The sequence below is a fragment of the Brevundimonas sp. TWP2-1 genome (assembly GCF_049897645.1).
Lineage (GTDB): Bacteria > Pseudomonadota > Alphaproteobacteria > Caulobacterales > Caulobacteraceae > Brevundimonas.
Genome location: NZ_JAFCWR010000001.1, coordinates 832,248 through 889,918 on the forward strand (window position 1 = coordinate 832,248; position 57,671 = coordinate 889,918).

The window sequence follows — 57,671 nt, forward strand, 5'->3', positions numbered from 1 at the left end:
AGGATCATGCCAATGATCACGCCGATGCCCAGCGCATACAGGGTCGCCTTCATCGGGCTGTCCTGAATATCTTCCTGGACGCGATGCACGCGACCCGAAATCTTCTCGCGCACCAGGCCTACGTCTTCGCGCACGGCCTGGCGAATGGATGCGGTTTCGCCGAAGGTGCGGCGTTCGCCCCCGGCAAGAATGGCGTCGGCTTCGCGGTCCAGACGCTGCGTCAGATCGTCATCGTCCAGAACGATGTCGTCTGGCGAAGGCGAAGTAATGGGTGTGTTGGTCATGTCGATCTCCGGGTTCGCACAACAAACCGACCGGGCGACCAGTGGTTCCTTTGAACGTCCATGGCGGGGTCGCGTTGGTCAAGGGCAAGGAGAAGATCATCATGACCTACATCGAACCCACCCCCACGACACCCCAGCCGGAAATCCAGCCCGAGACCACGCCTCAACCGGAAATCCAGCCGTCCGATACGCCCGATGAAGTTCCACCGATGGAGCCCGATGGCGGAGGCAAAGGTGATTCCAGGCCTTATGGAGCCGCCTGAAGTCAAACCACGAAGACGTTCAGGGGTGTGACAGTAAAACAGGGTTCCGAACGGAACCGTCACCGAGTCACAGGGTTCACTTCAGCAAGCGCAACGGCAGCACTGAAAGGACCCCGATGGACAGCCAGCCCACACGACCCTCCGGCGTTTCCAAGCGAGGTTTCGCCTCCATGGATCCCGAACGTCAGCGCGAAATCGCGCGTAAAGGGGGCGCCAGCGTCCCCAGCGAAAAACGAAGCTTCTCCCAGGATCGCAGCCTCGCCGCACAGGCCGGCCGCAAGGGTGGTGAAGCGTCGCACGGAACCAAGAAAGACGCGGACGCCGCAGACGGCGAATAACCCGCTGAGACCTATAAAATAGGGCGGCCCGTCGATCGACGCGCCGCCCTTTTTCTTTGTGCTTTGGGGCGTCGCGCTTTGCGACGCCCCAAAGCCGATTCAGGCCCGAAGCAGAGCCAGAGCGACGCTGGGTTCTGGCGACACGTCGATGCGCACCACAGCCCAGCCGGACGCCTTCGCCATGGCTTCGACGGTTTCGGGTGTGAACTTGCGTGAGCTTTCGGTGTGGATCGTCTCTCCGCTCATGAAGCGGAACGACTGATCGCCGATGCGGACCGTCGTCGGGGTGACGGTCTGCAGATGCATTTCCATCCGTGACGCCTCGGAGTTCCACACCGCCCGGTGCGTAAAGGCGGCCAGATCGAAATCGGCGTCCAGTTCGGCATTCGCCCGAACCAGCAGATTGCGGTTGAAGGCGGCGGTGACGCCTTGGCTGTCGTCATAGGCGGCGACCAGGATCGCAGGATCTTTCACCAAATCGACACCGAGGATGAACAGCGCCCCCTCCCCCAGCATCCGTCGCGCCGCCGCCAGGAAACGCTCGGCCTCGTCCGGTTGCAGATTGCCGATGGTCGAGCCGGGGAAGAAACCGATTCGGCGTCCCCGCGGCAAATCGTCCGGCAAGGGCGCCAGATGCTCGAAGTCACCCAGCACCGGCTGAACCGTCAGGCTCGGATAATCCGCGCGAATGCGGGTCGCGGCGTCCAATAGCGCCGTCTCACTGATGTCCAGCGGCACATAGGCGCCCAGATCAGGTACGGCGTCCAGCAGGATACGGGTCTTCTCGCTGGCCCCGGATCCGAACTCCACCAGCACGGCGTTCGGCCCAAAATCGGCGGTCAGGGCCACCGCGCTGTCGCGCAGCAAAGCCGTCTCCTGCCGGGTCGGATAGTATTCCGGCAGGGCCGTGATCTCTTCGAACAGCCGCGACCCTTCGGCGTCATAAAACCATTTGGGCGGCACGGCCTTCTGATCGCGCGACAGACCCTCGACCATGTCGCGCCGGAATCCTGCGGTCTGGGCGTCGTCCGTCGGCGCGGCGTGCCTGTGCGGGGCGTCTTCGGCTAGTCTCAGACCCATGAAGGCCCACCTTTGTTGCGGGTAGAAGAAGTTCCGATACGTCACTCGGGCATGATCGGACGGCGTGGCGAAGGCGCCGCCGCGCAGCACCATCTGATTGGCCATGAACTTGCCGTTGTATTCGGCGGCGGTACCGGACGTTGGCTTGAAGCCGGGGTAAGGCGCATAGGCGCTTGACGTCCACTGCCAGACCTCGCCTGACAGGTTCGAGAAACGCTCGGGCGCGGTCGTCGCCGCATGTTCCCACTCCGCCTCGGACGGCAGCCGTTTGCCGGCCCACCGCGCATAGGCGTCGGCCTCGTAGAAGCTGACATGGCGCACGGGCGCCGCGGGATCGACCGGGGTGCGGCCGGTCAGGCCCATGACCGTCCAGTCGCCGCCGTCGCAGCGCCAGTACAGCGGCGCGGTCCAGCACTGGGCCTTCACCGTCGCCCAGCCGTCCGAAAGCCAAAGGTCCGATCGGGTGTAGCCCCCATCCTCCATAAACCGGATCCAGTCGCCGTTGGTCACCAGATCGGCGGCTAAGGCGAACGGCTCCAGCCAGACCCGGTGCGCCGGGCCTTCATTGTCGAAGGCGAAGCCGGCTCCGCCATGACCGACCGACACCAGGCCCGCGTCGAACGCGACCGCGCCGCCGCGCATCGTCTCGACCGGCCGCTCGCGCGGTTCCACCTCATAGGCGGCCGGGTCCAGCGGCGAACGCGACATCAGGTTCAACAGGTCCATCAGAAAAAGTTCCTGATGCTGCTGGTCGTGATGCAGACCCAGTTCGAACAGATACCGCTCAAGCCCGCTCGACGGCCCCTGCGCCAGCCAAGCGGCCATGCGCCGGTCGATCTCGCGGCGATAGGCCAGCACCTCCTCCACCGAAGGGCGTGTCATCAGGCCACGCTGGTCACGCGGCACCCGCTCGCCCAGAGCTTCATAGTAGGAGTTGAATAGCTGCTGGAAGCGCGGATCGACCGGCTGATAATCAGGATCTGACGCCAGGATCAGAGCTTCGAAAAACCAGCTGGTGTGGGCCAGGTGCCATTTGCCGGGGCTGCAATCAGCCATGGACTGCGCCGACAGGTCTTCGATCGACAGTCCTTGGGCCAAGGCGGGCATCGCCGCCCGAACACTCCGGAATCGCGCCACGTCCGACGCCGCCCGTGTATCGGGCTCGAATCGAGCATTCATGTCAGCCGTTCCGTTCCGCGCCAGCCCCGCTGCCCGGACCGGGCGTCGCGTCGTTCAAGCAGATCGAACGTCACGCCACGGTCGGGGTTCCCCGGTGAGTCGTCAGGGATTTGGTAAGTCTGGCTGCGAATTCAACGCACCGGCCTGCCGCCATGCTTGGCGTATTCCAGCCGGGCGATGGTGCGGTTGTGAACCTCGTCCGGGCCGTCGGCGATGCGAAGGGTGCGCACCGTGGCGTAGAGTTCGGCCAGTGGCGTGTCGCCCGAGACGCCCGCCCCACCGAACGCCTGGATGGCGTCGTCGATGACCTGAAGCGCCATGCGGGGCGCGGCCACCTTGATCTGGGCGATCTCGGAACGGGCGTTCTTGGCCCCCGCCTGATCCATCATCCAGGCGGCCTTCAGCACCAGCAGGCGACACATCTCGATATTGGTGCGCGCGTCGGCGACCCGCTGTTCCCACACCGAATGTTCGGCCAGCTGCTTCTTGAACGCCGTCCGGTTCAGCAACCGCACGACCATCAGCTCCAGCGCTCGCTCGGCCGCCCCGATCACCCGCATACAGTGGTGAATACGGCCGGGACCGAGCCGCCCCTGCGCGATCTCGAACCCCCTGCCCTCGCCGGCGATCAGGTTCTCGACCGGGACGCGGACATTATCGAGCACCACTTCGGCGTGGCCGATGGGCCGTTCGTCATAGCCGAAGACCGTCAGCATCCGCTCGACCCGGAAACCGGGCGTGTCGACGGGCACGATGACCTGTGACTGCTGGGCGTGGGCTGCGGCGTCGAAATCTGTCTTGCCCATGACGATGGTCATGGCGACGTTGGGGTGGCCCATATTTGTCGACCACCATTTGCGGCCGTTGATGACATAGTGGTCGCCGTCGCGCTCGATCCGGGTCTGGATGTTGGTGGCGTCGGACGAGGCCACCTCGGGCTCGGTCATCAGGAAGGCCGAACGGATTTCACCGGCCATCAACGGCTTCAGCCAGCGGTCCTGCTGAGCGGCGTCGCCGTACATGTGCAGGACTTCCATATTGCCGGTGTCGGGGGCGTTGCAGTTGAACACCTCCGACGACCACAGATGGGCGCCCATCATCTCGGCCAATGGCGCATAATCGAGGTTGGTCAGGCCCGCGCCGTGGTCTCCGGGCAGGAACATGTTCCACAGGCCAGCCTCGCGCGCGGCGGCCTTCATCGCCTCCATCACGGGCGGCTGTCGGGTCGGGTCCTCGCGCACCTGGGCGAAGTATTCGGCCTCGCGCGGGATAACCTGTTCGTCGAGGAAGCGGCGGACGCGGGCGTGCCAGTCCAGCGCCCGGTCGGAATGTTTGAAGTCCATGTCGTTTCCTCTTCCCGTTCGCGCCTCTGCCGGGCGCTCGATACGAAAACGGCGCGGCCCCGATCAGGAGCCGCGCCGCCATAAATGGTCGTTTAGACCGGCATCAGCGCTTCAGCAGCGGAGCCAGCTTCTGGGCGATCATCATGTCGCCGGCGATCTTCAGCTTGCCCTGCATGAAGGCCATCATCGGGTCCAGCTTGCCTTCCGAAAGGGCCATGAAGTCATCCCACTTCATGGAGACCGTGGCGTCGGCGGGCTTGTCTTCGTTGGTGACGGTGTTCGGCACCGAGGCGCCGTCGATGTAGATTTTGCCCTCGTCGCCGAGGTCGAGCTTCACGGTCTTGCCCAGACCGGAGTTGTCGCCGACGGCGCCGCGGATGTGTTCGGTGACTTGTGCGAGATCGGGCATTGGGGGCGTCTCCCTAAAAGGACGTTGTGAACTACGGGTTAGCCCGCATCGGCGAAGGCGCCAAGATCACGTCGGGTAAAGCTCGCATCACTTCTCCGGATCACCGTCCCGAAACCGCCATTTCATCGCCAGCACGCCTGAGGCCATGACGAGGGCGCAGGCGTTCGCCACCGTCACCGGCCAGGCCTGCGTCATCACGCCATAGATCACCCACAGCATGAAACAGGTCACTGTCAGCGAATAGGTCTTCAGGCTGACCGAGGACGCGTCGCGCTCCTTCCAGATTTTGATCGCCTGGGGCGCGAAACTAGTGATCGAGCAGACAGCCGCGGCAGAGCCGACGATATTTGCGATCAGGTCGCTCACGCGATGATCCGCCGCTGAAAGTGAGAGTCGCCGTTTGTCATGCCGCAATCCCTCGCGGCCGCCCCGAACCGATGTCAGGGTCGAACGACAGGCGGCGACCGCCTCGCCTGCGTCGCCTGTTCGAAGGCGTAACCCAGCGAAAGGATGCGTGCGTCCTCCCACTTCCCGCCGAGGAAGCTTAAGCCCACCGGCATCCCTCGATCAAAGCCCATTGGCACGGTCAGGTGCGGATAGCCGGCGACGGCGGCCAACTGGCTGGCCGAGCCCTCCATGTCGTCCTCGTCCTTGGGATCGTTGGTCCAGGCCCGCGAGGTCGTCGGGGCGATCAGCGCGATCAGGGCATTGTCTCGCATCAGCCGGTCGATCCCCTCCGGTCCCGCCAGCCGCAGCGAAGTCGCGCGCGCCTCCATGTAATCAGCCGCCGTCAGATCGCCCATCGCCTGAGCGCGCTCGAAAATGTCCTGACCGAACAGCACCGTCTCGCGCGGCTCGGCGGCGTTGAAGGCGATCACTTCGGCCAGGCTGCGGGTGCGGACCTGTTCCGGGTCGGTCGAGGCCAGATAGGCGTTCAGGTCGTGCTTCAGTTCGTACAGCAGCACCTTGAACTCGGCCGCTCCGATGACCCGACCGTCCGGCCCCTCCGGCAGATCGACTAGCACGGCGCCCGCATCGCGCAGGGCCTGAAGGTTCTGTTCGAATACCGCTTGGGTCTCGGCCGAATACCCCTTCAGGAACCGCATCACCCCGATCCGCGCGCCGCGCAGAGCACCAGCGTCCAACCCGGCCGCATAGTCCACCTTGCGCGCGTCGGCCTCGACCGTGGCGGGATCGGCCGGATCGGACCCGGCGATGACCGTCAGTACCTTGGCGGCATCCCGGACCGTCGTCGCCATCGGCCCGGCCGTATCCTGGGAATGGCTGATCGGCACGATATGGGTCCGCGACACCAGGCCGACGGTGGGCTTGAACCCGACTACGCCGTTGACCGAAGCCGGACAGGTGATCGAGCCGTCCGTCTCCGTCCCGATGGCAACCGGCGTCAGGCCCAGCGCCACCGCCGCCCCGCTGCCTGACGACGACCCGCACGGCGTGCGGGCGGGGTCATAGGGGTTCAGGGTCTGGCCGCCCACCGCGCTCCAGCCGCTGATCGAGTCCGAAGACCGGATGTTGGCCCATTCCGACAGATTGGTCTTGCCGACGATCACCGCCCCGGCGGCCCTCAATCTGGCGACGAGAGGCGCATCCCGACCGGGTGCGTTGTCCGCCAAAGCCAGCGACCCAGCCGTGGTCGGCATGTCGGCCGTCTCGATATTGTCCTTCAGCAGGATCGGCATGCCAGAAATCGCCGACGCGCCCCGGCTGGGCGAGGTATCGGTCCAGCGCAACACCGCATGAGCGGTGTCGTTCGCCCGCCCCGCCGCGACCACGGCGGATGCTGACGGATAGCCGCCCTGCCCGGTCGCGCAGCCTGCAAGGGCCAGCGCGACCGCAGCGGCCAGGATCAGTCGGCGGCGGGTTCCGCCCGCTTGCCGATCGTGCGGTCCAGGAAGTTGAGATAGGTTCGCCATTGCTGCAGTTGCCTCGGTTCGCCGCGGACGCCGTGTCTCTGGCCGGGATAGAGCATCATCTCGAACGGCATGCTCTTGGCCTGAAGGGCGTCGATCACGCGGGTGGCGTTGCCGAAGATGACATTGTCGTCGGCCATGCCGTGCAGGATCAGAAGGCGGCCGGTCAGATCATCCAGTCGCGGCAGGACGTCGGTGGCGGCGTAGCCTTCGGGGTTGGCCTGCGGCGTGGACATGTAGCGTTCGGTATAATGGGTGTCGTACAGGCTCCACTCCGTCGGCGCCGCGCCGGCCAGGGCCGAGGCCAGACCGGCCTCGGGCTCGGTCACGGCCAGCAGGCTTAGGAAGCCACCGAAGCTCCAGCCCATCATGGCGATCCGGTCTGCATCGACATAGGGCAATGTCTTCAACCACTTGGCGGCCAAAGCTTGATCCTCGACCGCAGGAATGCCCAAACGGCGATAGATGCTGGTTTCGAAGGCCTGGGACCGGTCCCCCTCGCCGCGGTTGTCGACGCGGAAGACGATATAGCCCGCCTCGGTCAGCAACTGGTTGGTCAGGGGCTGCCAGCTTTTCTGCACGCCGGCACCGGTGCCGGGGCCGCCGTAGACCTGCATCACCACCGGATATTTCTTCGACGGATCGAAATCGGGCGGGGTGGTCATGCGCCAGACCAGGGTTTCGCCATGGCTCTGCATCGAGCCGAACTCGGGCGCGCGCAGACGCGAGACGTAAGGGGCGAAGGCGTGGGCGGCGTCGAGCTTGTTCTCTTCGATCCAACGCACGCGCGTGCCGTCGATCCGGTAAAGGGCCGACTGGGGCGGGGTCTTGGGATCGGAATAGTTGCCGACATAGGCCGTCGCCGGCCCGTTGACCGACACCGACCACCAGCCGCCGGCGGGCGTCACCGCCACCGGATCGACCGTGCGGTTCAGGCTGGCGCGGAACATCTGCTGTTCGATCGGCAGTTCCTTGCCGTCGCGCATCGAGGCGGTGAAATAGACCTCGCCGGTCTGGGCATTGACGCCGTCCAGATGTTTGACCGGATAGTCGCCCCGCGTGATGGCGCGTAGCTGACGGCCGTTACGATCGTACAGATACAGGTGCCGCCAGCCGCTGTCCTCGTTCGACCAGATGAAGCGGCCGTCCGGCAGGACATGGAAGTCGTTGTTCAGATCGACCCAGGCCTGGGCCTTCTGGCTGAGGATCACGCGCGAGGCGCCGGTGGCCGGATCGACGCTAAGCAGGTCCAGCGTCTTCTGATCGCGCGACTGGCGCTGGACGTACAGAGTCTTGCCGTCGTCGGCCCAATCGACCCGCGCCAGATAGATGTCGGTGTTGGAGCCCAGGTCCACCTTGACCCGGCCTCCGCCTTGCAGGTCGCGGACATAAAGCTCGACCACCGCATTGGGGCGGCCGGCGCGGGGATAGCGCTGCTCGACCATGGTCGCGCCGGCGCCGGTGATCTCGAAGCGGGGGACGATGTCCACCGGGCTTTCGTCCACGCGGGTCAGGGCGATGTAGCGTTCGTCGGGGCTCCACCAGTAGCCGGTGTCGCGATCCATCTCCTCCTGGGCGATGAACTCGGCGGTGGCCCAGGTGATCAGGCCGGAGCCGTCGTCGGTGATCGGCGTCTCCTGGCCGGTGGCCAGATCATAGACCACCAGGTTCTGGTCGCGGACCCAGGAGACATATCTGCCCTTGGGCGAGACCTTGGCGTCGATCTCGTCGGCGGCGGTCTCGGTCAGGCGGCGCACCTTGCCGTCGGCGCGGCTGGCCAGGAAGATGTCGCCTTCCAGCGGCGCCAGGATGTAGCGGCCCTGCTGGTCCCACGAATAATCGACCACGCCCCGCGCGCTGATGCGCATCCGTTCGCGCCGCGCCTTCTCGGCCTCGGACAGTTCGCCGGCGTCGGGAACCAGGGCGCGGGCGTCGATCAGCTTGTAGGGTTCACCCTCGCCGATTGGAGCGGCCCAAAGGTCCTGAACGTCCACGTCGTCCTCGCGCGAGCGCAGGAAGGCCACCAGTTGGCCGTCCGGCGACAGGCTGACGCCCTTGGCCACCGGCCCGTTCAGGCTGGGGCTGGAGAAGACTCGTTCCGGCGTCAAAATGTTGGAGGGTGTCTCTTGGGCCAGTGCGGAACCGGCCGACAGGAGGATGGTCGAAGCAAGAAGAACTGTGCGCATGGGCGGGGACGCTAGCGGCCCTTCTGCAAGCCGTCACGAGGAAAAGTCGCCGTCGGACGAAAGGCTTTTTCTTCCCTGCGAGCGGGTCTCAGATTACAGAGGCCGCACCATGACAGACGCCGCCCTCTCCCCCGCTCCCGTGAAAGCCAGCCCGTTCAACGAACTTGAGGTTCTGTGGGTCCGCCACTGGACCGACAGCCTGTTCAGCTTCGGCGTCAAACGGCCCGAGGATTTCCGCTTCCGCTCGGGCGAGTTCGTCATGATCGGCCTGCCGGGCGAAGCCAAAGACGGTGTACCGGGAAAGCCCGTGTTGCGCGCCTATTCCATCGCCAGCCCCTGCTGGGCCGAGGAACTGGAGTTCTTCTCCATCAAGGTCGCCGACGGCCCCCTGACCTCGCGCCTGCAAAAGATCGTCGCCGGCGACACCGTCCTGATGGGCAAGAAGCCGACCGGCACCCTTGTGCTGGACGCCCTGACCGGGGGCGAGCGGCTGTTCCTGATCGGCACGGGCACGGGCCTGGCGCCCTGGCTCAGCGTCGCGCGCGATCCCGACACCTATGCCCGCTTCGGCCATGTCTATGTGATCCACACGGTGCGCAGCGTCGCCGACCTGGCCTATCGCGACTTCTTCACCCGCGAGATCCATGACGATCCGCTGATCGGGGACGAGGCCAAGGCCCAGCTGACCTATTACCCGACGGTAACGCGCGAAGCCTTTGAAAATCCGGGCCGGATCACGGACCGGATCAAGTCGGGCGACTTCTTCCGCGACCTGGGCCTGCCCGAAGGCTTCGATCCCGCCCGCGACCGCGTCATGCTGTGCGGCTCGATGGCCATGATCAAGGAAGCCGGCGAGTTGCTGGAGACCTATGGTCTGAAGGAAGGCTCGAACGCCGAGCCCGCCGACTACGTCCTGGAACGCGCCTTCGTCGGCTGACGTCTTGGCTTGGACGGCCTGAGCGGCTAACCCCACGGCCATGCACCACCCTGCCCTTGTCGCAGTCGACGCCCGCGTCGATCCCGCCGAATGCCAGTCGATGGCCGACGTCCGCCAGGGCGTCGACGCCCTGGACCGCGCCTTGGTCGCCCTTTTGGCCGAACGTCAGCGCTATATGGACGCCGCCGCCCGCATCAAGCCCGACCGCGACGCCGTCTTCGACCAAGCCCGCATCGACGACGTGGTCGCCAAGGTTCTGACCGCCGCCGAGGCGCACAACCTGTCGCCCGACATCGCCGAGCCCGTCTGGCGCCTGCTCATCGACCGCTGCATCGCCCACGAGTTCGCGACCTACGACCGGACGCGCAGCTAAGCTCGGCGAACGCCAGCCATCGTATCGGCTTGAGAAGTTCGGCTTGATTTCAAGATCTTGAGTCGCAGCAGCGTCAATCGACCTAACGCCGCATCCAGGCGCCCTATAATGCGCATCGGTCTTTGACATCGCTGAGCGCCGCCTGCCGAAATTGCACTCTTTTGCACTTTGCACTCGTTTTCGGAGTGCAGTGCAATTTCGGACAGATCGGCGCCTAGCCCTTGAGGCCCCGCAGCATAAGTTCGTGACGATAGGCCGCGACATCCGCCAGCGCCGCCTCAAGCGCATCGCGGACGCGCTCCAGCGCCGGCCCGGCCAGCGTCTGGTCCGCCCCTTCCACCTCGGCGCAGATCGCCGCCAGGTCTCCCGCGCCGATGCCGGCCGCCGCACCACGGATCGTGTGAACCCCATCACGCCAGCCTTCGGCCTTGGGGTCCAGCATGACGGACCACAGGCCGGCCTGCTGGACGAACAACCCCAGCACCTCTTCGTTGATGGCGTCGTCTGCGCCCGTCATGCCGTTCAGCACGGCGAAATCGACCGCGCCCGTCACATCGCGCAACGCCATCAGGCCGCCGTCTCCTCGCCCTTGGCAAGGCGTGAGTTCCGGGACGACCAGGCGAAATAGATGACCAGGCCGCCGACATTCCAGATCAGGAACCAGACCTGGGTGTTCACGGGCAGGCTGAACAACAGATACAAGCAACCCGCGATGCCGAGCGGACCGATGATCCAGGCCAGCGGAGCCTTAAACACCCGCGTGCGCACCGCGTCGCGGACCCTCAGGACCAGCAGGCTGGCGCAGACGGCGGAGAAAGCCGCCAGCGTTCCCGCATTGGCCAGAGCCGCGATCTCATCGAGCGGCAACAGACCGGCCAGGATGCTGACGATCACGGCGGTGAACAGGGTGACCACCACCGGCACCCCGCGCTGCGAGACCCGGCCCAAGCGGCGCGGCAACAGGCCGTCGCGCGCCATGACGTAGAAGATGCGCGTCTGGCCATAGAAGAAGGCCAGGATCACCGTTGGCACGCCCACGATCACGGCAGCGGCCACGATCTGGGCCGCCAGGGGCTGTTCCAGGATGCGCAGGATCAGGGCCAGGGGCTCACCGCTGTCGGCGAACTGGCCGAACGGCATGGAGCCGACCGCCAGCGCCGCGACCAGCATGTACAGGATGGTGCAGATGATCATGGAGCCCAGGATGCCGATGGTCAGATCGCGGGCCGGGTTGCGCGTCTCCTCCGCCGCTGTCGCCACGGCGTCGAAACCGTAGAAGGCGAAGAAGACGATCGCCGCCCCCGCCATGACCCCGACCTCAGCGCCCGCCGGGCCGTTCTTGTTGAAACCATAGGGCATCAGCGGCTCGAAATTGGCTGGGTCGAACGCGGGTGCGACCACGGCGATGAAAACCACCAGGGCGCTGCATTTGATGACCACCAGCACGGCATTGACCGTCGCGCTCTCCTTGGTGCCCAGCAGCAGCAGCCCCGTCACCGCCAGTATTATGGCCACGGCCGGGATGTTGATGACCCCATCCGCATGCGGCCCCGCCGTCAGGGCCTGGGGCAGGATGATGTCGATCGTTCGCAGGAAGCCGACCGCATATTCGGACCAGCCCACGGCCACGGCGCTGACCACCAGAGAATATTCCAGTATCAGGCTCCAGCCGATGATCCAGGCGATCGCCTCGCCCAGCGCCGCATAACTGTAGGTATAGGCCCCGCCCGAAGCGGGCATCATCGTCGCCAGCTCCGCATAGGCCAGCGCCACGCAGGCGCAGATCACGCCCACGATGGCGAAGGCCACGATGATCCCCGGCCCCGCCTTTTCCACCCCTACGCCCGTCAGCGTATAGATGCCCGTGCCCACGATGGCCCCGATACCCAGCAGCATCAGATGCGGCCAGCCCAGGGTCTTCTTCAGCGCCGGTCCGTCGTGCGGAGCCAGCATGGTGTCGATCGATCGGCGCCGGTTCCAGAAGGCCATGAAGCTCGCTCCCCCGCCGCTTGCCGCGGCTGATTCCACGGGGACCATAGCCCGCCGAAGAAAGTTTGCGAAAGCGCTTGCCAACCCCCGAACCGCTGGGTAGTAGGAGCGCCCTTCGGCAAGGCCTCTCGCCCCCGAAGACGCAGACGATCGGTCGGGTGATTAGCTCAGTTGGTAGAGCAGCTGACTCTTAATCAGCGGGTCGTAGGTTCGAACCCTACATCACCCACCATCGTCTTTGACTTCAGATCGCTCGTTATGCTGTGCGTCCCCGGCGCAGCGTTTGGCAGTTTCAGCCCTCGTAAACTCAAAGCGACGCCATTGCTGGGTTGAGAATGCGGCGAAAACGCCGCTGGATGAGCGACGTGTCGCCGTCAGAGCTTTTGACATTCGGGCGGATCGAACGCGTTGCGCAGCACGCGTCCTTCGATCTCCACCACCAAGTCATCAACCCATGTCGGTAGATCGACGCGACAGCGTCCATCTACCGACCCGAATTGGTGCTCCCTGTTCAGTCTGAATGGGCTATCGCGTCGGGCAGACGGCGTCGCCCTCGTTGGAGGCGAGGCGGATGTCTTCGACGGTGACGGCGAAGTCGGCGGCGGTGCGCAGGCCCCAGGGCTGATCGACGGCGGCGAGGTCGGCGCCCGTGTCGCGCAGGCACGACAGGCGGACCTTCAGCGTGCGCCATTCGCCGACCGGGGCTGCGTTCATCAGGCCGGTGATGTCCACCGATCCGGCGCCCAGCGTCAGGAAGACGGGGCCTTGCGCACGCGCATCGACGCGGTAGCGGAAGGCGATGGCCATCTCGCCGTTCGACTGACGGACCAGATCCACCGGCTGCGCCGCGATCAGGGCCTGTCCGCCGCCCTGCGAGAAGGTCAGGGCGCGGGCCGATTCCTGGCCCGCGCCGTCGGTGGAGCGCACGGACACGCCGCTGCGCGGGCTGGCGCCGCTCTTCTCGGCGCCCAGGCGGAACTCGCCGCCGGCGTCGCGCAGCATCAGCGACCACGGGGCGATGAAGCGGCCGTCGACGAAGTAGCGGTCCAGGCTGCTGCCCGCGCTGACCACGCCGCTCTCTTCCGACAGGGCGCCGACGCGGGCGCCGCGCGCATAGGTCAGGCCGTAGCCATAGGCGAACTGCGGGTCATAGCCGGGCTGGCCCACGTTCAGCGGCTCGCCCGTGGCGGTCTTGGGCCAGCTGAACGACAGAGTGCCGTGGAAGTCGTGGCGCGGCTTGCCGGCCGCATCGCCGACCAGCACGTCGGCGATCCCGCCGCCTTCCGTGCCCGGCAGCCAGGCGGCGACGAAGGCGTCGGACGCGTTGATCTCGGGATTGGTCCACATCGGGCGGCCCGACAGGAAGACCGACACAGTCGGGATGCCCGCCGCCTTCAGCCGCTTCAGCGTCTCCAGCGGTTCGGTCGGCAGGAAGTCCAGCGTATCCACGTCGCCCTGGAACTCGGCATAGGGGGTCTCGCCGAAGACGACGATGGCCACGTCGGGCTTTTGGGTGAACGATCCGTCGGCGCTGAGGGTCGCCTGACCGCCGCCGGCCGCGACCGCCTCGCGGATGCCGCCCCAGATCGACTGGCCGTTGGGGAAGTCGGCGTTGGCGTTGCCCGTGCCCTGCCACGTCAGGGTCCAGCCGCCCGAGGCCTGGCCGATGTCGTCGGCGTGACCGGCGACCAGCACCCGCGCTCCGGCGCGGATCGGCAAGACCGAGCCCTCGTTCTTCAACAGCACCAGCGACTTGCGCACCGCCTCGCGGGCCAGGGCGCGGTGGGCGGGCGAGCCCAGTTCGTTCAGACGGCCCTCGACCGGGCGGCTGTCGTTGAACAGGCCGGTCTTGACCTTGACCCGCAGGATGCGACGCACGGCCTCGTCCAGACGCGCCATCGGAATCTCGCCCGACCGGGCCTGGGCCAGGGTGCTTTCGTACAGCGGCTTCCAGCTGTCGGGGGCCATGAACATGTCGATGCCGGCGTTGAAGGCCAGGGCGCAGCTCTCGTTGGAGCAGCCCGGCAGCTGGCCGTGGGCGTTCCAGTCCGACACCACGAAGCCGTCGAAGCCCAGCGGGCCGCGCAGCACGTCCGTTAGTATGGTCTCGTTGCCCGAATGTTTGACGCCGTTCCAGCTGGAGAAGCTGGCCATGATCGACAGCACCCCGGCGTCGATCGCCTGGGGATAGCCCGACAGATGGGTGCGGATCAGCTCCTGCTCGGACCCGGCGTAGTCGCCCTGGTCCTTGCCGCCCATGGTGCCGCCGTCGGCCAGGAAGTGTTTCGCCGAGCCGGCGATATGGCCGGCGGTCAGCGGATGATCGGCCGACAGCGTCCCCTGCAGACCCAGGGTCATCGGCCCGGCATAGCTCTGGGCAACCTCCGGGTTCTCGGCATAGCCCTCATAGGCGCGGCCCCAGCGGTCGTCACGGGGCACGGCCAGGGTCGGGCCGAAGGTCCAGTCGGCGCCGGTGACAGCGACTTCCAGCGCCGTCGCCTGACCGATGCGGCGGATCAGGTCGGGATCGCGCGCGGCGCCCAGGCCGATGTTGTGCGGGAAGATGGTGGCGCCGACGATGTTGTTGTGACCGTGGACGGCGTCGATGCCGTAGATCATCGGAATGGTGGCGCCCGGGCGCTGGGCGATGGCGCGGCGATAGGCCTGGGCCAGCTCGACCCACTTCTGCGCCGAGGCGCGCTCGTCGCCGCCGGGCGAGGAGTTGCCGCCCGCCAGGATCGACCCCAGCGGATAGGTCAGCAGGTCTTGCGGTGTGATCGAGGCGATGTCCGCCTGGATCGTCTGACCCACCTTCTCCTCCAGCGTCATCCGGCTCATCAGTTCGGTGACGAAGGCCTCAGTCGCCGCATCCGTCATCGCCGCCGGCGAGGCCGCACGAGGCCATAGCGCCGGATGCGCACGCGCCGCGTCAGTCACGATGGAGGCCTGGGCCGTCACCGCCTGAACAGCCGCTTGGCGGGTCGAACCCGTCGCGGCGCACGCGCCGGTCGCGAGCGCGACGCCCAAGGCGAGAGCGGAAACAGCGCTGCGGCGCGCGTTCGGGATACGCAGGGTCATGTCAGGTCCGTTAGGCTGTCGGCGAAAACGATGCGGCGAAAAACCCGGCGCGACCATGCAGGTCGCACCGGAAGTTCGCTCAGGGTCTGCAAAAATCCAGGCGTCGCGCGACGCGCCGACAGCGGCGAAATCCGTTGAACCCGAGGTTCGCTCCCGATACGTCGTTGACCGACGCCTGATTTTTACAGACGCAACTTGATGCACCTATGACAATGATGTCAACTGTTCACGTTAGCGCTAACGTCGAGAGACGACTTAACGTCTCCGACCCAGGGAGAGACGGCGACATGACGACAGGTGTGACACGACGCACGGCCGGCCTGTTGGCCCTGTCCGTCAGCGGGCTGGCGGCGACCGCCAGGTCGCAGGCGCGAGACGCCGCCCCTTACGGCTGGCGCAATGTCGTGGTCGGCGCGGGCGGCTTCATTCCCGGCATCGTCTTCAGTCGCGTAGAACGCGGTCTGGCCTATGCGCGCTCGGACATGGGGGGCGCGTATCGGTTCGATGCCGCCGTAGGACAATGGAAGCCGCTGATGGATTCCAGTCCCCGGTCGGGCGACTTCGGCATCGAAAGCATCGCCGCCGATCCCATCGACGCTGATATCGTCCACGCGGCGGTCGGGGTCCACAAGGCAGACCCCGGCGCCATGCTGCGATCTTCCGACCGGGGCGAGACCTGGCGGCGGACCGAAGTCCCCTTCCGCATGGGCGGCAACGAGGACGGGCGAGGCCTGGGCGAACGGCTGGCGATCGACCCGAACGACAACCACGTCCTCTATTTCGGATCGCGCCACGACGGTCTGCAACGCTCGACCGACGGCGGCGAAAGCTGGCGCAAGGTCGAGGCGTTTCCGCTGAAAGGGCTGGGCACGCCCACCGACCGCAGCACCCACGGCGGGCTCAGCTTCGTCGTCTTCGATCCCCGCAGCGGCCAGCGCGGACAGGCGTCGCGGACGCTGTTCGTCGGCGTCGCCGATCCTCATGAACACGCGCTGTATCGCTCGGACGACGCGGGGCAAACTTGGCGGCCGGTCGAGGGCGGGCCGCGCGCCGAACTGTCGGCGGCCAAGGCGGAGCTGGACGACCGGGGCGTCCTCTATGTCACCTGCACCCTGGGCATCGGCCCCAACGGGGTGACGGACGGCGCGGTCTGGCGGCTGGATGCGAACACCGGCGCCTGGAGCGACATCACCCCGCCGCGACCCCAGACCACGCAAGGGGGCGGCTTCATGGGGGTGGCGCTGGATCGCAAACGGCCGGGCGTCATCATGATCTCGACCCTGAACCGCTGGCAGCCCGGCGACACGATCTGGCGCAGCACCGACGACGGACGAAGCTGGACCAGCCTGCGGGAAAAGGCGCGACATGACGTCAGCGCGACCCCCTATCTGAACTGGGGTAACGACAGACCGGACTTCGGCTGGTGGATTGCGGCCCTGGCGCTGGATCCGTTCGACAGCGACCGGCTGGTCTATGCGACAGGGGCGACCGTCTATGAGACGCGCAACCTGTCCGCCGCCGATGACGGGCAGCCGACCGACTGGGCCCCTTGGGTCGAGGGGATCGAACAGACGGCCGTCATCACCCTGGTCAGTCCGCCGAAGGGGCCGCATTTGCTGACCGGGTTCGGCGACATCTCGGGATTCGCCCATGAGGATCTGGACCGCTCTCCACAGCGCCAATTCACCACTCCGGTCTTCGCCAATACCAACCAGATCGACTATGCAGGGGCCGCGCCCGACATCGTGGTCCGTAGCGGCACACCGCACGAGGGCGTGGCCTCGGAAGGCCACGACGGTTCGACCCTGGCCTGGTCCGACGATGCGGGGCTGAGCTGGAAGCCGCTGGGTCGCCCTCGACCGGCCTCGGGCGAAACGCCGGTCGTCGCCGATAATCCGCGCATGGACCTGTATCGCGACGCGCCGATCACGGTGTCGGCGGACGGATCGACCTTCGTGCTGGCCACGCCCCAGGTCGTCTGGTCGCGGGATCGCGGCGCGACGTGGAAGGCCTGCGCCGGTCTGCCGATGCTGCTGAGGCCGGTCGCGGATCGCAAGGATGCGATGCTGTTCTACGCCTTGGATTTCCGCACTGGCGCCTGGTACGTCAGCGTGGACGGGGCCGAGCGTTTCGCCGTCGTGCCGTCACGCGGCCTGCCGGCGACCGTCGCCGAAGACCGGCCGACCTGGCGCGAGGTCGCCTTCCCGCTGAAGGCGGCGCCCGACCACGAAGGCGACCTGTGGTTCGTGTCGCACAGCGGCCTCTATAACAGCCGCGACGGGGGTCAGAGGTTCGACAGGATCGACGGGGGCTTGAGCGTCGAGATGATGGACTTCGGCAAGCCGCCCGCCGGTTCGACCTACCCTGCCCTGTTCGCCATCGGCACGCAGTCCAAAGCGGGGGGCGAGGTGCGTGGCGTCTTTCGTTCCGACGACCGGGGCCGATCCTGGATCCGGGTCAACGACGACCTTCATGAGTATGGTCGCCGCTATCGCGCCATTGCCGGCGATCCCCGGGTCTTCGGCCGCGTCTATGTGGCCACCGACGGGCGCGGCGTCGTCTATGGAGAACCGGCATGACCCTGTCGCGACGCGGACTTCTCGGCGCCGGCGCCTCGGCTTCAATGCTGGGAGCGTGCGCCACGACGCCGGGCGCCACGACGGCGACCGGTCCGTTCAAGCCGACCTGGGACAGCCTGGCCGCGGGCTACAGGACGCCCGACTGGTTCCGGGACGCCAAGTTCGGCATCTGGTCGCACTGGGGGCCGCAATGCGTGCCGGAGTTCGGCGACTGGTACGGCCGTCAGATGTATATCCAGGGCAACCCCGTCTACGACCACCATGTCGTGAACTACGACCATCCCAGCCGCTTCGGCTTCATGGAGTTCATCGACCAGTGGAAGGCCGATCAGTGGGACCCCGAGGGTCTGCTGGACCTCTATCAGGCGGCGGGCGCCCGCTACATCATGTCGATGGCCAACCATCACGACAATCTGGACCTGTTCGACAGCGCCCATCACGACTGGAATGTGCTGCGGGTCGGGCCCAAGCGCGACATCGTCGGGACCTGGGAGAAGGCGGTGCGGGCGCGGGGCCTGCGGTTCGCCGTGTCGAACCATGCAGCCCACGCCTGGCACTGGTGGCAGACGGCATACGGCTATGACGCCGAGGGACCGCTGAAGGGCGTCCGCTATGACGCGGCGCGGCTGACGAAGGCCGACGGCGCCGGCAAATGGTGGGAGGGGCTGGACCCGCAGGAACTCTATACCGGCCCGACCTTCGCCCCGCCGGAGGGGATCGGCTCCATCACCGAGATGAACGCCTGGCACGATGCGCAGGACGGTCAGTGGATCGAGACGCCGCCCGCCAACAATCCGGCCTTCGTGCGGTCCTGGGTGGCGCGTCAGCGCGACCTGATCACCAAATACAAGCCGGACATGGTCTATTTCGACAACTACGGCCTGCCGCTGGGGCGGTACGGGCTGGAGGCGACGGCTGACTTCTACAACGCTTCCCTGGCCTGGCGGGGCGAACTGCCGGTCGTGAACGGCAAGCGGCTGGACGACCGCCAGCGCAAGGGCATCGTCGAGACGGTCGAGCGCGGCTTCTCCGACAGCATGAACCCCGAGCCCTGGCAGACCGACACCTGCATCGGCGACTGGCACTACAACCGCGCCCGCTTCACCAGCCACTCTTACGTCCCGGCCCACAGCGTGGTGCAGCGGCTGGTGGATGTCGTCTCCAAGAACGGCAACCTGATGCTGAACATCCCCCAGCGGGGCGACGGATCGATCGACAGCGACGAGCGCCAGATCCTGACGGACATCGCCGCCTGGATGAAGATCAACGGCGAGGCCATCTTCGACACCCGGCCCTGGCGCATCTATGGCGAGGGACCGACGGCGGTGGTGGCCGGCATGCATGGCGAGGGCGCGGCGCGGCCGTGGACCGGCCAGGACATCCGCTTCACAACCAAGGGCCAGACGCTCTACGCCTTCGCGCTGGACTGGCCAGAGGACGGACGGATGGTGGTGCGAGCCCTGAACCCGCAGGCGGGCCGCGTCGAGGCGGTAGAGCTGCTGGGCGGGGGCGCCCTGCCCTTCCGCCAGACGGCCGAGGGCCTGTTCGTCGACCTGCCGGCCGAGCGACCGGTGGCGGTCGCGCCGGCGGTTCGGTTGAGGGGCGCGGGCCTAGTCTGAGCCCCTAGCGGATCTCGGCCTCGAAGGGGACCGCTGGAAGACCGGCGGGGCCGTAGAGGTTGCAGACCGGGCTGTCGGCCCGGCAGAAGCGGACCTTGAGGTCGGTCGCCATCGCCGAGGCCAGCACCACTTCGTCGCCCGCTAAGGCCGCATCGACGAAGCGGCAGGCGTTATCGGTCCCGCACAGCTCGAACCCGACCGGGCGGCTGGAGCCATGGGCCACCAGCTGGGCCGAGGCGGCGTAGCGGATGTGGACGCCGTCAGAGGCGCGGGTCACGGCGACTGGCTGGGGCGAGACCGGCTGAGCCTGACCGTCGAGGCGACGGGCCTCCAGCGCGAGGCGGCGGCCGACCTCCAGCTTGTTGGTCGGGTGGATGTCGTAGCGGTCGCCGATGTCGATGGCGACGGCGAGCCCCGCCAGGGGATCGGCATTGACCACCGTCCGTTGGCTCTCGCGCAGGGCGGCCCAATAGGAGTTGGTCGGCTGGCTGGCGGCGGGTCCGAAGTTCGCCAGTTGCACCACCAGCATCCGCATCTCGGGGTTTTCGAACTGCGCCCGCCAGTCGGCGAACAGGGCCGGCAGCAGGCGGCGATAGCCGACGTAATCGCCGATGTTCGACTCGCCCTGATACCAGGCCATGCCCTTCAGCCCATAGGCGCCCAGGGGCGCGATCATGCCGTTGTAGAGGGTGGTCGTGCCGCTGCCGCCGATCCACGGGGTGCGCGGCGGGTTGGGCAGGTCGCCCAGGGGCGCGGCGACGCGGTGACGCCAGCCCGAAGACAGGCTCACGGCCGTGCCGTCCGCCAGCACCAGCCGCTTGTTCGCCGCCGGTCCCCAGGCGCCTCCGCCGCCATTGGTGTCCAGCACCCCGAGCGCGATCAGGTTGCGCCCCGCCTTCAGCGTGCCCGCGGGAATGGCGTAGGTGCGCGGCGTGTCCCAGCCCTGCTGGCCGCCGACATATTGGCCGTTGACCCAGGTCACGTCGGCGTCGTCCACCGGACCCAGCTCCAGAGTTGCGGCCTGGCGAGCCTGGACGGCGGTCAGCTCGACCTCTTTTCTCAGCCAGACGATGCCGTCGAAGGTGGCGAGGCCCGGCACTGTGGATTCCCAAAACCCCTCGGCCGGGATGGGCGCCCAGTCGGCGTCGTTGGTGCGGGGCAGATGCCAGCCCTGTTTCGTGCCGGGGTCGTTGGCGCGCCACCAGTTTTGCGTGACCTGACGCCAGATGGCGTCCCCTTGGAGCGGATCACGGGCATAGGCGTCCAACGCGTTCAGCGCCTCCTGATGGCCGCCCAGCTTTTCTACCGCGCTGCGGCTCAGCCAGTCCTCGATGATCGACCCGCCCCAGGAAGCGGCGATCAGGCCGACGGGGACATCTTCGGTGCGGCGCAGGTCGCGGGCCATGAAATAGCAGGCGGCCGAGAAGTCGCGCACGCTTTGCGGGCTGGTGATGCGCCACTGGCCGACCGAATGCGGGGTCGATGACGGGGCAGGCAGGCTGGAGCGGCCGACCAGGAACAGGCGGATCTTGGCGTCGTTGGCGGCGCCGATCTCGCTCTCGGCATTGCTCGCCTGACGAACGGCGAACTCCATGTTCGACTGGCCCGAACAAAGCCAGACGTCGCCGACCATCACGTCCGAAACGGTCTGGGTCGCGCCGCCGGACTGGGCCGTCAGGACATAGGGGCCGCCGGCGGTCAGGGTCGGAAGAGCGGCGCGCCAGGCGCCGTCGGGGCCGGCGGTCGCCTGGACCTGGGTCTGGGTCTGGGCCTGGGTCTGGCCGAGGCTGACCGAGACGACGGCGCCGGGCGTCGCCCTGCCCCACACAGCGATCGGGCGACCGCGTTGCAGGACGGCGTGATCCTGGAACATGGCGTCGAACAGGGCGGCGGGAGCCTGCGTCGGGCTCTGGGCCTGCATCTCCGCCGGGCTCTGGGCCAAGGCCGGGGCGGCTGTGGCAAGGACGCCCATGGTTACGGCGGTGAGCAAGAACGAGCGCATGCGCGCCTCCTGATGGTCCGCTTGGGGCGGAGGGTCCGAATTGCACTGCACCCCAAAAAGGCGTGCAAAGTGCAAGAAAGTGCAATTTCGTCCGTCGGGCACAGCGATTTCAAAACCGGACCGCCAGTATAAGGCCGTTCCGACCCCGGTATGGTCGATCGTCCGCGTCTCGAACGAACCCTATAAAAGACAAGGGGTTGAGCATCGACATCGTGTCAGATGTCGATGCTCGCGTAGTCCCTAGCGGCGAACCTCGACCGCCTGTCCGTCGTACTGGATCGTCCTGGCCGGGGCGGCGTCGAAGTCGCCGACATCGGCGCCCGGTCCGCTGACGAAGCGCACATTGATGGTGCGGTTCGCTGGCATGGTCGGATACGAACCCGTCCGCGCGCCGATGGTCAGGACGCCGGTCGCGTCGTTCCAGGTCATGGGGATGTTGGAGAACTCGCCGCGCTCGTAGGCGTAGGTCGTGCCCTGATCCTCATAGAGGGAGAAGGTCCCATTGGCGCCGGTGTAGATCACCAGGGTCAGCGGGCCGTCCAACTTCTCGGCCGTGTACTGGATCGCCGGGCCGGTCGGCAGGATGGAGCCGGCGCGCACGAAGACCGGGATCTTGTCGACCGCCGCCTGGACCGTGACCGAACGCCCGCCCGTGTATTTCTGGCCCGACAGCATGTCGTACCAGTCGGCGCCTTGCGGGAAATAGACCGAGCGGCTGCGCGCCTTGTATTCCGTCACCGGCGCGACCAGCAGGGCATGGCCGAACAGGTACTGGTCGTTGATGTCGCGCGCCTTCAGGTCGGACGGGAAGTCCATGACCAGACCGCGCATGATGGTGCCGTCGCGCTGATAGACGTCGCCCGCCACGCTGTAGATGTAGGGCATCAGCCGGTAGCGGGTGCGCATCTGCTCGGCATAGGCGTCGTACATCGGCGTGCCGGGCTGGGCCAGGTTATACACCTCGCGCAGCGGGAACTCGCCGTGCGAACGGAAGACCGGCGAGAAGGCGCCGAACTGGAACCAGCGCAGGTTCAGCTCGTCCCACTCGGCCTTGTCCTCGGGCTTCATGCCGGCGGGGTTGGAATAGCGGGCCTCGACCGAGAAGCCGCCGATGTCGTGGGTCCAGTTGGCCAGGCCCGACAGGCCGGTGTTCACGCCCGCCGAGATCTGGTCCTTCAGATTGTCCCAGCGCGCCACCACGTCGCCCGACCACAGGGTCGAGCCGGTCCGTTGCAGGCCGCCCCAGGCCGAGCGGGTCAGGATATAGGTGCGCTGGTCGCCCTGTTCGCGCCGGAAGTTGTTGTAGACGTTCTCGGCGTTGATCAGCGGATAGGAGTTGAAGACATAGGCGCCCGGGCCGATGGCCGTCGGTCCCATGCGCAGGGTCCGCTCGGGGATGTCCAGGTTGGAGTGCATGTCCGGTTCGACCGAGTCCAGCCACCAGCCGTCGAAGCCCATGCCCTTGAAGCTGTCGGACATCTGCTTCCAGTACAGGTCGCGGGCGGCGGGCAGATAGGGGTCGTAGAAGCTGTTGGCATAGCCGGGGCCGACCCAATCGCGCGCGCCGACATCGACGTTACGGGTGTACATGCCGCCGATGGCGTCCAGCTGCTTGTAGTGGTCGGTGGTCGGATAGAATTTCGGCCAGACCGAGATGATGATGTTGGCGTTCATGTCGTGAACGTCCTTGACCATCTGGGTCGGGTTCGGGAACCGTGCGGGGTCGAACTGGTGCGAGCCCCAGGCGTTCTCGGGCCAGTAGAACCAGTCCTGAACCACATTGTCGATCGGCAGGCCCAGCTCGCGATAGCGGCGGACCGTGTCCACCACCTCGGCCTGATTGTTGTAGCGCTGGCGGCTCTGCCAGAAGCCATAGGCCCAGCGGGGCAGCATCACCGACTTGCCGGTCAGGCCGCGGTAGTTGGAGATGACGCCGTCGAGGTTATCGCCGCCGATATAGTAGTAGTCGATGGCCGTGCCGACTTCGGACGCCAGGCTGAGCGCGCCCTGATCGGCGGCTGGAAGCGGGTCCTGGTGGCGCAGCGAGATATAGCCGTCCTCAGGGATCCATTCGATCTTGATCGGCACGCGGGCGTTTGCCGCCATCTGGACCTGGAAGTCGTGGTCGAACGGGTTCCAGTTCTGGCGCCAGTTGTCCTCGACCATCTGGCCGTCGATCCAGACCTTCACATAGCCGGACGAATAGAGGCGGAACTTGTGCAGGCCGGCCGTCGCGGTTTCCAGCGTACCTTCCCAGACGACCTTGACCCCGGCCTGGCCGGGCTTGCCCATGTCGCCGGTCTGGACCGGCTGGCCGGGCTGCGACTTGAAGCCCTCGGGCCAGCGCGACCATTCGCGGATGAACTCGTAGTTCACCTCGGTCTCCTGGCGCTGAACCTTCAGCTGGTCGTTCTGATAGTAGCTGGCGGTCAAGCCGCCGAACCGGCCCGTGGCGTCGCGAACGATGAACTGGTCGGCGATCATGCCGTAGGGGCGCGGGTCGCCGAAGCGGGTGATCGAGTTGTTGTCCCACAGGACGCCGTAGTTGCGGCTGGACACGACCAGCGGAATGCCCACGTCGATATTGTGCTGGGCCAGCTGAACGTCGTGGCCCTTGTAGTTCATCACGCCCTGCTGGTGCTGGCCCAGGCCGTAGAAGGCCTCATCCTCTGGGCTTTCCCAGACCTGGCGCGTGGCCAGGAAGCGGTGGTCGCCCTTCTGGTCCTCTACCGTTACGGGGCTCAGTTCGCGGCTGCCGGGACGCTCCTTCAGCACCTCCTGGCCGTTCTCGTCGAGGAAGCGGACGGCGCCGGTCTCGCGCGAGACCTCGGCTGTGGCCTCGGCGGTCTTCAGCACGACCACATCGCCGCGCGTCTCGACCTGGAACGGGGTGGTGGTCGAGGGCTGGGCCGTGACCATCAGGCTGGCGGGCAGGTTCAGGTCGGCGTTCTCGGTCGCGGTGACGCGGATGGTCTCGGGGCCATAGACCTCCAGACGCACGCGGCGGGCGGCGCCCTCGGCCGGGGTGACGACGATGCCGCTGGCGGTGCGTTCGAACGCCGCCTGCTGGATGGCGCCGGCGGAGGCGCCGTTCATCAAGCCCTGACCTGCGCAGGCGGCCAGAGGCGCGGTCATCAGGGCGGCCAGGAACAGGCGGCGGGCGAGGGTCGGGATCATGGCGGGCGCTCGCTTTTTACTTATTCAGGGGTTCAGTAGGTGGCGGTGACGACGCGCAGCAGGCGCGGTCGATCGGTGAAGTTCAGGCCGTAATCGACCTGGTCTCCGTTCCAGATGCGTTCGAAGACCCATTTTCCGGCGTCGTCGAAATGACCTTCCTCGTGGCGCACGACCATGCGCCGCTTGCCGTCGGTCGAGGGCTTGGCGTCGAAATCTACGCGGGCGTGCAGGCCGCTGACGAAGAACACATTGGGATCGTCGAGCTGGGCGACGACGACGCCGCCGTTGGGATTTTCGGTGCCGGACGCCGGCCCCTGTTCGCCCAGCCAGGTCCATTCCGGCAGTCCGAACTGCCACAGGCGATAGCGGACGCGGGCGGTCCAGTCGCCGAGGTCGATCTTCTGCTCGGACCGGTCGTCCGGTTCTGATACACCCCAGACGCGGCCTTCCCAGGCGGCGCGCGCCCAGACATGGGCCCAGGGCCGCACGACGGCGTAGGCGGTCTTGAGCGGCGTCAGGCTTTCGGGCGTCACCGTCTTGGCGCCCAGCGGCCAGTTGGCGTAGCCGGTGTAATCGATGCCGAAGGCGGAATAGCCTACTCCACCACGTCCCAGCGTCGAGAAGAGGAAGCGTCCGAACGAAGGGTCATTGCCGGTTTCGGCGACGAACAGGGCGTTGTCCGGTCGCGCGTATCGACCCAGAGTGCCTTCGTAGCTGACGGAGCCGCGGTCGTAGATGTCAGGCGCCAAGAGGTCGATGGAGGGCGCCGCCGCCTTCCAGACGTCGAGCACGGGCCAGACCGGGCCGCCGGACGCATAGTTGGTCGGCGAAACGCGCGTGATCGGGTCGGTCAGCGCCGCATTGACGTACATCGGCAGCGGATATTCACGCTTGCCCGCCTCGGTGACCGTGTTGACGTAGGTTGCGATGGACCACGCATGGAAGAACTCGTCCGCCTCGCCGCCGAAGACGGCGGACCAGGTTCCGGGCGCCTTGCCCGTGCGGTCCAGCAGGGCCTGAGGCACAGGGCCGTCGAAGGCGGCCTGGGCGGCGGCGGAATAGTCGCGCACCGAGCCGTAGGTGCCGACCTCGTTCTCGGGCTGGACCATGATGACCGTGCGCTGACGCTCGTCGATCTGTCGGATATGGCGCATCAAGGCGGCGAAGGCGCGGGCGTCGGCGGCCAGCGTCTCGGCGCCATAGGGCGACATGGCGTAGGATTCCGTCCCGTCCTTCTGGATCAGGTGCGGGAACCGCGCGGGGTTCAGCTTGACCCAGGCCGGGGCGTATTTGGGCGCGGTGTTCTTCCAGGTGGCGAACCACAGGATGACCAGGCGCACGTCGTTGCGACGGGCCTCCTGAACCAGATGATCGACGAAGGAGAAGTCGAACTGGCCCTCGACGGGTTCCAGCTGTTCCCAGGCGATGGGCACCTGAACCGTATTGGCGCCGATGTGGTGGATCGCAGGCCAGGCTTCGGCCAGGGGCGCGGGGTAGTTGGAGGAGTTGTTGACCTGAGCGCCGAGGATGGTGAAGGGCGCGCCATCGACCATCAGGGCATGACGGCCGTTCTGCTCGACCAGATGAGGGATCGGCGACTGCGCCAGGGCCGGCGCCGAGGTCACGGCTGCCAGAGCGGCGATGCCCAAGGCAAGGTTCAATCCGCGTGCGAAAAAGCCCATCGCCGCCTCCCAACGTCGATAAGAAAAACGATCGGGGCGCCGACGACTGCCGACGCCCCGTTAGGTCAGACCGGGGTCAGAAGGCGGCGCGAAGCACCACCGCGATCCGGCGATCGGTATCCACCCAGTTGTACGGCGGCTTGCGGGTCTCGTTGCCCACCTTCAGCACGGTCCGTTCGTTCAGGATATTGGTCGATTGGATGCCGATCTTCACTTCCGAGGTCAGGTTGTAGAAGATCGAGCCGTCAAGCTGGCCATAGTCGCTGGCCCACACGGGCGCGTTCACGTTCGCGGCCGACGTGGTCATCAGATACTCCTCGCGCCAGTTGTAGGCGAGGCGCGCCGAGATGCCGTATTTCTCATACAGAAGCGCAGCGTTGTAGCTGGTCCGCGACAGGCCTTCGAGCGGCAGTTCCGCGCCGGCCGCGCCGTTCTGGATCGGATCCAGAATGTCCTGGCTGGTGTTGCGACCGCCGCTGCTGTCGACGTAGGTGAAGTTGGCCTGGACGCCGAACCCGCTGAGGGGACCCGGCAGGAAGTCGTAGAACTGCTGATAGGCCAGTTCGAAACCGTCGATCTTGCCCTTGTCGCCATTGGTGTAGCGCGTGATCAGGAAGTCGTTGGTCACGCCGCCGTTGGTGAAGGTCTCGGTCGAACTGCCCGAGAAGATGTAGTCCTTCAGATCCTTGTGGAAGGCGGCGAAGGTGATGCTGCCGGTCGGGGCGAAATACCATTCCAGGCTGAAGTCGTAGTTGGTGGCCTTCAACGGCTCCAGATTCGGATTGCCGCCCGTGCCCGTATAGGGCGTCGTCGGGTTCAGGGTGACGCCGTCAGGCTGGAAGTTGATCGCCAGGTTGGTGAACGGCTGAAGCTGATACATTTCCGGGCGCAGGATGGCGCGCGACACGGCGAAGCGGGCCTGAAGCGTATCCGTCAGGAAGGCCCGCAGGTTCAGGCTGGGCAGGACGTTGGTGTATTCCTTGCTGATGTCGGCGCCGTCCAGCGGGCCGCCATTGGCGAACTGGACCGCGCGGTTGAAGGCGGTGCAGTCGGCGCCGGGATTGGTCGCCGGCGGGCAGGCCGTCGTGATCGCCGGCAGGGTGATGACCTGGTTGGAATCCGTATTCGTCTTGACGACGCGGAGGCCGATGTTGCCGTCCAGACCGCGACCGAAGAAGGCCGTATCGTTGCCGAAGCGGGTGTAGACATAGGCCGCCTCGGTCTTCTCCTGCAGTTCGGTGACGCCGCCGGCGCCGCTGCCCAGACGATAGCTGTCGAAGTCGTTCGACAGCGGGGTCCAGCCCCAGCCCGAGCTCTGGGTATTCTTCAGGATGTCATAGGCGTGAGCCGTGCCCTGGTTGAGCAGGCCGGCGGTCGGGAACCAGGCGACGCCCGGAACGACCGTGTCGCCACGGAAGAAGTTGTCGAAGCGATAGAGGGTGGAGGATTCGACCAGACGCGGATCCTGCACGCCGCCGGGGAAGCCGGTGTCGTCCAGATAGACCACGGCGCCGCCGCCGTTGCCCCAATACTGGTTGGAAAGCAGGCCCCAGTTATAGCCGGTCTGGCGGTTGGTGTAGTTCTTGTCGGTGGCGCGTACGCCGAACTCGACCGAGCGGAAGAAGCTGTTGTTCTGGAAGTCGTAGCGGGCGTCCAGGCGACCAGCCAGTTCGTCGGCCTCGTTGTCCTCAATGTGGTCCATCGCGGCGGCCCACCAGTATTGCGACTTGTCTTCCATCGCCCCACCGGTGGAGGTGATGGTGGGCAGGTCGCCGTCGATGGTGATCCGCATGTCAGGACGATCCTGCAGCTGCGTGAAGGCGGTCATCGAATAGATTTCGGCCGTCGACTTCACATATTGCAGGTCGCCGCTGAACGACCAGGCGCCGCCCGGCGTGTATTTGAAGTTCAGCGCAACGTCGCCGGTCTTCTTGGTGTCGTCGCCGATCCGGGTGTCGGTGTTGTAGTTGGCGTCGAAGATGTTCCCGGACTTGAAGACGTTGTCCTCGTCATAGGAATAGGTCGAGTTGGGCGAGGCGATCGTCTCGGTGCCCATGGCGTATTCGACATTGTAGGTGTCGGCCTGCGAGCCCAGGGCCTGCAGGGTGAACAGCCACTGGTCGTTGGGGCGCCATTGGGCGGCCAGCGCCACGGCGGTGCGCTTTTGCTCCCAGTCGATGGTGCGCCAGCCCATGTTCTTCGGAACATAGACGGTCTCGCCCGCCGCGCCGGTGCCGTCCGCGCTGGCGTTGCCGGCATCCAGCACGATCGGGTCGTAACGGTCGGTGGAAATGCTGTCGGTGCGGTTGCCGACGTTGGAGACGCTGACGTTGGCCAAGAGGCCGAACTCGCCGAAACGGGTATCCCAACGATCGGAACCGATCACGCTACCGGACCAGAAACCCTTCTCGGACAGGTCGCCGTAATTGTAGTCGGCGTTGACCGCCAACAGGCGGTCGGCGTTGTCGAACGGCACGCGGGTGCGCAGGTTGATCGTACCGGCGATGCCGCCCTCGATCATGTTGGCGGCGACGTTCTTGTAGACATCCACGCCCGACAGCAGGTCGGCCGAGACATCCTCGAAGCTGAGACCGCGGCCCGAGGCGGCGGAGAAGATGTCGCGACCGTTGGTTTCGGAACGCACGCCCGACAGGCCGCGCACGAAGACGCCGCCGCCTTCGGCCGCCAGACGGGCGGGGTCGCGGGCGGAGTTGGTGCGTTGCAGGGTGATGCCGGGAATGCGTTGCAGCGCCTCCGACACCGAACGGTCCGGCAGGGCGCCGATGTCCACGGCGGTCACCGAATCGACGATGACCTCGGAATTCTTCTTGATGGCCTGGGCCGAGCGAAGCTGGGCGCGAATGCCGGTGACGACCACTTCATCGACCGTGGTGGCGTCGTCCGACTGGGCCGGATTCTGCTGGGCGAGCGCGCCCGTCGGCAGCGCTGCGGCCACCGTAAGCAAGGACGCTCCACACAACAGAGCGACACGACGCACGTGATTTTGACGAGACATGTGTCTCAGAACCTTCCTGCTGGTCGCGCCCGCCGCTTATTGGCGACGTGGGACGACATCCCTCCCGAAGTGAAGCCGCGCATCGTTCGATGTCACTGCCACCTTTCAAGGATGCACAAGTTTTCATGCATTGAAAAGTGTTTTCTGATAGCGCTACCAACGTGGCGCTTTGGCCGTATTCGGCTAGGCTTCAGGCAAGCATGATCGGCGAAAGCCGGCGTCGGGGAGAACAGGAATGACCGAGCAGACAGGAGAGGTGCGCCACGTCGCCGTCGTCGGCGGCGGGACGGCGGGATGGATGGCCGCAGCGGCGCTGGGCCGGGCGTTCACGCGTCCCTCGGGCCTGGCGCTGAAGATCACCCTGATCGAGTCGGAGGCCATAGGCACTGTCGGCGTGGCCGAGGCCACGATTCCGCCAATCCGTCAGTTCGTGCAGATGGTGGGCCTGTCCGAAGAGGACTTTATCCGCTCGACGGCCGCGACCGCCAAACTGGGCATCGCCTTCAAGGACTGGACTGCGCCGGGTTCGGAATATTTCCACGGCTTCGGCGACTATGGCCCCACCGTCGCCGGACAGGCCTGGCGGCAATATCTGTTTCGCCTGAAGGCCGCCGGCCGGATCGACAGCCTGGACGCCTGGTCCATACCCACCGCCATGGCCCGCGCCGGCAAGTTCGCCCCGCCGGTCGAGGACAGCCGTTCTGTGCTGTCCCACTATTCATACGCGTACCAGTTCGACGCCGGCCTGTTCGCGCGGCGGCTGAGGACGCTGGCGGAGACGCTGGGGGTCGTTCGGCGCGAGGGACGGATCACGGGCGTGGATCGCGACGGCGAGACCGGCCTGGTGCGGGCCGTGAAGCTGGAAGACGGCGGCGAGGTCGAGGCGGACCTGTTCATCGACTGCTCGGGCTTTAGGGGGCTGTTGATCGAACAGACGATGCAGGCCGGATACGAGGAATGGACGCACTGGCTGCCGTGCGACCGCGCCGTCGCCGTGCCATGCAGCTCGGCCCTGGCGCCCGAGCCCATCACCACCGCCCGCGCCCGCGAGGCCGGCTGGCAATGGCGCATTCCGCTGCAGCACCGGGTCGGCAACGGCTATGTCTATTCCAGCGACCATGTGGACGACCAGACGGCGCTGGACGACCTGCTGGGCCAGATCGAGTCGGAACCTCTGGCCGAGCCCAATCGACTGCGCTTCGTCACCGGCCGGCGGCGCGAGGCCTGGAAAGGCAATGTGGTGTCGCTGGGCCTGGCGTCGGGCTTCGTCGAGCCGCTGGAATCGACCAGCATCAACCTGATCCAGACCGGCATCGGGCGGCTGCTGGAGATGTTCCCCGACCGCAGTTTCGATCCGGCCCTGATACGTGAATACAATCGGCGCTCGGCCCAGGAGTTCGAGCGCATCCGCGACTTCATCATCCTGCACTATCACCTGGCGGGCCGTGCCGGGGCGATGTGGGATCGCTGCCGCGAGACAACGCCGCCCGATACGCTGATGGACAAGATCGAACTGTTCCAGGCGCGGGGCGAGATCGGGCTGCGGGAAGACGAATCCTTCCGCGAGGACAGCTGGACCGCCGTCTTCGCCGGCCTGGGGACATGGCCGAAACAGGCGTCGCCCCTGGCCTGTCTCGACGATCTCGACGGCGTTGATCGCCAGGCGCGACAGTTCGCCCAGCTGATCGAACGCGCCGCCGCCGCCCTGCCCGCCCATTCCCACTATTTCACCGGTTACGCCCGATGACCCCTGCACCGCTGAAGCGCATCCTGATCGTCGGCGGCGGCACGGCCGGCTGGATGGCGGCCGCCGCCCTGTCGCATGTGACGCGCGGCACGGTGAAGGTCGAGCTGGTCGAGTCCGAAGCCATCGGCACCGTCGGCGTGGGCGAGGCGACGATCCCGCCCATCCTGCTGTTCAACCAGTTGCTGGGAATCAACGAGGACGAATTCGTCCGCGCCACCCAGGCGACCTACAAACTGGGCATCCAGTTCCATGACTGGTTCCAGAAGGGCCAGAGCTATTTCCATCCGTTCGGCGTCTATGGGACGCGCATCGATGCGGCGTCGTTCCATCAATACTGGCTGCGGCTGAACAAGGCGGGGCTGGACGATGACCTGGGCGCCTATTCGGTCACAACCGTCGCGTCTCAGATGGGGCGTTTTACCCGCCCCGACAGCGATCCGCGCGGCGTCGCGTCGCAAATGACCTACGCCTTTCATTTCGACGCCGGCCTGTACGCCAAGTTCCTGCGTCAGCGCGCCGAAGCGCAAGGCGTGGTGCGCCATGAAGGCAAGATCGCCGACGTGGTGCTGCGCGACGGCGACGGCTTCATCCAGTCGGTGCGGCTGGACGACGGACGCCAGCTTGAGGCGGACTTTTTCATCGACTGCTCGGGCTTCCGCGGCCTGTTGATCGAAGGGGCGCTGAAGACGGGTTATGAAGACTGGACCCACTGGCTGCCGGCCGACCGGGCGGTGGCCATGCCCTGCGCGAGGGTCGGAGAGCCGACACCCTATACCCAGTCGACGGCGCTGGAGGCCGGATGGCGCTGGCGCATTCCGCTGCAGCACCGCACCGGAAACGGCTATGTCTATTGCAGCCCCTTCATCTCGGACGACGAGGCCCAGGCCAAGCTGCGCGCGTCGCTGGACGGCGAGGCCATGGCGGATCCGAACTTCCTGAGGTTCACCACCGGACGGCGCAAGAAGACCTGGAACAAGAACTGCCTGGCGCTGGGATTGGCGTCGGGCTTCCTGGAGCCGCTGGAATCGACCAGCATCCATCTGGTGCAGTCGGGCATCTCCAAACTGCTGCTGCATTTCCCCGACACGGGCTTCGCCCAGGCCGACATCGACAACTACAATCGACTGATGCAGGTCGAGGTCGAGCGGATCAGGGACTTCATCATCCTGCACTATCATGCCACCGCGCGGGACGATTCGCCCCTGTGGCGGCATGTGCGGGCCATAGATGTGCCCGAGACCCTGAAGCAGAAGATGGACCAGTTCCGCAGTCGGGGCCGCGTCTTCCGCTATGACGACGAACTGTTCCAGGAGACGAACTGGATCGCCGTCCTGCTGGGTCAGGGCGTGATCCCGGAACGCCACGACGCGATCACCGAAACCATCCCTCTGGATGACATCCGACAGCGGCTGCAGCAGATGAAAGCGATGATCCGGCACGGCGTGGAGCGGATGCCGACCCACGACGCCTTCATCGCCGCCCACGGCAAGGCGCCGCCGATGCAATAGAGCGGCGGCGGCTCAGTCGGTCAGTGATTGTCGCGCGGCAGGCCGAACTTGTCGACGATGCGGTGGTATTTGATCGCGGGTTCCAGCACGGCGCCCGTCTCCAGTTGGCCGACCGCTGCGCGCTGCATCTCCTGCCACGGGGTCTGGGAGGCCGGGTATTTGTAGCCGCCCGCCGCCTCAAACGCCTTGCGACGCTCGGCCAGTTCCTCGTCCGGGATCAGGATGTCGGCGCGGCCGGTGTTCAGGTCGATGCGCACCCGGTCACCGGTCTTCAGCAGGGCGATGTTGCCGCCCGCCGCCGCCTCGGGCGAGGCGTTCAGGATCGAGGGCGAGCCGGAGGTGCCGGATTGCCGCCCGTCTCCGATACAGGCCAGGGCGCTGACGCCCTTCTTGATCAGGTAGGACGGCGGCCGCATGTTCACGACCTCGGCCGCGCCCGGATAGCCGATGGGCCCGGCGCCGCGCATGAACAGCAGGGTCTGTTCGGTGATGCCCAGGCTCTCGTCGTCGATGCGGTGGTGATAGTCCTCGGGCCCGTCGAACACGACGGCCGGGCCTTCGAAGGCGTTCAGGTCGTCGGGATTGGACAGATAGCGTTCGCGGAACTCGGGGCTGATCACGCTCAGCTTCATGATGGCCGAGTTGAACAGATTGCCGGTGAAGACGACGAAACCGGCGTCGGTCTTCATCGGGGCGTCGAAGCTCTTGATCACGTCCGGTAGCACGATCTCGGCATCACGGCAGTTGTCGCCGATCGACTTGCCGGTGACGGTCAGGGCGTCCTCGCGGATCAGCCCCTGTTTCATCAGCTCGGACACCACCGCCGGCACGCCGCCGGCGTGGAAATAGTCTTCGCCGAGGTATTCGCCGGCCGGTTGAAGGTTGACCAGCAGTGGCACGTGCAGACCCTCGGTCTGCCAGTCCTGCAACGGCACGTCGACGTGGGCGTGGCGGGCCAGGGCGGTCAGGTGGATCGGGGCGTTGGTCGATCCGCCGATGGCGGAGTTGACGACGATGGCGTTGTGGAAGGCTTCTTTCGTCAAGATGTCCGACGGCTTCAGGTCTTCATGCACCATTTCGACGATGCGCAGGCCGGTCTCATAGGCGACCTGGGCGCGCTCGCGATACGGGGCGGGAATGGCGGCCGAGCCGGGCAGAGACATGCCCAGGGCCTCGGCCAGCGAGTTCATGGTCGTCGCCGTGCCCATGGTATTGCAGTAGCCGACCGACGGGGCCGAGGACGCCACCAGTTCGATAAAGCCGTCATAGTCGATCTCTCCGGCCGCCATCATCTGGCGGGCCTTCCAGATGATCGTGCCCGAGCCGGTGCGCTCGCCCTTGTGCCAGCCGTTCAGCATAGGGCCGACCGACAGGGCGATGGCGGGGATGTCCACGGTCGCCGCCGCCATCAGACAGGCGGGCGTGGTCTTGTCGCAGCCGATGGTCAGGACGACGCCGTCCAGTGGATAGCCGTACAGGCTCTCGACCAGACCCAGATAGGCCAGGTTGCGGTCCAGGCCGGCGGTCGGGCGCTTGCCGGTCTCCTGGATCGGATGGACCGGGAACTCCATGGCGATGCCGCCGGCCTCGCGAATGCCTTCGCGCACCCGCTCGGCCAGGACCAGATGGTGGCGGTTGCACGGCGACAGGTCCGAGCCGGTCTGGGCGATGCCGATGATCGGCTTGTCCGACTGCAGCTCTTTGCGCGTCAGGCCGTAGTTCAGATAGCGCTCAAGATAAAGCGCCGTCATGTCCGGGTTTTCCGGGTTGTCGAACCAGGCGCGGCTGCGGAGGGTCTTGGTCATTGATCAGGTTCTCGGGCCGCGAGGGCGATGTAGCATATAATATTACAAATCGATCCGGCGCAGTTCAAGCCGCGATCAGGTCCAACCGCCGTCGACGACATAGTGCTGGTTGGTGATGGCCCCTGCCTCGTCCGAACACATGAAGACGACGACCTTGGCGATGTCGTCGGGCACGAGCCGGCGCTTCAGGCACTGGTTGGCGTAAATCTCTTTTTCGGTTTCCGGCGTGACCCACAGCGCCAGCTGGCGCTCGGTCATGATCCAGCCGGGGGCGACCGCATTTACGCGCACGCCGAAGGGGCCGAAGTCGCGAGCCAGCGAGCGGGTCAGGCCGATCACCGCCGACTTGGACGCCGTATAGGCGGGCATGCCGCCTTGGCCGATGACCCAGGAGGTCGAACCCAGATTGACGATCGCGCCCTTGCCCGTAGCCTGCATGTCCGGCAACACGGCCTGGGCGGCGAAGAACTGGTGCTTCAGGTTCACGGCCATGCGGCCGTCCCAATAGTCTTCGGTCACCTCCAGCGTCGCGTGACGCTCGTCATGGGCGGCGTTGTTGACCAAGACGTCGATAGGACCGAAGGCCTCGCGCACCGTGACGATAGAGGCCTTCAACGCTGGAATGTCAGTCAGGTCGCAGGCGACGAATAGCGCCCCCTCCCCCAGTTCGGCCTGCAGCTTGGGTCCGCGCGTCGTGTCAATGTCCAGAAAGCCGACGCGGGCGCCCTGGGCGTGGAAGGCGCGGACTATGCCTTCTCCGATGCCGCCGGCGCCGCCGGTGACGACGACGGTCTTGTCCTTGAGGTCGGAGTAGATGGCGGCCATGAGCGTTCGCGCGCCTCCCGACGCCTCGCCGTTGATCGGCGACGTGCGATCTTTCACAAATGAAAGTCGTTACCGTCAACGAAAATGGCGGCGGCCGCAGTTTCTGTCAACGGAGGAGTGAGGCTGACCGATCAGGCTTGTGAAACGGCACCCATCTGGGTGGAGATGATCGTGGTCGCCCGCACCAACTGGGCGGCGGCCTCGTCCTTGGTGCACAGCATGGGGGCTTGCTCTATGAAGGGGGTGATCAGTGTGGCGATCACGCCGTCCGACCCCATGATGGGCGCCACCAGATCGGTGACCCCCTTCACGAAGTCGCTGGCCCGCTCGACATAGGGGCCTTGGGTCATGGCATGGGATCGGCTGACGAACTCTTCCACGGCCTCCACGCCGAACAGGCCGATTAGGATCTCCTTGAGGTGAGCCTGCGCCCGTTCGTTGGCCCGCGAATAGAACATCAGGCCCGAAGTGGCGTGCAGGATGCTGCGCCGATAGCCGATCCGCACCGAATAGCCGAGGTCGCCGGGGCTCTCGATCCGGGCGATGACCACGATCTGGTCGCCTGACGGCACGACCAGGTGGCAAGACTGCATTGTGCCAGAGGCCAGATCCCGCATCGCCGGCATGGCCACGTCCACCAGCGACTTGATCGGCGCCTGGGTCATGCCCAGGGTGAACAGGCGGTTGGTCAGGCGATAACCGTCCGACGACTGCTCGATATAGCCGCGAAACTCCAGCACCTGGATCATGCGGAACAGTTCGCTGACCGACCGGCCCAGGGTAACCGACATCTGCGAGGGCGTCATCGCCTCGCCCTGGGACGACAGCAGCTCCAGCACGTCCAGGCCCTTTTCGAGGGCGGGGGCGCGATATTTGCGGTCGTCGGTCTGGTCTTGGTCGGTCATTGGGATCCTGTCGAGCGTCCTTACGCTACCGGGCGCGGCGTGTCGGGTGAAGACCAGCAGATGATGCGAGTGGTAGCATTGTCGCGGGTAAAATCACCACGCATATATAAAATCTTCATTGCGACATACCAGCTCGTCCCCTAGGCTTTCTGCAGGGAGCCCGAAGTAAGGGCCGCATCGGGGAAACTGCATCATGTCGCTCGCGGCCATCGATCTGGCGATCCTGGCGATCTACGCCGTCTTCATCTTCGGCCTGGCCCAGTGGGTCTCGCGCACCAAAAAGGGCGAGCAGAAGACCTCTACCGACTATTTCATGGCGTCCAAGAGCCTGCCTTGGTGGGCCATCGGCGCCTCGCTGATCGCGGCCAACATCTCGGCCGAACAGATCATCGGCATGAGCGGCTCGGGCTATGTGATCGGCCTGGGCATCGCCTCCTACGAATGGATGGCGGCCCTGACCCTGCTGATCGTCGGCAAGTTCTTCCTGCCGATCTTCCTGCGCAACGAGATCGTGACCATGCCGCAGTTCCTGCAGCAGCGGTACGGGCCGACGATCCGCAACGTGATGGCCGTCTTCTGGCTGTTGCTCTACGTCTTCGTCAACGTGACCTCGATCCTGTGGCTGGGCGCCATCGCCGTCCACACCGTGACCGGCTTCAACCAGGATTACGCCATCGTGGCCATCGGCGTCTTCGCCCTGGCCTATCAGCTGTGGGGCGGTCTGAAGGCCGTGGCCCTGACTGACATCGTGCAGGTGGCCCTGCTGGTCTGCGGCGGATTGATCATCGGCTTCATCGCCCTGTCGACCATCGGCGGCGCGGGCGGCGCCCTCGCCGGTTTCCAGACCCTGCTGACCGAGTTCCCCGACAAGTTTGACATGATCCTGTCCAAGGACAGCCCCCATTATCAAGAACTGCCGGGCATCGCCGTTCTGCTGGGCGGCCTGTGGGTCATGAACATCAGCTACTGGGGCTTCAACCAGTATATCATCCAGCGCGCACTGGCCGCCAAGTCGCTGCACGAAGCCCAGAAGGGCATCGCCTTCGCCGCCTATCTGAAGCTGCTGATGCCGGTGATCGTGGTCCTGCCGGGCATGGCCGCCCTGATCCTGGCGCCGAACCTGTCGGCGCCGGACCAGGCCTATCCGACCATGATGAACCTGCTGCCGGTGGGCCTGAAGGGTCTGGTGTTCGCCGCCCTGATCGCCGCCATCATCGCGTCGCTGGCGTCCAAGGTGAACTCGATCTCGACCATCTTCACCCTGGACCTCTACGCCAAGATCAAGAAGGACACGCCCGAGCATCAACTGGTCACCGTCGGCCGTATCGCCGCCGTCGTCGCCGTGATCATCGGCATCCTGACGGCCCGCCCCCTGCTGGGCGGGTTCGACCAAGCCTTCCAGTTCATTCAGGAGTTCACCGGCTTCTTCACCCCCGGCATCGTGGTCATCTTCATGCTGGGCCTGTTCTGGAAGCGGGCGTCCGAGGCAGGCGCCCTGACCGCCGCCATCGGTTCGGTGGTGCTGTCGGCCGTCTTCTGGTGGCTGCAGGAGACGGGTCAGTTCATCTTCCCCTTCATGAACCGGGTCGCGGTCGTCTTCGTCGTCTCGCTGATCGCCGCAGTGATCGTGTCCCTCCTGGTCCCGGCCAAGCCCGACGCCATGAAGATCAAGCTGGACAAGATCAGCTACAAGACCTCGCTGGGCTTCAACCTGGCCGGGGTCGGCGTGATCGCCTTCCTGATCCTAGTCTATTGGATCTGGTGGTGAGGTGAGCTTGGCGACCGGACTGATCGGGGTCGACTGGGGCACCAGCAACCTGCGCGTCATGCGGATCGCCGAGGGCGGCGCTGTGCTCGACAGCCGTTCCGACCCTCGCGGCGCGGGTGGCTTGGCGCCGGATCAGTTTCACGGCGTACTTCAGGAGGTCGCCGGCGACTGGCTGATGCAGGGCCTGCCGGTCCTGGTCAGCGGCATGGCCGGGGCGCGGGGCCGGTGGCGCGAGATGGCCTATCTGCCCTGCCCGGCCGGCGTCGCAGACCTGGCGAGCGCCGTGGCCAGCCCCGATGACGCGCCCGACGTCTCCATCGTGCCCGGCGTCGCCGTGTTCGAGGACGGCCTCCTGCAGGACGTGGTGCGTGGCGAGGAAACTCAGGTCTTTGGCCTGGACGCCCCAGACGACGCCGTCGTCGTCGCCCCCGGCACCCACAGCAAATGGATCAGCACGGGGGGCGGACGGATTACGGACTTTCGCACCTTCATGACCGGCGAACTGTTCGCCGCCATCCGTAAGGGCACGATCCTGGGCGCCGACATGGGCGATCCCGGCGTGGACGACGACGCCTTCGCAGCCGGTGTGCAGCGCGCCTTGCGCGATCCCGCCGTCACCGCCGCCCTGTTCTCGGTGCGGGTCGAGGGCCTGGCCGGACGCCTTTCGTCCGCCTCGTCGGCCGACTATCTGTCGGGCCTGTTGATCGGAGCGGAAGTCGCCGCACAGGTCGACGCCAACGACCGCCCCGTCATCCTGATCGGCGCCGAGGCCCTGTGCCGCCGCTATGCCGCCGCCCTGGCGCTGGGCGGTTTCCACGACGTTCGCATCGCGGACGGCGCCGCCGCCACGGCCAAGGGTCTGTGGCGCATTCACGAGGCTGTATCCCGATGATCCCTGTCTCTATCGAAAGCCTGGACGCCCTGCCCCTGATCGCCATCCTGCGCGGGCTGACGCCGGACGAAGCCGTGGATGTGGGCGAGGCCATCGTCGCCGCCGGTTTCCGCTGCTTGGAAGTGCCGCTGAACTCGCCTCAGCCGCTGGAGAGCATCCGCCGCCTGCGCCAGGCGCTGGACGGCCGCGCCCTGGTCGGGGCGGGCACGGTGCTGAACGTCGCGGCGGCCCGCGAGGTCGCCCAGGCCGGCGGCCAGCTTATCATCTCGCCCAACACCAACACCGACGTGATCTGCGAGACCAAGGTACTGGGCCTGCTGTCCCTGCCCGGCTTCTTCACCCCATCCGAAGCCTTCGCCGCCCTGAACGCCGGCGCCGATGCGTTGAAACTGTTTCCCGCCGAGATCGCCGGTCCGAAGGGATTGAAAGCCGTCCGCGCCGTCCTGCCCGCCGCCACCCGCGTCTATCCCGTCGGCGGCGTCGATCCCGACAGCATGGCCACATGGCTGGGCGCCGGCGCCTCGGGTTTCGGCATCGGCTCGGCCGTCTTCAAGCCGGGCCAGACCGCCGATCAGATCGGTCGCCAGGCGAAGGCCTTCGTGCAGGCTTGGCGCGCCGTTTAGGTATGTTTGCAGGTCAAACGGACGCCAATTCCGACGCGACCACCGGCGCCAATCCCTGCGCGATGATCCGCGCGCCCGCCGCATTGGGGTGGATGCCATCAGCCTGATTGTAGCGCCGATCCAGCGCAACGCCTTCTAGCAGGAAGGGATAGGCAGGCACGTTTTCCTGGCGCGCCAGATCGACGAAAATCCGGTCGAACTCGGCGGCGTAGGCGCCATATTGCGCCGGTGCCTTCATCCCGGCCAAAAGCACCGGAATGTCGCGGGCCTTCAACCCCTCGATGATAGCCTGCAGATTCGCACGGACGGTCGCGGGATCGACGCCATGCAACATGTCGTTACCGCCCAAGGCGACAATGCAAAGGTCAGTGTCGTCTTGAACGCTGTAAGCCAATCGCGCCAAGCCGCCGCCGGTCGTGTCGCCAGAGACGCCCGCGCCTCGGACGCGAACAGCCAGGCCAAGCGCGCGCAGCGCCTCTTCCAGTCGAACCGGCAGAGCCTCGGATGAAGGCAGGCCGTATCCCGCCGTGATGGAGTCTCCCAGCACGGTGACGATCTTGTCTGCCGGGGGCGACGCCTGTGTCAGAACCGGCGTGTCTTGCTGGTCTTTTTGCTTCGCATCATCCTTGGACGGAACACAGCCCGCCAGCACGAGGCCGACGCCGCCCGTCAGGACAGCCCGGCGGCGGAGGGACGATAAAGGGAATTGGGGCTTTGGCGTCATGGTGTGCGCCACCATATAGGAGACGCGTCCCGTCATCCCAATACAGCAAGCGACACTTCGATGGTCTCAGCCGCCCCGCTCGTCCTCGACGGCGTCATCCTCACATTGCCGTCCGCTGCGGGTCCGGTGGAAATCCTCAGAGGCGTCGATCTGGTCATCGCGCCGGGCGAGACCGTAACCATCGTCGGCCCCTCTGGATCAGGCAAATCCTCGCTGATCTCGATTGCGGCTGGTTTGGAAACGCCGACCGGCGGCCGCGCCGTGCTTTTCGGTCAAGATCTGGCGGCGCTCAATGAGGACGGCCGCGCCCGCTTGCGTCGTGGCCGTGCCGCGCTGGTGTTCCAGAGCTTTCATCTGCTGCCCAATATGACTGCCGAAGAGAACGTGGCCGCCCCGCTTGAACTTGCCCATCGGCCAGGCGCCGTCGCCAAGGCTCGTAGCTGGCTGGAGCGTGTCGGGCTGGGCAAGCGGCGCTCACACTATCCCCACCAGATGTCCGGCGGCGAGCAACAGCGTGTTGCGCTGGCCCGCGCCCTGGCTGTGGAGCCTGCACTTCTGTTCGCTGATGAACCGACGGGCAACCTGGACGGTGCCAACGGGGCTATGGTCGCCGATCTACTGTTCGACCTCGTTCGAGACAGCAACGCCGCGCTTGTTCTGGTGACCCATGACAACCGCTTGGCGCAACGCGCGGACAGGATCGTGACAATGCGTGACGGCCGGGTCGTCGATGCGACCAGGGCCGACGCATGAAGCTCGCACTCCGTTTTGCGGGCCGCGAGTTGCGATCGGGCATCGCCGGTTTTCGCATTTTCCTGGCCTGTCTGGCGCTGGGCGTCGCTGCCATTTCGGCCTCCGGATCGACCGCCGAGGCCTTCCGTCAGGGTTTGGCCAGCCAGGCACGAGAAATTCTGGGCGGCGACGTCGTCTTCAGCATCGATCAGGGACGGTTCACGCCACAGCAACGCGCCGCCTTCTCTGACCTAGGTCCCACAGCCTATTCAGTTCGAGCCAACGGCATGGCGGAAACGAACGACGGCCAGCGACGCCTCGTGGACATGCGTGGCGTCGACAGCGCCTATCCGCTGGTCGGCGCCGTCGAGTTGGCGGGCGAAACAGACCTCCCCACCGCATTGCGCTCAGAAAACGGCAAGGCCGGTGCGGTCGTCGAACAGGCCCTCCTGGATCGTCTGAACTTGAAAATCGGCGACACCTTCACGGTCGGATCGTCCTCCTTTGTCATCCGCGCAATATTGCTCAGTGAGCCCGATCGCCTGGGCCGCGGCTTCGCCTTGGGTCCGCGCGTCATTACGACGATCCCGGCTGTGCAGGGCGCCGGCCTGTTGCAGCCCGGCGGCCTTTTCGGCGAGGCTGCCCGCATCGCCATTCCAACGACGGCCGACCCCAAGGCCGTTATTTCCGAAGTCGAAAGACGATTTCCGCAAGGCCGGCTCGAAGCCCGAGACCGGTCGGAAGCCGCCGCCGGCGCCGGTCGGCTGATCGATCAGTTGGAGTATTTTCTCGGCTTCATAGGCTTGGCGTCGCTCGTGGCGGGGGGGCTGGGTGTCGGCGGCGCGGTGTCCGCCTATCTGGAAGGCAGGAAGCCCTCGATCGCGACCTTGAAAGCGCTGGGCGCCTCGGGCGGCCTGATCCGCGACATCTACCTCATCCAGATCGGCGTCCTGACCGCCATCGGGGTAGGCATCGGCTTGGTGATCGGCGCCGCTACACCGCTCGTGATCGGTATGATTGCGAAGGAAAGCCTGCCGGTTCCCGCCCTGTTCGCCATCTATCCCGCTCCGCTTATCGAAGCCGGCGCATTTGGCCTCCTCGCCGCCACCGCCTTCGCCCTAGCGCCCTTGGCGCGGGCGCGCGCGACCCCGCCGTCGTCACTGTTCAGGCGTCAACTGAACGAGCGTCCTGTCTGGGGCGTCGAACTGGTGTTCGCCATCTTGGCGGCCTTGGGTCTGGCGGGCTTGGCGCTATGGACTGCGCCGTCCAAGCTCGCTGCCTGCGGGCTGATCGTGGGGACGATTATCGCCTTTTCCCTTCTATGGCTGCTGGGTCGCATGGCGGCCGGTCTTGCGGGACGGTTGAGACATCATGCCGGCGGCGCCGTCCGCCTCGGACTGGCCAATCTCGCGGGACCGCGCTCGGCGGCGCGGACAGCCTCCCCGGCCATTGGTTTGGGCGTCGCGCTCTTGGCGATGGTCATCCTGATCCAATCCAGCCTGTTGGGCCAGATCACCGAAGTCGCCCCTCGGTCAGCGCCATCGGTCGTCTTCACGGAAATCCCGGCCGATCGCGGTCCCGCCTTCGACGCAACCATCTCGCGGATCATGACGGCGCCAGGGCCCGACCGCTACAGGAGAGCGCCGCTGCTGACCGGACGGATCATCCGCCTGAAAGGCGCGCCCGTGGACTTGAAGGCCCTGCCTCAAGGCGAACGCTGGGCCTTCGACCAGGACATACTGCTGTCGGCGTTGGCCGGCGCCCCAGACGACGCCAACGTCGTGTCGGGCCAATGGTGGGCCGCCGACTACGACGGGCCACCCTTAGTCGCCATGTCGCGTGACCTTGCCGAGGCGGCGGACTTGCGGGTCGGCGACAGCCTGACGCTGCAGGTTTTGGGACGGGAAATGGACGTTCGCATCGCCGCTCTTCGCAAGACTGAGCCAGGCGGGTTCGGGACGAACTTCCTGCTCGTCTTGAACGCCGCCGCCATAGAGGGCGCCAACCCCCGCAGCGTCGCCATCGCCCGCGCGACGCCCGCCGAGGAGCGCGGTCTGATCAAGGCCCTGGGCGCAGACTTCCGCGAGGTGAACGTCATCAGCGTGCGCGAACAGCTGGAATCCGCCGCCACCCTGTTCGATCGTCTGTCTCTGGCGATCCGAGGCGCAGCGGGTGTCGCCGGATTCGCTGGATTGCTGGTGTTGGTGGGCGCCATCGCCTCCGGTGTGCGTGAACGCGCGCGTGAGGCTGCAATCCTCAAGGTGCTCGGCGGTTCTCACGCCCAGATTCTGGGGGCCTATCTGGTCGAATATAGTCTGGTGGGCGCCATCGCCGGCCTCGCCGGTCTGCTGATTGGAGCAGCCGGGGCCTGGCCCGTCGTGACCTTGGTCTTCAAGACGACCTGGAGCGTGGACTGGACCGGCATCGTCCTGTTGATGATCGGCGCGACGGGCGTGGCGGCCGTCGGCGGCGGCGTCGCCGCCCTCCACGCTCTTTCACGTCGTCCCGCGCCCGTGCTGAGGTCGAACTAAACCGCCGCCAGGCACACCGTGTGTCCCAGGCCCTTGTCGCTGACATAGCCACCGAGCGACCCATGCGTGGCTTTCATTTGCCAACGCCTTGGGCCTCTTGGATTTCACGCCGCACGGCTTAAATGCCCATACCTCGCTGAATGGACTCTTGATCATGGCCGACTATGACTACGACCTCTTCGTCATCGGCGCCGGTTCGGGGGGCGTGCGGGCGGCGCGGCTGACGGCGCTGGACGGCAAGAAGGTTGCGGTCGCCGAGGAATACCGGGTCGGCGGCACCTGCGTCATTCGCGGCTGCGTGCCCAAGAAGTTCATGGTCATGGCCTCCGAGGTCAGCCACGCGCTGGAGATCGCCGAAGGCTACGGCTGGTCGTTCGACAACGCCAAGTTCGACTGGCCCACCTTCCTTGAGGCCAAGGACGTCGAGATCGCGCGGCTGTCTGGCATCTACGCCGCCAATCTGGGCAAGGCGGGGGTCGAACTGGTCCACGGCCGCGCCGTTCTGAAGGACGCCCATACGGTCGAGATCATCGGCAAGAACCAGACCTTCACCGCCGAGAAGATCCTGATCGCCACGGGCGGCCGTCCCTGGAAGCCGGAAAGCCTGCCCGGCATCGAACACGCCATCACCTCGGAAGAGGCCTTCCACCTGCCCGAACTACCCAAACGCATCCTGATCGCCGGCGGCGGCTATATCGCGGTGGAGTTCGCCGGCATCTTCGCCGGCCTGGGCGTGGAGACGACACTGATCTACCGTGGTCCAAACATCCTGCGCGGCTTTGACGACGATGTCCGCGCGCATCTGGCCGGCGAGATCGAGAAGCGCGGCATCAAGGTCGTCCTGGGCTGCCAGCACGAGAAGATCGAAAAGACCGCTGCCGGCCTGGTCAACCATCTGGAAAACGGCATGAAGCTGGAAGCCGACGTGGTCATGTTCGCCACCGGCCGGATTCCGCACGTCAAGGACCTGGGGCTGGAGGCCGCCGGCGTCGAGCTGAACGACGAGGGCGCGATCAAGGTCGATCCCTATTCGAAAACCACGGCCGACAATATCTGGGCCATCGGCGACGTGACCGACCGGATGAACCTGACGCCCGTCGCCATCCGCGAGGCGGTCGCCTTCCACCAGACGGTCTATCGCGACAACCCCCAGCACTTCGACTACGAGGCCGTGGCCACCGCCGTCTTCAGCCAGCCGCCGGTCGGCGTGGTGGGCCTCAGCGAGGCCGAGGCGCGGCGTTCGTGCTCCAAGGGCGTGGACGTCTACGTCACCCGCTTCCGCCCGATGAAATACGCCTTCACTGGCTCGGACGAGCGGGTGCTGATGAAGCTGGTGGTCGACGCCGACAGCCAGCGCGTCGTCGGCGTCCACATCGTCGGCCCCGACAGCCCCGAGATGATCCAACTGGCCGCCATCGCCGTGAAGGCCGGCCTGACCAAGGCCCAGTGGGACGCCACCTGCGCTGTCCACCCGACCATGGCCGAGGAACTGGTCACCCTGAAGGAGAAGCAGTCCGGCGCCACCTCCGCCGGCTGACGCCCTTACGGACGGGGCCGATCGCGGAACCGTTCCAGTAGGTCCAGCCGCGCACTGAACGGAACCGGCGTCACCGTCGGCCCGGCGTTGCCGAAGTTCATCAGTCGGGTGTCCCCTGCCCTGGCGCGCGGCCATTCGACCCGGCCCACGCCATTGGGGTCGCCCGAGCGTGCGAAGGCGGTCCAGTAGCCGATCATGGCTTCAGACGCCTTGCGATCCCGATCCTCGACCGGATACGGCAGGGTGTTCAGCGTGCCGAACACATAGGGCCGCTCGATCGCATGGGTCGCCCCGCCGTGCGGCTCGGGGTTCTGCGGCGACGAGATGTCGAACCGGTAGAGCCAGGCCTGATGACCGGCCTTGTTGTGCAGCCGCGCCAGCATCCGCGCCGGCTCCGAAAACACCAGGTCCGTGATGGACAGCCTGTCGAACGCCTCCAGCCCGCCATAGGCCTGGACCGCGTCGGCCCGCTCCAGCCAGGTCATGTCGTCGTCGATCTGGCCATAGCCGTTGCGGTCCGTCGGCCGCATCCACCAGAACTCGGCGCTGTTCGTGCCGATGATCAGCGGAACCGGCGCCTGTCGGCCCGCCTTGAACGCCGCCTCGACCGTGGACGGCACGATCCGCCCGTCGATCAGGCTCAGGTCGCCATTGGCGAACACCGGCGGAGGCGTCAGGAACATCTCGGCCGGCGCGGCGCGCAGATCGGCGGCGGTCCTCAGACCCGCGCCGAACGACCAGACCTCGCCCCGCTCGCGCGCCGACGGGGCGCCGTGTGGGCCCTTCTTGTCCAGCGGCGTCTGCAACTCGCGCCCCAGGCCCGATTGCACCACGGCCCGGTCGAACAGGCCCCGCGCCGGTGGCGAGATCATCAGCCGCGTCACGATGGCGCCGCCCGCCGACTCGCCGAAGATGGTGACGTTTTCGGGATCGCCGCCAAAATCTGCGATATTGGCGCGCACCCATTTCAGCGCCGCCGTCACGTCCATCAGGCCATAGTTGCCCGCCGCCTCGCCCGCCGGACGCTCGGCCGCCAGCGCCGGGTGATCGAAGAAGCCCAGCCGCCCCAGCCGATAGTTCAGCGTCACCACGACGATGCCGCGCTTGGCCAACGTCGTGCCGTCATACAGCGGCGCCGTGCCCGACCCGTTCACCAGACCGCCGCCGTGGATCCACACCATGACCGGGGCCGGCTGACGCGTGCCCACCGGCCGCCAGACGTTCAGGTTCAGGCAGTCCTCGCTCATCGGCAGAGAGCCTACCCCGGGATCACCGTTCGGCGGCGCCTGGATGCACAGCGGCCCGTAGGTCGAGGCGTCGCGCTGGCCCTCCCAGGTCGGGGCGGCGCCCGGCGGACGCCAGCGTCGCTCGGCCGTCGGCGGCGCGGCGTAGGGGATATTCTTGAACGCGGCCACGTCGGCATCGGCGCGTCCGATCAGGACGCCTTGCTGAATGCGGACGGTGGGCTGGTCGGCTGCGGGCGCCATCATGAGCGAGAGGGTGGCGAAGACGCCGGCGATTGTCATCCTCGCTGATTAGCAAATCCTGTGATCGCGCCAATGACCTTGCGATCACAGTTCACGACATCTCGCTGTAGAACCGATTTCAAGATCGTGCGTTATCGCCAAGCTGGACGGGGTAGGCGTTGAACGACACGACACAATCAAGCGACCTGACCGTCGATCTGGGCGCGGCCTTCGAGGCTTCGCCCAACCCGTATCTGTTGCTCACGCCCGACTTGCGCATCGCCGAATTCAATCAGGCCTATGTCGACGTCACGGGCGCCAGGCGCAGCGAGGTGATCGGCCAGCTTTTGTTCGCCGCCTTCGACTCCGGCCCCGGAACCGAGGCGCCGGAAAACGTGCGACAGGTCCGCGCCTCTCTAGAAAAGGCGCGCGATACCCGACAACGCGATCACCTCGCCGTCGTGCGCTATTCGATGCCAAAGACCTTGCCGGACGGCAGCGAGGCCTTTGTTGAACGGATCTGGAGCGCCACCCACACGCCGATCCTGAACGACGCGGGCGAGGTGGTGCTGCTGCTCCAGCACACCTCGGACGTCACGGACCTGTCCCCGAACATTCAACCGGACGAGCCGACGACGGCCCTCGACGCCATCATCGGCGGCTCGGTCCTGCGCCGCGCCCAGTCCGTGCAGGAAGACAATCGACGCCTGGAAACCGAGCGCAATCGCCTGGTCGAGATGTTCATGCAGGCGCCGGGCTTCGTAGCCATCCTGTCCGGTCCGGAACACTGTTTCCAGATGCACAACGACGCCTATAGCCAGTTGATCGGCCACCGTGACATCGCCGGCAAATCCGTGCGTGAGGCCCTGCCGGAACTTGAGGGTCAGGGCTTCTACGAGTTTCTGGACGAAGTCTTCGCGACAGGCGAACCCTATGAAGGCCGCGAGAGCGTGGCCCAGCTGCAGCGGACGCCCGACGGCCCGCTGGAAGCCGTCTATCTCAACTTCATCTATCAGCCGATCCGCGACGACGCGGGCGCGGTCGTCGGCATCTTCGTTCAGGGGCACGAGATCACCGAGAACGTCCTGGCCGCCCAGCGCCAGAAACTGATGATCGACGAGTTGAACCACCGGGTGAAGAACACCCTGGCCACGGTCCAGTCGATCGCCATCCAGACCGCACGCTCCAACACCGATCCCGCAGGCTTCGCCGAGACCTTCCAGTCGCGGATCATGGCCCTGTCGCACACCCACAATCTGCTGACGCAGAGCCATTGGGAAGGTGCCGACCTGCGCGCCATTCTGGAGCACGAGACCGAGGCCTACGGTAACACCCGCATCAGCCTGAACGGGCCGCCGGTGTCGCTGGAGCCCGCCATCGTGCTGTCTCTGGGCATGATCTTCCACGAACTGGCTACCAACGCCGCCAAATATGGCGCGCTTCACACGCCGGAAGGTCGCATCCTGATCGACTGGGCGCTGGCGGATCAGAGGGCGCGCAAACTCAAGCTCAGCTGGCGCGAGATGGGTGGTCCGAAAGTTACGCCGCCGGACAGAAGAGGCTTCGGTAGCCGCTTGATTGAACGAAACATTCGCCATGATCTGGCGGGCGAGATCGATCTGGTCTACGCCCCTGATGGATTGATCGCGGAACTGACGGTTCCGCTCGACAGGACGGCTTCACGATGACCCAACCCCTGAGCGGCCGCCGCGTCCTGGTCGTCGAGGACGAATCCCTCGTCGCCATGCTCCTGGAGACGATCCTGGAAGACATGGAATGCATCCCTGTCGGCCCGGCGTCCAACATCGACGACGGCGAAGCCCTGGCCCGCGACACGGCCGACCTCGACGCGGCCCTGCTGGACGTCAACGTCGCCGGCCGCCAGGTCTTCCCCGTCGCCGAGGTCCTGAAGGCGCGCGGCGTGCCCTTCGTCTTTTCGACGGGCTATGGCGAAGGCGGCCTGCCCGAAGAATGGCGCGGCCAGCCCACCATCCAGAAGCCCTTCACCGAAGCCGCCATCCGCGACGCCTTGATGAAGGCCATGGGCGTCGCCCAGGCCTGAGCCCTAGCTCGGCATCCGCCGCGGTGCGAACCAACCGACATCAGTGCGTTGGACAGAACCCGCAACCGCCAGAACCGCCAGAGTATGGTCGATCATCCGGCGTGCCCGTGGCCTGCTGCCCTCGAATTCGGCGACCAAGGCCGCAGGGGGCATCGGGACACCGGCCTTGCGAAGGATGGAGAGCAGGCTTGAGGCGAGAGCGCCAGGTTCCTCTGGCAGGAACATCTTCTCACGCGACGCCGGCAGGCTGGGTTGAACAGGCTTCATCGCCCCGCCCTGCCTGACCTTTCCGGCCTGGTATCCCGCGCGCAGGAAGCGAATATCGCCCATCGCCTCCTGTTCGGCACGCGCCTGATTCAGCACGATGAGGCGATCCACGATCTGGCTGTCCGTCAGGTCGTCAGGCCATCCGTAGGCATGCGCGACCAGTCGATCGAGCCGCTGGTGCAGGTGATCCAGAACGCCCACACATCCGGCTTCGTGAGCGCCGCGCTCCGTTTCCGTCAGCGGTTCGCCGCCCATTCGCGCCCGGGCGTTGTACAATCCGGTCATGGTGAGCGCGGCGTGGCGAGCCAGAACGTCGGACCGCAGCCTATCCAGTTCTTCGGCGAGCACGCCGATCTCGGCTGCCAAATCGCCCTTCAGCTCGGGAAAAGGAAACGCGTCGAAACAGGCGCCCTTCACATAGACGGCCTCGCGTTCGTATTCGCCGATCCGGCCCGCGTTTGCGGCGAACCACGCCCGATGTTGCCGTGAGGACAGCACACCCAGCACGGCGGGATCGTCGCTGGCGATCACAACCAGCTTGTTGTCCGGAAGGGTGGCTGCATCTATGAACCGAAACCAGCGATGTTTGGCCGTCTCGACAGTGACGATGTAGCGGTTCAGGCCTTCCAGTGCGGTTCGAAGATCGCGACGCGGCTCACCGAAAATCCACCAGTTCTCGCGATAGGCGGCCCTGTTGTTGCGGTCCCGATCCGGCTTCACCGTCTCCAACAGGTGCTGGAAGAGCAGCGGATGGCGTCGCCGCGCCTCCCCTTCGTCCCATCCGAAGAAGTCGATGACCTGAACGCCGCGCGGCCGGTCGGCCAGATCTCGACCGTTGCGATAGTCCCGAACCGGGCACGGCGCCTGCGGGTCCGACCCCGACAACAGCGCCTTCGCCCTCGCCGGGGAGACTTGAAATCCTGCCCCCATCAACTGCACGCCGCGATAGGCCAAGCCCGCATTGGCCTTCAACGCCCCGACCCGCGTCAGCCGACTGTCCAGCATCAGGTCGGCGCCGATGTCGCCATGCCTTTCCTCGAACGTCAGCGCCTCCGCGTCGCGGACCTTCAGCCATCGCCCCTGCCCGTCCGGTTCGCCCCGCTCGGCGACAGACATGGCGATGCGCACGTCGGCGCATCCGACACCCTTGACCCAGGGGTGATCCGGGATCGCGAAGGCCAGACGGATCGGCTGATCTCGGTCGAGGTGATGCTCAAGCACGCGACGCGAGAAGGTCTGGGTGATCGAGTTGGTCGTGATGAAGCCGAACCGACGCAGGATCGATCCGGGCTGGGTCAGGATTTCGGCCGCGCGGTCCCACCAGGCCGTCACGAAATCTGCAGACAGGAACCGCCCGCCCCTGATCGTCGCCAAGGCGTCGACATAGCCGTCGCCAAGCTCGCGCCTCAGGTCCTTGCCGCCGATAAAGGGCGGGTTGCCGACAATGAAATGAACCGGAGGCCAAGGCTTCGGACGCGGATCGACATAACGGACGGTTTCGCGCTCCCTGTCTCTTTCGAACAGAGGCCGTCCTCTGCGATCGCCGTCCGGCGCACGGCTATGAACGGCGCTGTCGCGAACGATCTCGAGACGCGCATATTCCAACAGCGCGTCTGAGCGCTCGATCGTGCGAAAGTCCTTCAGGATCGGCTCGCTGGGCATGGCGTCGCCGGACACGCGGAAATGCCACTGGAGATGACCAATCCACATGACCATCTCGGCGATCCAGGCGGCGTTGGCGTTCTTCTCCAGCCCATAGAACTGCTCGGGACTGACCACATGGCCTTCCAGGGCCAGAATGCCCTGATGCTCGCCCATCTCGCCCAGGGTGCTGACGACCTCTTCTTCCAACTCCTTCATCATTCGCATGGCGACATAGAGGAAGTTGCCGGTGCCGCAGGCTGGATCCAGCACACGCACCTTGCACAGTTGTTCGTGGAAGCCACGGATCAGACGACGCGCACCCAAGGGATCACCGTTCAGATACAGGCCGATGGCCTGGGCTTCGACCGCCTCCCAATCCGCGCGCAACGGCTCCATGATCGTCGGCTCGATCAGGCGCTCGACAAAGGCGCGTGGCGTATAGTGGGCGCCCAGTTCAGCGCGTTCCGCTGGATCAAGCGCCTGCTCCAGCAGGGCGCCGAAGATCGCGGGCTCGACATTGGCCCAATCGCACCGCGCCGCTGCGATCAGCGCCGATAACTCGTCTTCTGTGATCGGGATCGGGTCCACGCGGTGATAAAGCCCGCCGTTGAACCGCCGGATACGCTCCTGCGTCGCCAGGCAGTGCCCGCCTTCATCCATCGTCCTGAAGAATATCCGGGCGGCATCGTGAAATCGCTCGGCCTTGGAGCGATAGCTTTCCAGCAGCCCCAGGAATCCCCGGTCGTCGATCAGCCTAACGCTGTCGGCGAACATGGCGAAGATGCACTGCATGACGAACAGCGCCGTCTTTTCGGCCTGAGCCGAAGCGTCCACCCGGTCCAGCCCGGCCTGCCGTCGGTTGTTGATCGATCTCACCAGCCAGGCCAGCCGCGACGCGATGGCCGTGGTCACCTCGGCCGCCTTGGCGGCCGGGTCCAGCGACATGGGCTCTGTCCAGACCCGGCGCAGGCGGTCCCTCACCTCGGGCGAGCGAAGCTGATCCAGCGTGATCCGATAGCCTGCACGGTCGGGGAACGGCGCGTAGATCTTGCCCTGACACGCGAAGTCGGACCAAAGCTCGATCGATCGCCCGACGTCCACGATCACCAGAAACGGGGGCCATTCATCCAGCGCCTTGGCGTAGTTCTCGGCCTGTCGCTTGGCCGTTCGCATCAGCCGATCCAGCGCGTCCTGCGAAGGCGCACGTGATTTGGTTACGGAGCGCGAAAACAGAGCCAGTTGAACGACCGGATCGAACGGCCCGCCTTCACGCCGCTTCTGCGACTGCTTCGCCTCCAGCACGAAACAACCGCGCTTGGCGCAGTCGATATAGCCAGACTGGCTGGACCCGTCGTCATGCCGAAACCGAACCGGCCGTTCGAAGCAGTAGTCCAGGTCGCCGGTCCGTTCATCATCCGGCGCCGGTGCTCCGATCAGGCGACACAGTTGGATGATAAAGGTCTGGTAGTGGGCCCGTTCGCTGATCGGAACGCTCGACCAATGGGCGATGAAAGCCTCGACATCGTCTGATTGTTTCCCCTGCATGGAAACAATCTAAGGTTATTGTACACCATAACGCAATCTATAGGCGCAAACCTCCGCGATAACTCGCCGCGCATAAAGGCTTGCCCAGCCAGTAGCAAAGCTCCCCCGGTCGGGTGACGTCCCATATGGCCAGATCCGCCGCCTTGCCGATCTCAACGGTCCCGATCTCGTCCAGCATCCCCAGCGCCCGTGCGGCCTCACCCGTCGCACCGGCCAGAGCCTCTTCGGGGGTCAGGCGGAACTGGACGCAGGCGAGGTTCAGCGCGGCGGTCATGGAGGCGACGGGCGAGGTGCCAGGGTTGCAGTCTGTGGCGACGGCCATCCGCACGCCGTGGCGGCGCAGCAGATCGACGGGCGGCGCCTGGGTCTCGCGCAGCATCAGGTAGGCGCCGGGCAGCAAGACGGCGACGACCCCTGCGGCGGCCATGGCGGCGACGCCGTCTTCGGTCGCATGTTCGATGTGGTCGGCAGACAGGGCCTGATAGCGCGCCGCCAGGGCCGCGCCGCCGCCGTTCGACAACTGGTCGGCATGCAGCTTGACCGGAAGGCCCAGCGCGCGCGCCTTGTCGAACAGGCGCGACACCTCGTCGGTCGAAAAGGCGATGGGCTCGCAATAGGCGTCGACCGCATCGACCAGCCCCTCGGCATGGGCGGCGGGCAGGATGTCGTCTATGGCCAGATCGACATAGGCGGCGCGGTCTTCGCGATACTCTGGCGGCACAGCGTGCAGGCCCAGATAGCTGGTGCGGACACGCACCCCGCCTTCGCGTCCGATCCGGCGGGCGACACGCAGCATCTTCAGCTCCGTCTCGCGATCCAGCCCATAGCCGGACTTGATCTCGACGGTGGTCATGCCGGTGGCCTTCAGTCCCGCCAGCCGCGTCATGGCCGAGGCGAACAGATCCTCTTCCGACGCCGCCCGCGTGGCCTTGACCGACGAGACGATGCCGCCGCCTGCGTGCGCGATCTCCTCATAGGTCGCCCCGCCCAGCCGCTGCTCGAACTCGGCCGAGCGGTCGCCGCCGAACACAAGGTGCGTATGGCAGTCGATCAGGCCCGGCGTGATCCAGCGCCCGTCCAGCCGCTCAGTCTCAGTGGCGTCTACGGCGGGCAGATCAGCGCGCGGCCCTACCCACGCGATGCGCCCATCCACGACGACAACGGCCGCGTCCTGAATGGCGCCATAGGGAACGGCCCCCTCGACCATGGTGGCGACGTGGCAGTCGATGAGCAGACGGTCGACCTTCATCGGCGGGGCTCCTTGGCCAGAACAGGTGGGTGGGCTGACGAGAAACGTGCGACCAGATCGTAGCGGTCGCCGGGGAAGGTCTGCCAGACCCGCGTCACCCCCTGCCCGTCCCGCCACGTCCGCCGCTCGACGCACAGGCAGGCAGCGCCGGGCTTGAGTTCCAGCAGACGTGCGGCGCGGGCGTCGGCCGCGATGGCCGATATGCGGTTCTCCGCCTCGGTCCAGGGCGCGGAGTCCAGCAACCAACTTCCCGGCGGAACCGTCTGAAAATCAACGTGTATGGCTTGAGGCGCGGCGCCCAGGGCGATCAGCCGATGCTCCAGCGCCAGCGGCGCGCCGTCGGCGCTGTGCAGACAGGTCAGGTCCAGCAGACGACCGCCCGACGCCAGTTCGATTTCGTCCGCGCCCTCCGGCTCGCGCTCGATTCGCTCCAGCAGGACATAGCCGTAAACCTGCCCTCGCTCGATCACCTCGGCCCGCAGGTCGGGAATGGCCAGGACGGCGGCGTGGGCCTTGGGCTGGGCGACGAAGGTGCCGGCGCGGCGGCGACGCGTCACCAGTCCCCGTCCGGCCAGTTCGGAAATGGCCTTGGACACCGTCATGCGCGAACAGCCGTAGCGTTCGGTCAGTTCATGCTCGAACGGAATTCGGTCGCCGGGCGACAGATCGCCGGACAGGATGCGCCCCTCCAGATCGGCGTAGATGCGGCGATGCAGGCTCACCCCAGCACCGTCGCCAGCGCTTGGCGATAGCGCGCCTCGATGGCGTCCCGCGCGACGTGGCGGCCGTTCTTCACGACCTCCTGTCCTGCGCGCCAGACCGACGAAATCGAGCCCGTCGGCGCGCCGAATATCCAGCTATCGAGTAACGCATCGCCCGACCGTCCGGCGAAGGCCAGACCGCTTGCATCCAACGACACGATGTCCGCCGACGCCCCGACGCTCAGATCCGATGCGGCGCCGGTGGCCTGGGCGCCGCCCGCCAATGCGCGCTCAAACAGGGCGCGGCCCGTCGAGCGCTTCGCATCCGCCATGACCGCACGGCCGCGCAGCGCCAGACGCTGGCTGTATTCCAGCATCCGCAGTTCCTCGGCCACGCCGATCTGGACGTTGGAATCCGTGCCGATCCCGAACCGCCCGCCAGCCCGTGTGAACTCGGCCGCCGGGAACACGCCGTCGCCCAGATTGGCCTCGGTGATCGGGCACAGGCCGACGATGGCGCCCCGCTCGACCACGCCCCGCCATTCGGTCTCGATCACGTGGGTGGAGTGGATCAGGCACCAGCGCGGATCGACCGGCGCATTGGCCAGCAGCCACTCCACCGGCCGCGCCCCCGACCAGGCCAGGCAGTCCGCGACCTCCTTGGTCTGTTCCGCGACATGGATATGGATCGGCCCGTCGCCCGCCAGCGCCGGCATGGCCGCCAGTTCGTTCGGGCTGACGGCGCGCAGGCTGTGCGGCGCCACCCCGACCACGGCGTCGGGCAGATCGGCGGTCAGGGTCCGGCATCGCGAGACCAGATCTGCAAACCCGTCCAGATCATTAATGAAGCGTCGCTGTCCTTGCGACGGCGGTTGCCCCCCGAACCCGGCTTGAGCATAGAAGACCGGCAGCATCGTCAGGGCGATCCCGGTCCCCTGCGCCGCCATGACGATCCGCGTCGCGATCTCAGCCCGATCAGCATAGGCGGCGCCCGACGGGTCGTTATGCAGATAGTGAAACTCGGCGACGCGGGTGAAACCGCCCTCCAGCATTTCCATGAAGGCCAGGGTGGTGATGGCCTCGATCTCCTCAGGCCCGCCCCGGTCGAGGAAGCGGTACATCAGCGCGCGCCACGTCCAGAAGTCGTCGTCGGCCCCATCTTGGTTTTCTGGCCCGCGCGCCTCGGTCAGACCGGCCATGGCCCGCTGGAAGGCATGGCTATGCACGTTGGAGACGCCCGGCAAGGCGACTCCGCCGCCCTGATCTGCCGCTGTTCGCGCCACGCCCGCTTCGAGACTGGCGATCCATCCACCAGCAATGCCGATCCGCACATCTCGCGCCCAGCCATCCGGCAGCAGGGCCGTCTCGAACCAAAGGGTGCGATCCACGGGCTGCGGCTGAAGGGTCACTGGACAGGTCCATCGTGTTGCGATCAATATGTCTAGACATAGCACGACGGATCGATTTGGCGAGGGAGGCTGAACGGATGCAGGACTGGCTGACCGTGCATGAGGGTTCGGCGCCGCTGGTGATCGGCCTGCCGCACACCGGGACCGACATTCCGGCCGCCATCGAGGCGCGAATGACCTCCGGCTGGCTGGCGCGCAAGGACGCGGACTGGTGGGTGGATCGGTTGTACGACTTCGCCGTCGACATGGGCGCGACCTTGGTGCGCACCGGCGTGTCCCGCAGCGTCATCGACGTGAACCGCGATCCGTCGGGGGTCTCCCTCTATCCCGGCATGACCACAACCGGCCTGTGTCCCACCGAAACCTTCGACGGCGAGCCGCTGTATCGGGCGGGCCAGGAGCCCGACGGGGCCGAGATCGCCGAGCGACGCGCGACCTGGTTCGATCCCTATCATGCCGCCCTGCGAAGCCAGTTGGACCGCCTGCGTATCAACGGCCCTGTCGTCCTCTACGACGCCCACTCGATCCGTTCGGTGGTCCCGCGCCTGTTCGAGGGCGAACTGCCTCAGCTCAACATCGGCGACAACGACGGCGCGACCTGCGCCGGCGCATTGACCCAGGCCGTCGAAGCCGCTTGTGCGATCAGCGGCGACAGCCTGGTCGTCAACGGCCGGTTCAAGGGCGGCTGGACCACGCGCCACTATGGCCGGCCCGCAACCGGCGTCCATGCCATCCAAATGGAGCTGGCCGACCGGGGCTACATCCTCGATCCAGCCGGACCAGTGTCGCCCGACAACTGGCCCAGCCCCTACGAACCCGAACGCGCCGAACCTATGCGCCAGCATCTGCACCGGGTGCTGACCGCCTGCATCGCCTTCGCCGAGAGCCAGAGATGAACACGCCCAACGCCCGGATCGTCCGCAGCCCGCGCGGGCCGGATAAGACCGCCAAGACCTGGGCGGCCGAAGCCGCCATGCGCATGCTGATGAACAACCTCGATCCCGAGGTGGCCGAGCGGCCCCAGGATCTGGTCGTCTATGGCGGCATCGGCAAGGCGGCGCGCGACTGGGCCGCCTTCGACAGGATCGTCGAGACACTGAAGACGCTGGAAGCCGACGAGACCCTGCTGGTCCAGTCGGGCAAGCCGGTCGGCGTGTTCCGCACCCATGCCGACGCCCCGCGGGTGTTGATCGCCAACTCCAACCTGGTGCCGAAATGGGCGACCTGGGAGCATTTCAACGCACTCGATCGCAAGGGCCTGATGATGTACGGCCAGATGACGGCCGGGTCATGGATCTACATCGGCACCCAGGGCATCGTCCAAGGCACCTATGAGACCTTCATGGAGGCCGGTCGCCAGCACTATGGCGGCGACTGGTCGGGTAAGTGGATCCTGACGGCGGGCCTGGGCGGCATGGGCGGCGCCCAGACGCTGGCGGCGACCATGGCCAGCGCCTCCTGCCTGGCCATCGAATGCCAGCGCAGCCGGATAGAGATGCGGCTGAAGACCCGCTACCTCGACGTCATGGCCGAGACGCTGGACGAGGCGTTGGCTCTGATCAAAGACGCCGGGCGAACGGGAAAACCCATATCCGTCGGCCTGTTGGGCAATGCAGCCGATGTCCTGCCTGAGATGGTTCGGCGCGGCATCCGCCCCGATCTGGTCACCGACCAGACCAGCGCCCACGACCTGATCAACGGCTATTTGCCCTCCGGCTGGACGGTCGCCGAATGGGAAGACAAGCGCGTCAGCGATCCAGACAGCGTCGCCGCCGCCGCACGCACCTCCATCGTCGAACACGTCAAGGCGATGCTGGCCTTCCAGGCGATGGGCGTGCCGACGACCGACTATGGCAACAACATCCGCCAGGTCGCATTCGACGCGGGCGTGACCAACGCCTTCGACTTCCCCGGCTTCGTGCCCGCCTATATCCGCCCGCTGTTCTGCCGCGGGATCGGCCCTTTCCGCTGGGCCGCCCTGACCGGCGATCCCGACGACATCAGGAAGACCGATGCGGCGATGAAGGCGCTCTTCCCCGACAACGCCGGCCTGCATCGCTGGCTGGACATGGCCGGAGAACGGATCGCATTCCAAGGCCTTCCGGCCCGGATCTGCTGGATCGGATTGGGTGATCGCCACCGCGCCGGCCTGATGTTCAACGAGATGGTGGCGTCCGGCGAACTGTCCGGTCCCATCGTCATCGGCCGCGATCACCTGGACAGCGGATCGGTCGCGAGCCCGAACCGCGAGACCGAGGCCATGATG

General features: G+C 66.3%; 41 protein-coding genes and 1 tRNA gene (2 of these 42 cut by a window edge). 19 read left to right on the forward strand and 23 right to left on the reverse strand.

All coding sequences use genetic code 11. The features are described 5' to 3' along the window. Window positions 1–284 carry the 5' portion of a hypothetical protein gene (locus ACP7BH_RS04255; protein WP_346495334.1) on the reverse strand. Its footprint begins 10 nt before the window's first position, so 284 of the gene's 294 nt are visible here — the first part of the coding sequence; it begins with the start codon at window positions 282–284; its stop codon lies beyond the left edge, outside the window. 101 nt (window positions 285–385) lie between these two features. Between ACP7BH_RS04255 and ACP7BH_RS04260 the strand changes: the two genes are divergently transcribed. Both ACP7BH_RS04260 and ACP7BH_RS04265 read left to right on the forward strand, forming a co-directional pair. Continuing rightward, complete coding sequence (locus tag ACP7BH_RS04260) at window positions 386–547, forward strand: hypothetical protein (protein ID WP_425983419.1); 162 nt, start codon at window positions 386–388, stop codon at window positions 545–547. Window positions 548–663: 116 nt separating this feature from the next. After that, window positions 664–885 carry a general stress protein gene (locus ACP7BH_RS04265; RefSeq protein ID WP_346495335.1) on the forward strand — a complete coding sequence of 74 codons (222 nt, stop codon included), beginning with the start codon at window positions 664–666 and terminating at the stop codon, window positions 883–885. A 99-nt stretch (window positions 886–984) separates the two neighbouring features. On the opposite strand, the gene egtB is transcribed toward ACP7BH_RS04265, so the two are convergent. The 6 genes from egtB to ACP7BH_RS04295 all read right to left on the reverse strand — a co-directional run bounded on the left by egtB (window position 985) and on the right by ACP7BH_RS04295 (window position 9,013). Then, window positions 985–3,144: an ergothioneine biosynthesis protein EgtB gene (gene egtB / locus ACP7BH_RS04270; RefSeq protein WP_425983417.1), complete on the reverse strand. Its 2,160-nt coding sequence runs from the start codon at window positions 3,142–3,144 to the stop codon at window positions 985–987. A 131-nt stretch (window positions 3,145–3,275) separates the two neighbouring features. Then, window positions 3,276–4,487 (reverse strand): acyl-CoA dehydrogenase family protein, encoded by a 1,212-nt coding sequence (locus ACP7BH_RS04275; RefSeq protein ID WP_425983415.1) that lies wholly within the window; start codon window positions 4,485–4,487, stop codon window positions 3,276–3,278. 103 nt (window positions 4,488–4,590) lie between these two features. Continuing rightward, the gene (locus ACP7BH_RS04280; RefSeq protein ID WP_135195860.1) at window positions 4,591–4,896 is read right to left on the reverse strand and encodes an SCP2 sterol-binding domain-containing protein; all 306 of its coding nucleotides are present in this window, start codon (window positions 4,894–4,896) and stop codon (window positions 4,591–4,593) included. An 87-nt stretch (window positions 4,897–4,983) separates the two neighbouring features. Next, window positions 4,984–5,262 carry a SemiSWEET family sugar transporter gene (locus ACP7BH_RS04285; protein WP_425983413.1) on the reverse strand — a complete coding sequence of 93 codons (279 nt, stop codon included), beginning with the start codon at window positions 5,260–5,262 and terminating at the stop codon, window positions 4,984–4,986. Window positions 5,263–5,336: 74 nt separating this feature from the next. Beyond that, window positions 5,337–6,830, reverse strand: a complete 1,494-nt coding sequence (locus ACP7BH_RS04290) for an amidase (RefSeq protein WP_425983411.1) — start codon at window positions 6,828–6,830, stop codon at window positions 5,337–5,339. Further along, the gene (locus ACP7BH_RS04295; protein ID WP_425983409.1) at window positions 6,764–9,013 is read right to left on the reverse strand and encodes a DPP IV N-terminal domain-containing protein; all 2,250 of its coding nucleotides are present in this window, start codon (window positions 9,011–9,013) and stop codon (window positions 6,764–6,766) included. Before ACP7BH_RS04295 ends, ACP7BH_RS04290 begins: the two co-directional genes overlap by 67 nt. Before the next feature lie 109 nt (window positions 9,014–9,122). Between ACP7BH_RS04295 and ACP7BH_RS04300 the strand changes: the two genes are divergently transcribed. Together ACP7BH_RS04300 and ACP7BH_RS04305 are read left to right on the forward strand one after the other, a co-directional pair. After that, on the forward strand, window positions 9,123–9,950 hold the full coding sequence (locus tag ACP7BH_RS04300; RefSeq protein WP_425983407.1) for a ferredoxin--NADP reductase: 828 nt from the start codon (window positions 9,123–9,125) through the stop codon (window positions 9,948–9,950). Between the two features lie 40 nt (window positions 9,951–9,990). Next, window positions 9,991–10,323 (forward strand): chorismate mutase, encoded by a 333-nt coding sequence (locus ACP7BH_RS04305; protein ID WP_425983405.1) that lies wholly within the window; start codon window positions 9,991–9,993, stop codon window positions 10,321–10,323. A 214-nt stretch (window positions 10,324–10,537) separates the two neighbouring features. Here the strand turns inward: ACP7BH_RS04305 and ACP7BH_RS04310 are convergent, their stop codons facing one another. After that, window positions 10,538–10,891: an Hpt domain-containing protein gene (locus ACP7BH_RS04310; protein WP_425983403.1), complete on the reverse strand. Its 354-nt coding sequence runs from the start codon at window positions 10,889–10,891 to the stop codon at window positions 10,538–10,540. Further along, window positions 10,891–12,312, reverse strand: a complete 1,422-nt coding sequence (locus ACP7BH_RS04315; RefSeq protein ID WP_425983401.1) for an amino acid permease — start codon at window positions 12,310–12,312, stop codon at window positions 10,891–10,893. Before ACP7BH_RS04315 ends, ACP7BH_RS04310 begins: the two co-directional genes overlap by 1 nt. A gap of 156 nt (window positions 12,313–12,468) precedes the next feature. Between ACP7BH_RS04315 and ACP7BH_RS04320 the strand changes: the two genes are divergently transcribed. After that, window positions 12,469–12,544 (forward strand) — tRNA-Lys (locus tag ACP7BH_RS04320). 293 nt (window positions 12,545–12,837) lie between these two features. Here the strand turns inward: ACP7BH_RS04320 and ACP7BH_RS04325 are convergent. Next, window positions 12,838–15,390 (reverse strand): glycoside hydrolase family 3 protein, encoded by a 2,553-nt coding sequence (locus ACP7BH_RS04325; protein WP_425983399.1) that lies wholly within the window; start codon window positions 15,388–15,390, stop codon window positions 12,838–12,840. A 287-nt stretch (window positions 15,391–15,677) separates the two neighbouring features. Between ACP7BH_RS04325 and ACP7BH_RS04330 the strand changes: the two genes are divergently transcribed. Further along, entirely contained in the window at window positions 15,678–17,969 is a 2,292-nt protein-coding gene (locus tag ACP7BH_RS04330; protein WP_425983397.1) for a xyloglucanase, read from the forward strand. Next, window positions 17,966–19,588 (forward strand): alpha-L-fucosidase, encoded by a 1,623-nt coding sequence (locus ACP7BH_RS04335; RefSeq protein ID WP_425983395.1) that lies wholly within the window; start codon window positions 17,966–17,968, stop codon window positions 19,586–19,588. The genes ACP7BH_RS04330 and ACP7BH_RS04335 overlap by 4 nt, the downstream gene beginning before the upstream one ends. A gap of 4 nt (window positions 19,589–19,592) precedes the next feature. Here ACP7BH_RS04335 and ACP7BH_RS04340 read toward each other — a convergent pair whose 3' ends face one another. The 4 genes from ACP7BH_RS04340 to ACP7BH_RS04355 all read right to left on the reverse strand — a co-directional run bounded on the left by ACP7BH_RS04340 (window position 19,593) and on the right by ACP7BH_RS04355 (window position 29,405). Further along, the gene (locus tag ACP7BH_RS04340) at window positions 19,593–21,590 is read right to left on the reverse strand and encodes a sialate O-acetylesterase (protein ID WP_425983393.1); all 1,998 of its coding nucleotides are present in this window, start codon (window positions 21,588–21,590) and stop codon (window positions 19,593–19,595) included. A 240-nt stretch (window positions 21,591–21,830) separates the two neighbouring features. Further along, on the reverse strand, window positions 21,831–24,767 hold the full coding sequence (locus ACP7BH_RS04345; RefSeq protein WP_425983391.1) for a TIM-barrel domain-containing protein: 2,937 nt from the start codon (window positions 24,765–24,767) through the stop codon (window positions 21,831–21,833). 32 nt (window positions 24,768–24,799) lie between these two features. Further along, complete coding sequence (locus tag ACP7BH_RS04350; protein WP_425983389.1) at window positions 24,800–26,449, reverse strand: DUF5597 domain-containing protein; 1,650 nt, start codon at window positions 26,447–26,449, stop codon at window positions 24,800–24,802. 76 nt (window positions 26,450–26,525) lie between these two features. Further along, complete coding sequence (locus tag ACP7BH_RS04355) at window positions 26,526–29,405, reverse strand: TonB-dependent receptor (RefSeq protein ID WP_425983387.1); 2,880 nt, start codon at window positions 29,403–29,405, stop codon at window positions 26,526–26,528. A gap of 295 nt (window positions 29,406–29,700) precedes the next feature. On the opposite strand from ACP7BH_RS04355, the gene ACP7BH_RS04360 reads away from it, so the two are divergent. Both ACP7BH_RS04360 and ACP7BH_RS04365 read left to right on the forward strand, forming a co-directional pair. Then, a complete protein-coding gene (locus ACP7BH_RS04360; protein WP_425983385.1) occupies window positions 29,701–31,212 on the forward strand; it encodes a tryptophan halogenase family protein in 1,512 nt (503 codons plus the stop codon). After that, window positions 31,209–32,720: a tryptophan halogenase family protein gene (locus ACP7BH_RS04365; RefSeq protein WP_425983383.1), complete on the forward strand. Its 1,512-nt coding sequence runs from the start codon at window positions 31,209–31,211 to the stop codon at window positions 32,718–32,720. The genes ACP7BH_RS04360 and ACP7BH_RS04365 overlap by 4 nt, the downstream gene beginning before the upstream one ends. Window positions 32,721–32,740: 20 nt before the next feature. On the opposite strand, the gene ACP7BH_RS04370 is transcribed toward ACP7BH_RS04365, so the two are convergent. The 3 genes from ACP7BH_RS04370 to ACP7BH_RS04380 all read right to left on the reverse strand — a co-directional run bounded on the left by ACP7BH_RS04370 (window position 32,741) and on the right by ACP7BH_RS04380 (window position 36,255). Further along, window positions 32,741–34,525, reverse strand: coding sequence for an IlvD/Edd family dehydratase (locus tag ACP7BH_RS04370; RefSeq protein ID WP_425983381.1), 1,785 nt, complete (start codon window positions 34,523–34,525; stop codon window positions 32,741–32,743). A 75-nt stretch (window positions 34,526–34,600) separates the two neighbouring features. Beyond that, entirely contained in the window at window positions 34,601–35,407 is an 807-nt protein-coding gene (locus tag ACP7BH_RS04375; RefSeq protein ID WP_425983379.1) for an SDR family NAD(P)-dependent oxidoreductase, read from the reverse strand. Window positions 35,408–35,481: 74 nt separating this feature from the next. Further along, the gene (locus ACP7BH_RS04380) at window positions 35,482–36,255 is read right to left on the reverse strand and encodes an IclR family transcriptional regulator (protein WP_425983377.1); all 774 of its coding nucleotides are present in this window, start codon (window positions 36,253–36,255) and stop codon (window positions 35,482–35,484) included. A gap of 193 nt (window positions 36,256–36,448) precedes the next feature. Between ACP7BH_RS04380 and ACP7BH_RS04385 the strand changes: the two genes are divergently transcribed. The 3 genes from ACP7BH_RS04385 to ACP7BH_RS04395 are packed head-to-tail and all read left to right on the forward strand — an operon-like array spanning window position 36,449 to window position 39,538. Further along, the gene (locus ACP7BH_RS04385) at window positions 36,449–38,023 is read left to right on the forward strand and encodes a sodium/sugar symporter (protein ID WP_425983375.1); all 1,575 of its coding nucleotides are present in this window, start codon (window positions 36,449–36,451) and stop codon (window positions 38,021–38,023) included. A gap of 7 nt (window positions 38,024–38,030) precedes the next feature. Continuing rightward, the gene (locus ACP7BH_RS04390) at window positions 38,031–38,915 is read left to right on the forward strand and encodes a 2-dehydro-3-deoxygalactonokinase (RefSeq protein WP_425983373.1); all 885 of its coding nucleotides are present in this window, start codon (window positions 38,031–38,033) and stop codon (window positions 38,913–38,915) included. Beyond that, on the forward strand, window positions 38,912–39,538 hold the full coding sequence (locus ACP7BH_RS04395) for a 2-dehydro-3-deoxy-6-phosphogalactonate aldolase (protein WP_425983371.1): 627 nt from the start codon (window positions 38,912–38,914) through the stop codon (window positions 39,536–39,538). Before ACP7BH_RS04390 ends, ACP7BH_RS04395 begins: the two co-directional genes overlap by 4 nt. 13 nt (window positions 39,539–39,551) lie before the next feature. On the opposite strand, the gene ACP7BH_RS04400 is transcribed toward ACP7BH_RS04395, so the two are convergent. After that, window positions 39,552–40,262: an arylesterase gene (locus ACP7BH_RS04400; protein WP_425983369.1), complete on the reverse strand. Its 711-nt coding sequence runs from the start codon at window positions 40,260–40,262 to the stop codon at window positions 39,552–39,554. A 60-nt stretch (window positions 40,263–40,322) separates the two neighbouring features. On the opposite strand from ACP7BH_RS04400, the gene ACP7BH_RS04405 reads away from it, so the two are divergent. From ACP7BH_RS04405 to gor, 3 genes are all read left to right on the forward strand, one after another. After that, entirely contained in the window at window positions 40,323–41,015 is a 693-nt protein-coding gene (locus ACP7BH_RS04405; protein ID WP_425983367.1) for an ABC transporter ATP-binding protein, read from the forward strand. Beyond that, window positions 41,012–43,525 (forward strand): ABC transporter permease, encoded by a 2,514-nt coding sequence (locus tag ACP7BH_RS04410; RefSeq protein ID WP_425983366.1) that lies wholly within the window; start codon window positions 41,012–41,014, stop codon window positions 43,523–43,525. The genes ACP7BH_RS04405 and ACP7BH_RS04410 overlap by 4 nt, the downstream gene beginning before the upstream one ends. Before the next feature lie 154 nt (window positions 43,526–43,679). Continuing rightward, complete coding sequence (gor, locus tag ACP7BH_RS04415; RefSeq protein WP_425983364.1) at window positions 43,680–45,062, forward strand: glutathione-disulfide reductase; 1,383 nt, start codon at window positions 43,680–43,682, stop codon at window positions 45,060–45,062. Window positions 45,063–45,067: 5 nt separating this feature from the next. On the opposite strand, the gene ACP7BH_RS04420 is transcribed toward gor, so the two are convergent. Then, window positions 45,068–46,588: a carboxylesterase/lipase family protein gene (locus tag ACP7BH_RS04420; RefSeq protein WP_425983363.1), complete on the reverse strand. Its 1,521-nt coding sequence runs from the start codon at window positions 46,586–46,588 to the stop codon at window positions 45,068–45,070. Between the two features lie 119 nt (window positions 46,589–46,707). Between ACP7BH_RS04420 and ACP7BH_RS04425 the strand changes: the two genes are divergently transcribed. Together ACP7BH_RS04425 and ACP7BH_RS04430 are read left to right on the forward strand one after the other, a co-directional pair. Further along, window positions 46,708–48,216, forward strand: a complete 1,509-nt coding sequence (locus ACP7BH_RS04425) for a sensor histidine kinase (protein WP_425983361.1) — start codon at window positions 46,708–46,710, stop codon at window positions 48,214–48,216. Next, window positions 48,213–48,590, forward strand: a complete 378-nt coding sequence (locus ACP7BH_RS04430; protein ID WP_425983359.1) for a response regulator — start codon at window positions 48,213–48,215, stop codon at window positions 48,588–48,590. Before ACP7BH_RS04425 ends, ACP7BH_RS04430 begins: the two co-directional genes overlap by 4 nt. Before the next feature lie 3 nt (window positions 48,591–48,593). Here the strand turns inward: ACP7BH_RS04430 and ACP7BH_RS04435 are convergent, their stop codons facing one another. From ACP7BH_RS04435 to ACP7BH_RS04450, 4 genes are read right to left on the reverse strand one after another with little or no spacing between them, the layout of a single operon-like run. Further along, window positions 48,594–52,046 (reverse strand): class I SAM-dependent DNA methyltransferase, encoded by a 3,453-nt coding sequence (locus ACP7BH_RS04435; RefSeq protein WP_425983357.1) that lies wholly within the window; start codon window positions 52,044–52,046, stop codon window positions 48,594–48,596. Between the two features lie 37 nt (window positions 52,047–52,083). Next, window positions 52,084–53,295, reverse strand: a complete 1,212-nt coding sequence (hutI, locus tag ACP7BH_RS04440) for an imidazolonepropionase (RefSeq protein WP_425983355.1) — start codon at window positions 53,293–53,295, stop codon at window positions 52,084–52,086. Continuing rightward, window positions 53,292–54,017, reverse strand: coding sequence for a histidine utilization repressor (gene hutC / locus ACP7BH_RS04445; protein WP_425983353.1), 726 nt, complete (start codon window positions 54,015–54,017; stop codon window positions 53,292–53,294). Before hutC ends, hutI begins: the two co-directional genes overlap by 4 nt. Beyond that, entirely contained in the window at window positions 54,014–55,405 is a 1,392-nt protein-coding gene (locus ACP7BH_RS04450) for a formimidoylglutamate deiminase (protein ID WP_425983351.1), read from the reverse strand. The genes hutC and ACP7BH_RS04450 overlap by 4 nt, the downstream gene beginning before the upstream one ends. Before the next feature lie 77 nt (window positions 55,406–55,482). Between ACP7BH_RS04450 and hutG the strand changes: the two genes are divergently transcribed. Next, window positions 55,483–56,301, forward strand: coding sequence for an N-formylglutamate deformylase (hutG, locus tag ACP7BH_RS04455; RefSeq protein ID WP_425983349.1), 819 nt, complete (start codon window positions 55,483–55,485; stop codon window positions 56,299–56,301). After that, window positions 56,298–57,671, forward strand: the 5' portion of a protein-coding gene (gene hutU / locus ACP7BH_RS04460) for a urocanate hydratase (RefSeq protein WP_425983347.1). 288 nt of this gene lie beyond the right edge of the window; only the first 1,374 of its 1,662 coding nucleotides appear in the window; the start codon lies at window positions 56,298–56,300; its stop codon lies off the right edge, out of view. Before hutG ends, hutU begins: the two co-directional genes overlap by 4 nt.

Bases quoted from the DNA above. Each gene is read 5' to 3' on its own strand.
- ACP7BH_RS04365 (WP_425983383.1), top strand. From the start codon at position 31,209: ATGACCCCTGCACCGCTGAAGCGCATCCTGATCGTCGGCGGCGGCACG.
- ACP7BH_RS04275 (WP_425983415.1), bottom strand. From the start codon at position 4,487: ATGGACTTCAAACATTCCGACCGGGCGCTGGACTGGCACGCCCGCGTC.
- ACP7BH_RS04345 (WP_425983391.1), bottom strand. From the start codon at position 24,767: ATGATCCCGACCCTCGCCCGCCGCCTGTTCCTGGCCGCCCTGATGACC.
- ACP7BH_RS04305 (WP_425983405.1), top strand. From the start codon at position 9,991: ATGCACCACCCTGCCCTTGTCGCAGTCGACGCCCGCGTCGATCCCGCC.
- ACP7BH_RS04410 (WP_425983366.1), top strand. From the start codon at position 41,012: ATGAAGCTCGCACTCCGTTTTGCGGGCCGCGAGTTGCGATCGGGCATC.
- ACP7BH_RS04265 (WP_346495335.1), top strand. From the start codon at position 664: ATGGACAGCCAGCCCACACGACCCTCCGGCGTTTCCAAGCGAGGTTTC.
- hutG (WP_425983349.1), top strand. From the start codon at position 55,483: ATGCAGGACTGGCTGACCGTGCATGAGGGTTCGGCGCCGCTGGTGATC.
- ACP7BH_RS04395 (WP_425983371.1), top strand. From the start codon at position 38,912: ATGATCCCTGTCTCTATCGAAAGCCTGGACGCCCTGCCCCTGATCGCC.
- ACP7BH_RS04315 (WP_425983401.1), bottom strand. From the start codon at position 12,312: ATGGCCTTCTGGAACCGGCGCCGATCGATCGACACCATGCTGGCTCCG.
- ACP7BH_RS04380 (WP_425983377.1), bottom strand. From the start codon at position 36,255: ATGACCGACCAAGACCAGACCGACGACCGCAAATATCGCGCCCCCGCC.
- ACP7BH_RS04400 (WP_425983369.1), bottom strand. From the start codon at position 40,262: ATGACGCCAAAGCCCCAATTCCCTTTATCGTCCCTCCGCCGCCGGGCT.
- ACP7BH_RS04335 (WP_425983395.1), top strand. From the start codon at position 17,966: ATGACCCTGTCGCGACGCGGACTTCTCGGCGCCGGCGCCTCGGCTTCA.
- ACP7BH_RS04350 (WP_425983389.1), bottom strand. From the start codon at position 26,449: ATGGGCTTTTTCGCACGCGGATTGAACCTTGCCTTGGGCATCGCCGCT.
- gor (WP_425983364.1), top strand. From the start codon at position 43,680: ATGGCCGACTATGACTACGACCTCTTCGTCATCGGCGCCGGTTCGGGG.
- ACP7BH_RS04290 (WP_425983411.1), bottom strand. From the start codon at position 6,830: ATGGCGAACCTATCTCAACTTCCTGGACCGCACGATCGGCAAGCGGGC.
- ACP7BH_RS04295 (WP_425983409.1), bottom strand. From the start codon at position 9,013: ATGCGCACAGTTCTTCTTGCTTCGACCATCCTCCTGTCGGCCGGTTCC.
- ACP7BH_RS04280 (WP_135195860.1), bottom strand. From the start codon at position 4,896: ATGCCCGATCTCGCACAAGTCACCGAACACATCCGCGGCGCCGTCGGC.
- ACP7BH_RS04300 (WP_425983407.1), top strand. From the start codon at position 9,123: ATGACAGACGCCGCCCTCTCCCCCGCTCCCGTGAAAGCCAGCCCGTTC.
- ACP7BH_RS04340 (WP_425983393.1), bottom strand. From the start codon at position 21,590: ATGCGCTCGTTCTTGCTCACCGCCGTAACCATGGGCGTCCTTGCCACA.
- ACP7BH_RS04260 (WP_425983419.1), top strand. From the start codon at position 386: ATGACCTACATCGAACCCACCCCCACGACACCCCAGCCGGAAATCCAG.
- ACP7BH_RS04405 (WP_425983367.1), top strand. From the start codon at position 40,323: ATGGTCTCAGCCGCCCCGCTCGTCCTCGACGGCGTCATCCTCACATTG.
- ACP7BH_RS04310 (WP_425983403.1), bottom strand. From the start codon at position 10,891: ATGGCGTTGCGCGATGTGACGGGCGCGGTCGATTTCGCCGTGCTGAAC.
- ACP7BH_RS04430 (WP_425983359.1), top strand. From the start codon at position 48,213: ATGACCCAACCCCTGAGCGGCCGCCGCGTCCTGGTCGTCGAGGACGAA.
- ACP7BH_RS04435 (WP_425983357.1), bottom strand. From the start codon at position 52,046: ATGCAGGGGAAACAATCAGACGATGTCGAGGCTTTCATCGCCCATTGG.
- hutI (WP_425983355.1), bottom strand. From the start codon at position 53,295: ATGAAGGTCGACCGTCTGCTCATCGACTGCCACGTCGCCACCATGGTC.
- egtB (WP_425983417.1), bottom strand. From the start codon at position 3,144: ATGAATGCTCGATTCGAGCCCGATACACGGGCGGCGTCGGACGTGGCG.
- ACP7BH_RS04360 (WP_425983385.1), top strand. From the start codon at position 29,701: ATGACCGAGCAGACAGGAGAGGTGCGCCACGTCGCCGTCGTCGGCGGC.
- ACP7BH_RS04385 (WP_425983375.1), top strand. From the start codon at position 36,449: ATGTCGCTCGCGGCCATCGATCTGGCGATCCTGGCGATCTACGCCGTC.
- ACP7BH_RS04370 (WP_425983381.1), bottom strand. From the start codon at position 34,525: ATGACCAAGACCCTCCGCAGCCGCGCCTGGTTCGACAACCCGGAAAAC.
- ACP7BH_RS04325 (WP_425983399.1), bottom strand. From the start codon at position 15,390: ATGACCCTGCGTATCCCGAACGCGCGCCGCAGCGCTGTTTCCGCTCTC.
- ACP7BH_RS04330 (WP_425983397.1), top strand. From the start codon at position 15,678: ATGACGACAGGTGTGACACGACGCACGGCCGGCCTGTTGGCCCTGTCC.
- ACP7BH_RS04420 (WP_425983363.1), bottom strand. From the start codon at position 46,588: ATGACAATCGCCGGCGTCTTCGCCACCCTCTCGCTCATGATGGCGCCC.